The sequence below is a fragment of the Pseudomonas orientalis genome (genome assembly GCF_001439815.1).
Taxonomy (GTDB): Bacteria; Pseudomonadota; Gammaproteobacteria; order Pseudomonadales; family Pseudomonadaceae; genus Aquipseudomonas; species Aquipseudomonas orientalis.
Genome location: NZ_JYLM01000005.1, coordinates 283913 through 341583, shown reverse-complemented (window position 1 = coordinate 341583; position 57671 = coordinate 283913). Strand labels below are relative to the sequence as shown.

Genomic DNA, 57671 nt, shown 5'->3' with positions numbered 1-57671 from the left:
CAGCTCAACGGTGCCATCCAGCTGGGCTTCTCTGATGAAGCGTCCCGCGAACAGGCCCGTGCGCTGATCCGCAAGAACTTCAACGATTTCGACATCGTACCGGCCGACCTCAACGGTCAGGCTGTACTGCGTCTGGCGATGAGCCCGGCCAAGATCGCGGAAATCCGTGAATATTCCATCAAGCAGAACTTGACCACGGTGCGTAACCGCGTCAACGAGCTGGGTGTGGCCGAGCCGATCGTGCAGCGTCAGGGCGCCAACCGCATCGTGGTTGAACTGCCGGGCGTGCAGGACACCGCTGAAGCCAAGCGTATCCTGGGTAAGACCGCCAACCTGGAATTCCGCCTCGCGGCTGAGCCGGGTGCTACCCGCGCGACGTCCGAAGAGTTCGAGTTCCGTGAGGGCAACCGTCCTCCTGCCTTGATCGAGCGTGGCTTGATCATCACCGGTGACCAGGTGACCGACGCCAAGGCCGGTTTCGGCGAGCACGGTACGCCTGAAGTGAACATTCGTCTGGATGGCCATGGCGGCGAGCTGATGAGCCGCGCCACGCGCAGCAACGTGGGCCGCAGCATGGCGGTGATCTTCATCGAACAGCGCCCGGTGACCACCTACACCAAGCAGATGGTCAACGGCGTCGAGAAAGACGTACCGGTACAGACCTTCAAGGAAGAGAAGAAGATCATCAGCCTGGCGACCATCCAGTCTCCGCTGGGTGCGCAATTTCGCATCACGGGCCTGAACGGTCAGGGTGAATCTTCCGAACTGGCCCTGCTGTTGCGTGCCGGTGGTTTGGCGGCGCCGATGTACTTCGCTGAAGAACGTACCATCGGCCCGAGCCTGGGTGCCGACAACATCACCAAGGGTGTCGATGCGGCGCTGTGGGGCATGTTGTTCGTGTCGCTGTTCATCATCGCCATCTACCGCTTCTTCGGCGTCATCGCCACTGTGGCCCTGGCGGGCAACATGGTGATGCTGCTGGCATTGATGTCATTGCTGGGCGCAACCCTGACCCTGCCGGGTATCGCCGGTATCGTCCTTACCATGGGTATGGCGGTGGACGCCAACGTGCTGATCTTCTCGCGGATCCGTGAAGAGATCGCCGCGGGCATGACCGTACAGCGTGCAATCAACGAAGGCTTCGGCCGGGCATTTACCGCGATTCTCGACTCCAACCTGACCACCTTGCTGGTCGGCGGGATTCTCTTTGCTATGGGCACCGGCCCCGTCAAAGGTTTTGCGGTAACCATGTCCCTCGGTATCTTTACCTCGATGTTCACGGCCATTCTGGTGACCCGCGCAATGGTCAACCTGATCTTTGGCGGACGTGACTTCAAGAAGTTGTGGATTTAAGGGGCTGCCATGTTACGTACAATCAACTTCATGGGCGTTCGCAACATTGCGTTCGGCGCCACTGTGCTCCTTACCGTTCTGGCGTTGTTCAGCTGGTTCCATAAGGGCCTGAACTACGGTCTGGACTTCACCGGCGGTACGCTCATCGAGCTGACCTACGAGAAGCCGGCCGACGTTACCCTGGTGCGCAACGAGCTGGTCAAGGCCGGCTACCACGAAGCCGTGGTGCAGAACTTCGGCGCGACCACCGACCTGCTGGTGCGCATGCCTGGCGAAGACCCGCAACTGGGTCACCAGGTGGCCGAGGCCTTGCAGAAGGTCGGCGGCGACAACCCGGCGTCGGTTAAGCGTGTCGAGTTCGTCGGCCCGCAAGTCGGTGAAGAGCTGCGCGACCAGGGCGGCCTCGGCATGCTGATGGCGCTGGTCGGCATCATGATCTACCTGGCGTTCCGCTTTCAGTGGAAGTTCGGGGTCGGCGCCATTGTGTCGCTGATCCACGACGTGATCGTGACCGTGGGTATCCTGGCGTACTTCCAGATCACCTTCGACCTGACCGTATTGGCGGCCGTGCTGGCGATCATTGGTTACTCCCTCAACGACACCATCGTGGTATTCGACCGGGTTCGCGAGAACTTCCGCGTACTGCGCAAGGCGACGTTGATCGAGAACATCAACATCTCCACTACCCAGACCTTGCTGCGGACCATGGCGACGTCGATCTCCACCTTGCTGGCGATCTCGGCACTGATGATCTTCGGGGGCGACAACTTGTGGGGCTTCTCCCTGGCGCTGTTCATCGGCGTACTGGCGGGTACCTACTCGTCGATCTACATCGCCAACGTGGTGCTGATCTGGCTGAACCTCAACAGCGAAGACCTGATCCCTCCGGCCAGCACTGGCAAGGAGGTCGACGACCGTCCTTGATGGGCGTTTGTTGATCGGCGGTACAAGAAAGGCACGAGATTGAACTCGTGCCTTTTTTTTGGCTCCAAGGCTGGGTATAGCGCGGATCTTTCGGTCCGCTTGTGATGGTCAGGAGGTTCAACGTGAACAAGTCGTTGCTGGTTGGTGCGGTATTGGGTGCTGTCGGTGTGACTGCCGGGGGCGCTGTTGCCACCTACAGCCTGGTAAAAAGCGGCCCTGAGTATGCGCAAGTGCTGGCGGTGCAGCCGGTAAAAACCCAGATCAAGACCCCGCGTGAGGTCTGCAAGGATGTCACCGTGACCCGGCAGCGTCCGGTGCAGGATCAGCATCAAATCGCCGGTACCGTCGTAGGCGCCCTGGCCGGCGGCCTGCTCGGCAACCAGATCGGTGGCGGTAACGGCAAGAAGCTGGCCACGGTAGCCGGTGCGGTGGGTGGCGGTTATGCGGGTAACAAGGTTCAGGAAGGTATGCAGAACCGTGATACCTACACCACTACCCAGACTCGCTGTAACACCGTGAATGACATCAGCGACAAGGTGGTGGGCTACGACGTACGTTACAACCTGGATGGCAAGGAAGGCACTGTGCGTATGGAGCGTGATCCAGGCGGCCAGATTCCGGTGGATAAGGAAGGGCGCCTGATCCTGGGTCAGAACCAGCAGTAATCAAGGGCCATGCACAGATTCAAAAAACTGTGCAATCCAAAATGTGGGAGGGGGCTTGCCCCCGATAGCGGTGGGTCAGTCAGCTGATAAGGTGCTGACCCACTGCAATCGGGGGCAAGCCCCCTCCCACATTTGATATGTATTGCTGCTGATGCATGGGTTGGCTCAAAATGCCCAGGCATAAAAAAAGCACCCCCTCAGGGGTGCTTTTTTGTGCCTGCTCGCTTAGCGCTTCAGCGAAGCCGGCAAGTGCGGCTGGATCGCCGTCAATACTGCCTTGAAGCATTTGGTGTTGCCGGCAACCACGTGGCCTTTTTCCAGGAAGTCGTGACCGCCGGTGAAGTCGCTCACCAGGCCGCCCGCTTCTTGAATCAGCAGGGCGCCTGCAGCCATGTCCCACTCGGACAGGCCCGACTCCCAGAATGCATCAAAACGGCCGGCGGCGACATAAGCCAGGTCCAGGCTCGCAGCGCCGGCGCGACGGATGCCGGCGGTCTGGCCAACCAGGGCGCGGAACATGCCCAGGTAATTTTCCAGGTTGTCCATCTGGTCGTCGCGGAACGGGAAGCCGGTGCCCAGCAGGGCGCCGTCCAGGCTGGTGCGGCCGCTCACGCGCAGGCGACGGCCATTGAGCTGGGCGCCACGGCCACGGCTGGCGGTGAATTCTTCCTGGCGGACCGGGTCGAGCACGACGGCGTGTTCCAGGCGACCACGGTATTTGCACGCGATGCTCACGGCAAAGTGCGGGATGCCGCGCAGGAAGTTGGTGGTGCCGTCCAGTGGGTCAATGATCCACAGGTAGTCTTCGCCTTCGCCGCTGCCTTTGTGCAGGCCGGTTTCTTCGCCGAGGATGCCGTGGGTAGGGTAGGCCTTGCGCAGAGCGTCGATGATTTTCTGTTCGGCGGCGCGATCCACCTCGGATACATAATCCTTGGCGTCTTTTTCGTCGACCTTGATGGTATCCAGGCGCTCGATGGAGCGGAAGATCAATTCACTGGCGCTGCGGGCGGCGCGCAGCGCGATATTCAGCATGGGCTGCATGGATAGGTCACCTAAGGTTGTTAAAGAAAGCCGAGCAGTTTAGCAGAAACTTTCTTCAGGTGAAGGACGACGTTAGCTTTCATGGCATAACCTTGGGCTGTTCTGTAAGATTTGCTCCCCTTTCCCGTGTCCGAGAGCGCCTCCCTTGCTGCAAAACATTCGTGTCGTCCTGGTCAATACCAGCCACCCCGGCAACATCGGCGGGGTGGCGCGTGCCATGAAAAACATGGGGCTGACGCGCCTGGTGCTGGTCGAGCCGCGCCTGTTCCCGCACCATGAGGCCGACGCCCGCGCGTCCGGCGCCAATGACCTCCTGGAAAAAGCCCAGGTCGTCGCCACCCTGGAAGACGCCTTGGTCGGCTGCAACCTGGTGCTGGGCACCAGCGCCCGCGACCGCCGCATTCCCTGGCCATTGCTGGACCCGCGTGAGTGCGGCACCAAGGTGGTGGAAGAGGCCGCCGGCGGTGCTGAAATCGCCCTGGTGTTCGGTCGTGAAGACTCCGGCCTGACCAATGAAGAGCTGCAGCGATGTCATTACCATGTGCACATTCCATCGGACCCTGAATTCAGTTCGCTGAACCTCGGGGCAGCGGTGCAGGTGCTGACCTACGAAGTGCGCATGGCCTGGCTGGCCGCTGAAGGCCAGCCGAGCAAGATGGAGAAGGATGAAGTTGCGTCGACCAAAAGTGGCGAGCTGGCCACGATGGACGAGCTGGAGCGGTTCTATGAGCACCTGGAACAAACCCTGGTGGCCATTGAATTCCTCGATCCTGAAAAGCCACGGCACTTGATGGCGCGCCTGCGCCGCCTTTACGGACGCAGCTCGGTCAGCCGGGCAGAAATGAATATATTGCGTGGCATCCTCACGGAAACCCAGAAAGCGGCCCGTGGCGAGCTGCTTAAGCGGAAGGATTAAAAATGTTCGAGCGTTTGCGAGAAGATATCCAAAGTGTTTTCCACCGGGATCCGGCGGCGCGCAACGCCTTTGAAGTGCTGACCTGCTACCCGGGCATGCATGCGATCTGGATTCACCGGCTGTCCGGCGCGTTGTGGGGCATGGGCTGGAAGTGGTTGGCGCGCGTGGTGTCGAACTTCGGTCGCTGGTTGACCGGTATCGAGATTCACCCGGGTGCCAAGGTGGGGCGTCGTTTCTTCATCGACCATGGCATGGGCATTGTGATCGGCGAGACCGCCGAGATCGGCGATGACGTGACCTTGTACCAGGGTGTGACCCTGGGTGGCACCAGCTGGAACAAAGGCAAGCGTCACCCAACCCTGGGCGATGGCGTGGTGGTGGGGGCGGGCGCCAAGGTGCTTGGGCCGTTCACGGTCGGCGCCGGTGCCAAGGTGGGCTCCAACGCCGTGGTGACCAAGGCTGTGCCGCCGGGCGCGACGGTAGTGGGGATTCCCGGCCGGATCATTGTCAAGCCGGAAGTCGGCGACGAGCAGGAAGCCAAGCGCAAGGCGATGGCCGAGAAGATCGGTTTCGATGCCTATGGCGTCAGCGAAGACATGCCCGACCCGGTGGCCCGTGCCATTGGGCAATTGCTCGATCACCTGCAGGCGGTGGATGGCAAGCTGGAGGGCATGTGTGGCGCCCTGAAGGACTTGGGCAGCCCTTACTGTGCGAAGGATCTGCCTGAATTGCGCGAGGAAGATTTCGCCGAGATCAAGGACGAAACCGCCACCAAGGCAAGCTGAAGTCTCGGGTTCGCCAGAGATCCCCTGTGGGAGGGGGCTTGCCCCCGATAGCGGTGGATCAGCCAGCCTATTTGGCAACTGACCCACCGCCATCGGGGGCAAGCCCCCTCCCACATTTTGATCTCCATTGGCCCGCAATTCCCGTTCGCCCTGATGCCGCTGTTCGTCCCCACCCCACCCTGCTATGATTCGCGCGCCCTTTTTACGGGTAATCCTGACTAAAGTACTAGGTCTTATAGTTGACTTAAATACTCGGGAATCGCATACTTGCTCCCATTCTGAAACACCTTGGTACTTGTCCATGAGACTGACTACAAAAGGCCGATACGCGGTGACTGCCATGCTCGACCTGGCCTTGCACGCGCAAACTGGGCCGGTGTCCCTGGCCGATATCTCCGAGCGCCAAGGCATTTCCTTGTCGTACCTCGAGCAGCTGTTCGCCAAATTGCGCCGCAGCAATCTGGTTTCCAGCGTGAGAGGCCCAGGTGGCGGCTATCAACTGTCCCGCGACATGCAGGGCATCCAGGTAGCCCAGGTGATCGACGCGGTCAACGAATCCGTCGATGCCACCAAGTGCCAGGGCCTGGGTGACTGCCACGCCGGCGACACCTGCCTCACGCACCACTTGTGGTGTGACTTGAGCCTGCAGATCCATGAGTTTTTGAGTGGTATCAGCTTGGCTGATCTTGTGACTCGCCGTGAGGTGCAAGAAGTAGCCCAGCGTCAGGACCAGCGCCGTTGCAACACCAAGGCGCCGCGTCTGGACAAGATCGAAGCGTCCGCCGTCGAGTGACAGCCGCAGAGCTAACGGCGCGCCAGCCAGCCTGATTTAGGAGAAAGTCCATGAAATTGCCGATTTACCTTGATTACTCTGCGACCACCCCGGTTGATCCGCGTGTCGCGCAAAAAATGAGCGAATGCCTGCTGGTTGACGGAAACTTCGGCAACCCGGCCTCCCGCTCCCACGTATTCGGCTGGAAAGCCGAGGAAGCGGTCGAGAACGCACGTCGCCAGGTCGCCGACCTGGTGGGCGCCGACCCGCGGGAAATCGTCTGGACCTCCGGTGCCACCGAGTCCGACAACCTGGCGATCAAGGGCGCGGCGCACTTCTATGCGACCAAGGGCAAACACCTGATCACCACCAAGATTGAGCACAAGGCTGTCCTCGACACCATGCGCCAACTGGAGCGTGAAGGTTTCGAGGTCACTTACCTCGAGCCAACCACCGACGGTATCGTCACCCCGGCCATGATCGAAGCCGCGCTGCGTGAAGACACCATCCTGGTTTCCGTGATCCACGTGAACAACGAAATCGGCACCATCAACGACATCGAAGCGATTGGCGAATTGACCCGCTCCAAGGGCATTCTGCTGCACGTCGACGCCGCTCAGTCCACCGGCAAGGTCGATATCGATCTGTCCAAGCTGAAAGTCGACCTGATGTCGTTCTCTGCCCACAAGACCTACGGCCCTAAAGGCATCGGCGCCCTCTACGTAAGCCGCAAGCCGCGCGTACGTATCGAAGCCACCATGCACGGCGGCGGTCACGAGCGCGGCATGCGTTCGGGCACCCTGGCGACCCACCAGATCGTCGGCATGGGTGAAGCCTTCCGTGTAGCCAAGGAAGACATGGCTGCCGAAAACGTGCGCATCAAGGCCTTGAGCGACCGCTTCTACAAGCAGGTCGAAAACCTTGAAGAGCTGTACATCAACGGCAGCATGACCGCCCGCGTACCGCACAACCTGAATTTGAGCTTCAACTACGTCGAAGGCGAGTCGCTGATCATGGCGCTCAAGGACCTGGCGGTTTCGTCCGGTTCGGCCTGCACCTCGGCCTCCCTTGAGCCTTCGTACGTATTGCGCGCCCTGGGCCGCAACGACGAACTGGCGCACAGCTCGATCCGCTTTACGTTCGGCCGCTTCACCACCGAAGAACAAGTCGACTACGCCGCGCAGAAAGTCTGCGAAGCCGTCAACAAGCTGCGCGTCCTGTCGCCCCTGTGGGACATGTACAAAGACGGCGTCGACATTTCCAAGATCGAGTGGGCGGCACACTAACTATAGAAGCCGCCACCCCAGCTCTGTAGCAACGTGGCGGAAAACGCAGGCGTTTCTACAGGGTTCCAGAGCGGCCCTGATGAGTGAGGATTCAATACCATGGCTTACAGCGAAAAGGTCATCGACCACTACGAAAACCCGCGCAACGTCGGCAAGATGAACGCGGAAGATCCTGATGTCGGCACCGGCATGGTCGGCGCTCCGGCGTGCGGCGATGTGATGCGCCTGCAGATCAAGGTCAACGACGCTGGCGTTATCGAAGACGCCAAGTTCAAGACCTACGGCTGCGGTTCGGCCATCGCCTCCAGCTCCCTGGCGACCGAATGGATGAAAGGCAAGACCCTGGATGAGGCTGTCACCATCAGCAACACCCAGCTGGCCGAAGAACTGGCCTTGCCGCCAGTGAAAATCCACTGCTCGGTGCTCGCGGAAGACGCCATCAAGGCGGCCGTTCGCGACTACAAGCAGAAGAAAGGCTTGATCTAAGTATTTGGCGACGAGTAAGGAGTCAACGATGGCTATCAGCATGACAGAAGCGGCAGCGCAGCACATTCGCCGCTCCCTGAATGGGCGCGGTAAAGGTGAGGGGATTCGTCTGGGTGTTCGCACCACGGGCTGTTCCGGCCTTGCCTACGTGCTGGAGTTTGTCGACGAGGTGGTTGCGGAAGACCAGGTGTTCGAAAGTCACGGCGAAAAGGTGATCATCGACCCGAAAAGCCTGACCTACTTGGACGGCACCGAGCTCGATTTCGTCAAGGAAGGGTTGAACGAAGGCTTCAAGTTCAACAACCCCAACGTCCGCGGTGAATGTGGCTGCGGCGAAAGCTTCAACATCTGAGGCTTCTCGTGGGTACTCCTTGTCATTTCGCTTTATTCGAGCTGCAGCCGAGCTTTCGCCTGGACCTCGAGCAGCTTGCCACGCGCTATCGAGAATTGGCGCGTGGCGTGCATCCGGACCGCTTCGCTGACGCTTCCGAGCGTGAGCAACGCTTGGCGCTGGAGCAATCGGCCAGCCTCAACGAAGCCTATCAGACGCTCAAAAGCCCCCCGAAACGCGCACGTTATTTGCTGGCGATGAAGGGCGGTGAGTTGCCGATGGAAGTCACCGTGCATGACCCGGACTTCCTGATGCAGCAGATGCAGTGGCGCGAAGAACTCGAAGACTTGCAGGACCAGGCCGATGTGGCTGGCGTTGCAGTCTTCAAGCGTCGTCTGAAAGCGGCCCAGGAAGAACTCAACGAAAGCTTCGCAGCCTGTTGGGATGATGCAGCGCAACGCGAGCAGGCCGAACGCCTGATGCGGCGCATGCAGTTCCTCGACAAGCTCACCTACGAAGTGCGCCAGCTAGAAGAGCGCCTCGACGATTAACCCAGTGTGCTGCCCGTGATGCACGCCTGATAGATAGATAAGACCTGATTACCATGGCTCTACTGCAAATCGCCGAACCCGGCCAAAGCCCTCAACCGCACCAGCGTCGCCTGGCGGTCGGGATTGACCTGGGCACCACCAATTCACTGGTTGCCGCCGTGCGCAGCGGCCTGTCCGAGCCGCTGCCCGACGCCAACGGCCAGGTGATCCTGCCGTCCGCCGTGCGCTATCACGCTGACCGCACCGAAGTCGGCGAGTCGGCCAAGCTGGCGGCGTCTACCGATCCGCTCAACACCGTGCTGTCGGTCAAGCGCTTGATGGGTCGTGGTCTGTCCGACGTCAAGCAATTGGGCGACCAGCTGCCGTACCGCTTTGTCGGTGGCGAATCCCATATGCCGTTCATCGACACCGTCCAAGGCGCGAAAAGCCCGGTGGAAGTGTCGGCCGATATCCTCAAGGTGCTGCGCCAGCGTGCGGAAACCACCTTGGGCGGCGAACTGGTGGGGGCGGTGATCACCGTTCCGGCGTATTTCGATGACGCGCAGCGCCAAGCCACCAAGGACGCGGCGAAACTCGCCGGCCTGAACGTGCTGCGCCTGCTCAACGAACCTACCGCGGCTGCGGTGGCTTACGGTCTGGACCAGCATGCCGAAGGCCTGGTTGCCATTTATGACCTGGGCGGCGGCACCTTTGACATTTCGATCCTGCGCCTGACCGGCGGCGTCTTCGAAGTGCTGGCCACCGGTGGCGACAGCGCCCTGGGCGGTGATGACTTTGACCATGCCATTGCGAGCTGGATCATCAGCAGCGCCGGCTTGTCCGCCGACCTGGACCCGGGCGCGCAGCGCAACCTGCTGCAAACCGCCTGCGCCGCCAAGGAAGCGCTGACGGACGTCGCCAGTGTAGAAGTTTCCTACGGTAGCTGGTCGGCCCAACTGACGCGCGAAGCCTTTGACGCGTTGATCGAACCCATGGTCGCCCGCAGCCTCAAGGCCTGCCGCCGCGCCGTGCGTGATTCCGGTATCGAGCTGGAAGACGTCGGCGCCGTGGTCATGGTCGGCGGTTCCACCCGCGTTCCGCGCGTGCGTGACGCCGTCGCCGAAGCCTTTGGCCGCCAGCCGTTGACTGAAATCGACCCGGACCAGGTCGTCGCCATCGGTGCTGCAATCCAGGCCGATACCCTGGCCGGCAACAAGCGCGATGGTGGCGAACTGCTGCTGCTCGATGTGATTCCGTTGTCCCTGGGCCTGGAAACCATGGGCGGCCTGATGGAGAAGGTGATTCCGCGCAACACCACCATTCCCGTTGCCCGAGCCCAGGACTTCACCACCTACAAAGATGGCCAGACGGCCATGATGATTCATGTGCTGCAAGGCGAGCGCGAGCTGATCAGCGACTGCCGCTCCCTGGCGCGCTTTGAACTGCGCGGTATTCCGGCGATGGTGGCCGGTGCGGCGAAGATCCGCGTGACCTTCCAGGTCGACGCCGACGGCCTGCTCAGCGTCGCCGCACGCGAACTGGCCTCCGGCGTCGAAGCCAGCATCCAGGTCAAGCCGTCCTACGGCCTCACCGACGGCGAAATCGCCAAGATGCTCAAGGACTCGTTCCAATACGCCGGCGACGACAAGGTCGCCCGCGTGCTGCGCGAGCAGCAAGTGGATGCCCAGCGCCTGCTCGAAGCGGTGCAGGGCGCCCTTGAGGCTGACGGCGAGCGTCTGCTGGATGCCGAGGAACGCATGGTCATCGACCTGCAGATGCAGGAACTGGCCGAATTGATGAAAGGCACCGATGGCTACGCCATCGAGCAGCAGACCAAGCGTCTGTCGCAAGTGACCGATGCCTTTGCTGCCCGTCGTATGGACCAGTCGGTAAAAGCCGCCCTGGCGGGACGCAACCTGAATGAACTTGAGGATTAACTGATGCCGCAGATCATTTTTCTGCCACACGCCGAGCATTGCCCGGACGGTATGGTCGTGGAGGCTGAGACCGGCAAGTCCATCCTGGAAGTGGCCCACGACAACCACATCGAAATCGAAAGCGCCTGCGGCGGTGTGTGCGCCTGCACCACATGCCACTGCATCATCCGCGAAGGCTTCAACAGCCTGGAAGAGGCGGATGAGCTGGAAGAAGACTTCCTCGACCGCGCCTGGGGCCTGGAAGCGACTTCGCGTCTAAGCTGTCAGGCAAAGGTCGGGACGGAAGACATCACCGTCGAAATTCCGAAATATTCGCTCAACCATGCAGCCGAAGCGCCGCATTGATTCAAGGAACTGTCATGAGCCTGAAATGGGTTGATGTACAAGAAATCGCTATACAACTTGCAGAGGCTCATCCTGAGGTCAATCCTCTTACGGTGAACTTCGTCAAGCTGCGCAACCTCGTCATGGAGCTGCCGGACTTCGACGACATTCCTGACCGGGGTGGCGAGAAGGTTCTGGAGGCGATTCAGGGCCTGTGGATCGAAGAAGCAGACTGAGCCGCCTTTACGCAGTTAGGCAATACCTGATAACCCGCGTATAATTCGCGGGTTTAATTTTTCGTAAATTACCGTTTCTGGAGTTACACCATGGCTGTTCAACGTACTTTCTCCATCATCAAGCCTGACGCTGTTGCAAAAAACGTCATCGGCGAGATCACCACTCGTTTCGAAAAAGCCGGCCTGAAGGTTGTAGCTTCGAAACTCAAGCAACTGTCCAAAGCCGAAGCTGAAGGCTTCTACGCTGAGCACAGCGCTCGTGGTTTCTTCGGCGACCTGGTTGCCTTCATGATCTCCGGTCCTGTTGTTGTTCAGGTGCTGGAAGGCGAGAACGCTATCGCGCTGAACCGCGAACTGATGGGTGCTACCAACCCTAAAGAAGCGGCTGCCGGCACCATCCGTGCTGACTTCGCCGAGTCCATCGACGCCAACGCTGTACACGGTTCGGACTCCGAAGCCGCTGCTGCCCGCGAAATCTCGTACTTTTTCGCTGCTACTGAAGTAACCGCTCGCTAAGCATCGGCTTAAAGAGTGAGGGTGAATCCATGACGACATCGACTGTAAAAACCAACCTGCTGGGGCTGACTCAGCCGGAAATGGAGAAATTCTTCGACTCAATCGGGGAGAAGCGTTTCCGTGCCGGTCAGGTAATGAAATGGATTCACCACTTTGGCGTCGACGATTTCGACGCCATGACGAACGTCAGCAAGGCCCTGCGCGACAAGCTCAAGGCCATTGCCGAGGTTCGTGGTCCCGAAGTGGTCAGCGAGGACATCTCCACCGACGGCACCCGCAAATGGGTGGTGCGCGTGGCGTCCGGCAGCTGCGTCGAGACCGTCTACATTCCCCAGGGCAAGCGCGGCACCTTGTGCGTTTCGTCCCAGGCAGGCTGTGCCCTGGACTGCAGTTTCTGCTCCACCGGCAAGCAAGGCTTCAATAGCAACCTCACCGCCGCCGAAGTGATCGGCCAGGTGTGGATTGCCAACAAATCCTTTGGCAGCGTCCCGGCAACCGTCGACCGTGCCATCACCAACGTGGTGATGATGGGCATGGGTGAGCCGCTGCTGAACTTCGACAACGTCATTGCGGCCATGCACCTGATGATGGACGACCTGGGCTACGGCATTTCCAAGCGCCGTGTCACCCTGTCGACCTCCGGCGTGGTACCGATGATCGATGAGCTGGCCAAGCACATCGACGTCTCCCTGGCCTTGTCGCTGCACGCACCGAATGACGCATTGCGTAACCAATTGGTGCCGATCAACAAGAAGTATCCGCTTAAGATGCTGCTCGAGTCCTGCCAGCGTTATATGGCGACCTTGGGCGAGAAGCGTGTCCTGACCATTGAGTACACCATGCTCAAGGACGTCAACGACAAGGTCGAGCACGCGGTCGAGATGATCGAGTTGCTCAAGAACACCCCGTGCAAGATCAACCTGATTCCGTTCAACCCGTTTCCGCATTCTGGCTACGAGCGGCCGAGCAACAACGCCATTCGCCGTTTCCAGGATCAACTGCACCAGGCCGGCTACAACGTCACCGTGCGCACCACACGTGGTGAAGACATCGACGCCGCCTGTGGCCAATTGGTAGGGCAGGTGATGGACCGCACCCGCCGCAGCGAGCGTTACATCGCCGGGCGCGAGCTGAACGCCGCCGACGATTTGCCGCTGATTGCTGTAAATCGAATCTGAGAGAGGACCTTTATGCCCTTGCGCCTTGCGCTGCTTTTGCTTGTTACCGGTCTCGCGGCCGGTTGTGTTTCATCGGGCCACGATAGCCCTTTGCAAACCGACAAGGGTCGTGAAGCGGCGCGAGTGGCGTATGTGCAACTGGGGCTGGGCTATCTGCAACAAGGCATGAGCGAGCAGGCCAAGGTGCCACTGAAGAAGGCCCTTGAGCTGGATGCCGACGATGCGGATGCCAACGCCGCGCTGGCGCTGGTCTTCCAGGCTCAGGCCGAGCCCGAGCTGGCTGATCGGTATTTCACCAGTGCACTGGCTTCCCGTCCTGGGGATGCTCGGTTGTTGAACAACTACGGCAGTTTCCTGTTCGAGCAGAAACGTTACGAACAGGCCGCCGCTTATTTTCGGCAGGCCAGCACCGATACCCTTTATCCCGAGCGTTCGCGCATCTTCGAGAACCTCGGGGTGACGTCGATACACCTGGGCCAGCGCGAACTTGCGCGCCAGCAATTGGAAAAAGCCCTGCACTTGAACGCTCGCCAGCCACGCGCTTTGCTTGAAATGGCTGAGTTGTCTTACGAAGACAGGCATTATGTGCCGGCACGCGACTATTACGAGCGTTTCAGCCTGCTCAGCGGGCACAATGCACGTAGTCTGTTGCTCGGTGTGCGCCTGGCGACCGTTCATGAAGAACGCGACACGGCCGCACGTTTTGGCCAGCAACTCGAACGACTCTATCCCGGTACACCGGAATATCAGCAATACCTGTCGGAGCAATGATGAAAGCCGCGCACCCGGAAGTTGTAGCAGCTAATCGCGTCAACCCAGGCGAGACCTTGCGTGAGGCCCGCGAAAGCAATGGCTGGTCGCTGGCGCAAGTGGCTCTCAAGCTCAATTTGACCACTACCTCCCTGGCCAACCTGGAAGCTGGCGCGTTCGACAAGCTGCCTGGGCACACGTTTGCCCGCGGCTATATCCGTGCTTATGCCAAGTTGCTGGGGATCGACCAGACCGTACTGGTGCAGCAATTCGACCAATACACCGGCACTGACTCCCAGGGCAGTAATGTACATGGCCTCGGGCGTATTGAAGAGCCGACCCGGGTGTCCCACACGATCTTGCGTATTGTCAGCCTGTTGCTGTTGATTGCCGTGATCGGCGGTGGCTTCGTCTGGTGGCAGGACCAGACTTCCCAACGCAATAAAGACCTGACCAGCAACGCCCTGGAGCACGTCGAAGTCGAGAGCGCCGACGGCACCACGCAGATTCATCCGCTCGATGAGCCGGAAGACCAGGCCGTTGTCGAAGGGCAAGCCGCACCAGAGGCGCCTGCCACCGCTGAACAACCGGCTCCGCAAGCCGGCAGCGCACCTGCAGCGACTGCGACCGTGCCCGTGCCCGTGCCCGCTCCAGCAGCGCCCGTGGCCCAGGCTCCCGCAGCGGCTGTCCCGGCTCCAGCGCCTGCAGCACCGGCTGCGCCAGCCATTTCGCCGCCGACCACCCCTGCGTTGATCGCTGGTGACGGACGCGTACAGATCACCTTCGTCGCTGACTGCTGGACGCAAGTCACCGACGGTAACGGCAAAGTGCTGTTCAGCGGTCTGAAGCGTAAGGGAGATACGCTTGAGCAGGGCGGCAAGCCTCCTTTGACGCTGCGTCTGGGCTATGCCCGTGGCGCGCAAGTGGCCTACAACGGCCAGCCTGTGGACGTGGCGCCGTTCACCAGTGGCGAGACAGCTCGCCTCAAGTTGGGACAATAGTCATGCACGGCGAATCTCCAATCAAACGTCGCGTATCGCGCAAGATCTGGGTCGGCTCGGTGCCGGTGGGCGGCGATGCCCCCATCGCGGTGCAGAGCATGACCAACAGCGACACCAATGATGTGGCCGCCACCGTCGCCCAGATCAATCGTCTGGAAGCGGCCGGCGTGGACATCGTGCGGGTTTCCGTACCGGACATGGACGCTGCCGAAGCGTTTGGCCGTATCAAGCAATTGGTCAAGGTGCCGCTGGTTGCCGACATCCACTTCGACTACAAGATTGCGCTGCGCGTGGCCGAGCTGGGTGTGGACTGCCTGCGCATCAACCCGGGCAACATCGGTCGCGAAGATCGTGTTCGCGCCGTGGTCGATGCGGCCCGTGATCGCGGTATTCCCATCCGCATCGGGGTTAACGCCGGTTCGCTGGAAAAAGACCTGCAAAAGAAATACGGCGAGCCTACCCCTGCGGCGCTGGTCGAGTCGGCATTGCGCCACGTCGAGCACCTGGAACGCCTGAATTTCCAGGACTTCAAGGTCAGCGTAAAGGCTTCCGACGTGTTCATGGCCGTAGAAGCCTACCGCCTGCTGGCCAAGGAAATCGTGCAGCCGCTGCACCTGGGTATCACGGAAGCCGGCGGTTTACGCTCAGGCACAGTGAAATCTGCGGTGGGTCTCGGTATGCTGCTCGCCGAAGGGATTGGCGATACCATCCGCATCTCCCTGGCGGCAGACCCCGTAGAGGAAGTGAAGGTCGGCTACGACATTCTCAAATCCCTGCGTTTGCGTTCCCGTGGCATCAACTTCATTGCCTGCCCGAGCTGCTCGCGGCAGAACTTCGACGTGGTCAAGACCATGAACGACCTGGAGTTGCGTCTCGAAGACCTGCTGGTGCCGCTGGATGTCGCGGTGATCGGTTGCGTGGTCAACGGACCGGGCGAGGCCAAGGAGGCGCATGTGGGCTTGACCGGCGGTACACCGAACCTGATTTACATCGACGGCAAGCCGGCGCAGAAGTTAACGAATGACAATCTGGTGGATCAGCTCGAAAAACTGATCCGTCAGAAAGCGGCCGAAAAGGTCGCGGCTGACGCAGCGCTGATCGCGCGCGGCTAAGAACGAATTTTAAGGATTTGATGTGAGCAAGTCTCTGCAAGCCATTCGTGGCATGAACGACATCCTCCCGGAGCAGACGCCACTGTGGCGCTATTTCGAGAGCACGGTCGCGCGCCTGCTGGATAACTACGGTTACAAGCAGATCCGCATGCCGATCGTCGAATTCACCGAGCTGTTCAAGCGCTCCATCGGTGAAGTGACCGACATCGTCGAAAAAGAGATGTACACCTTCGAAGACCGTAACGGCGACTCCCTGACCTTGCGTCCGGAAGGTACCGCCGCCTGCGTTCGCGCTGTGCTGGAGCATGGCATCACCGGTGGCGGCCAGACCCAGAAGCTCTGGTACATCGGCCCGATGTTCCGCCACGAGCGTCCGCAGAAAGGCCGTTATCGCCAGTTCCACCAGATCGGTTGCGAAGTCTTCAACCTGGACGGTCCGGACATTGATGCCGAGCTGATCGTCCTGACCTGGCGCCTGTGGGGCGAGTTGGGCATCCGCGACGCGGTCAAGCTCGAACTCAACAGCCTGGGCACCAGTGAGTCCCGCGGACGCTATCGCGAAGCCCTGGTCGAGTACCTGTCTGCCCACCTGGACAAACTGGACGAAGACAGCCAGCGCCGCCTGAAGACCAACCCGTTGCGCGTACTTGATACCAAGAACGCTGATACCCAGGCCGTACTGGTCAACGCGCCGAAAATGGCCGACTACCTGGACGAAGAATCCCGTACGCACTTCGAGGGCCTCAAAACTCGCCTGGATGCGGCCGGTATTCCTTACGTCATCAATCCAAAGCTGGTGCGCGGCCTCGATTACTACAGCAAGACCGTGTTCGAATGGGTCACCGACAAACTCGGCGCCCAGGGCACCGTGTGTGCCGGTGGTCGTTACGACGGCCTGGTCGAGCAAATGGGTGGCAAGCCGACCACCGGCGTAGGTTTCGCCATGGGCATCGAGCGGCTGATCCTGCTGCTGGAAACCCTTGAGCAGGTGCCGGAAGAGATTTCCCGCCAGGTGGACGTGTATCTTTGCGCTTTTGGCGAGGCCGCCGAACTGGCTGCCTTGGCCCTGAGCGAAAAGGTGCGTGACCAGCTGCCGAACCTGCGTCTGCAAGTCAATGCCGGCGCGGGCAGCTTCAAGAGTCAGTTCAAGAAGGCTGACAAGAGCGGCGCGCTGTATGCGCTGATCCTCGGCGATGACGAGTTGGCCCAGCAAGTGATAGGTTTCAAACCCCTGCGTGGCCAGGGCGAACAACAAAACATTGCCTTTGATGCGCTCGCTGCGCACCTGGCCACCTGCGTCGTGCAGGGTTGAAGCTGTCGAACAGCCGAATTTAGCGATTAAGGAGTATTGGGGTGTCGAGTACTGATGATGAGCAACTGGCCGAGTTCAAGGACTGGTGGCAGCGTAACGGCAAGCCCCTGGTGACTGGCGGTCTGCTGGCTTTAGTGGTGGTGTTCGGCTGGCAAGCCTGGACCAAGTATCAGGCCAACCAGTCCCAGGGCGCCTCGATCGTTTATCAGCAATTGCTGGAAACTACCCTGACGCCGGACGGCAAGCCGGACCCTGCCCGCGTGGCAGACCTGGCCGGCAAGCTGAAGAATGAATTTGGCGGTACGACCTACGCCCAGTACGGTAGCCTGTTCGTCGCGAAAGTCGCGGTCGACACCGGCAAGCTGGACGACGCCGCCGCAGAGCTGAAGGCCATCGCCGACAAGCCGACCAACCCGACCCTGGGTGAAATCGCACGTCAACGCCTGGCACAGGTATTGGCGGCACAGAACAAGGCCGACGAAGCACTCAAACTGCTCGACGGCGATGCTGACAAGGCATTTGTAGCCACTCGCGAAGAGCTCAAGGGCGACCTCTTGGTCCAATTGGGTCGTACCGACGAAGCCAATGCTGCGTACCAAAAAGCCAAGGCGGCGCTGTCTGATGAAGCGGCGGTCGGTGGCTTACAAATCAAGCTGGACGACCTGGCCAAAGGGGATGCGTGACGTGATCCGTTGGAAACATGCAGCATTGCTGGCTCTGGCCGTTCTGGCCGCGGGTTGCAGCAGCAACAGTAAAAAAGAACTGCCGCCTGCGGAGCTGACCAGCTTCAAGGAAGAAGTGGTCCTGCAAAAGCAGTGGAGCCGCTCCATCGGTGACGGTCAGGGCGAAACCTACAACATGCTGGTACCGGCAATCGACGGTGACAACATTGTGGCCGCTGACGTCACCGGCATCGTGACTTCCCTGGATCGCATGACCGGCGACGTTAAGTGGAAGAAAGACCTTGAATTGCCTGTCTCCGGCGCCGTTGGCGTGGGTTACGGCATGGTCATGCTCGGCACGCTCAAAGGCGAAGTCGTGGCGCTGGACTCCGGCACCGGTGAAGAGAAATGGCGCGCCCGCGTGACCAGCGAAGTGCTCGCACCGCCTGCCACCAACGGCGATATCGTCGTGGTGCAGACCCAGGATGACCGTGTGATCGGTCTGGACGCCAGCACCGGCGAACAGCGCTGGTTGTACGACAGCACCCCGGCGGTGTTGACCCTGCGCGGTACCAGTGGTCCGATTGTGACCAACAATCTGGCCGTTGCCGGGCTGTCCACCGGTAAAGTGGTCGCCCTGAATACCCAGAACGGCGTGCCGGCCTGGGAAACCCGTGTGGCTATCCCGCAAGGTCGTTCCGAGCTGGATCGCGTCGTGGACATCGACGGCGGCTTGTTGCTGTCCGGCGAGACCCTCTACGTCGCTACTTATCAGGGCCGTGTCGCGGCACTGGACCTGCAGAGCGGCCGGGTCAACTGGCAGCGTGATGCGTCCAGCTACGCCGGTGTCGCCCAAGGGTTTGGCAGCGTCTACGTAAGCCTGGCATCCGGCACCGTTGAAAGTGTCGACGAGCGTTCCACCACTGCGCTGTGGAGCAATGACTCCCTGGCTCGCCGCCAACTGTCGGCGCCGGAAGTTTTCTCCAGCTACGTAGCGGTCGGTGACTTCGAAGGCTACCTGCACCTGCTGAGCCAGGTGGACGGTCGCTTTGTAGGTCGCGAGCGGATCGACAGTGACGGCTTGCGTGCGCGTCCGCTGGTGGTGGGTAACATGCTGTATGTGTATGGCAACAGCGGCAAGCTGGAAGCGCTGACCATCAAGTAAAGGTTTGACTATGCTTGGGGTAATCCCCCAGGCGGCCCTGTTTCAATGCTCTCTGTAGGAGCGAGCTTGCTCGCGAAGGACGTCAACGATAACGCGGGTTTTCTGGATAAACGCGTCGTTCTCGGGTTTTTCGCGAGCAAGCTCGCTCCTACAGTAGTAGTGCCAGAGCAGGGCATGTGGCATTCAAATGCCGCCCCGAGCACCAGCCGCTGCCCTGCAGCGGCTTTTGTATTTTCTGAAATAACGAAGTGGAGAGCCGCATGGTTCCCGTAATCGCCCTGGTGGGCCGACCTAACGTCGGCAAGTCCACCTTGTTCAACCGCCTGACCAGGACTCGTGACGCCATCGTCGGCGACTTGTCCGGTCTGACCCGTGATCGCCAATACGGTGAGGCAAAGTGGCAAGGGCGCTCCTACATTATTGTCGACACCGGTGGTATCTCCGGTGACGAACATGGCATGGACGAAAAAATGGCCGAGCAGTCGCTGCTGGCCATTGAAGAAGCCGATGTCGTGTTGTTCCTGGTGGATGCCCGTGCGGGCTACACCGCTGCCGACCAGATGATTGGCGAGCACCTGCGCAAGCGCAACAAGCGTTCCTATCTGGTCGCGAACAAGATCGATAACATCGATCCTGAGGCGGCCCGCGCCGAATTCAGCCCGATGGGCCTGGGCGACGCGATCCCGGTTGCCGGTGCCCACGGTCGCGGCATCACGCAGATGCTGGAAATTGCCCTCAGCACCTTTCCCAAGGATGACGATGAGGAAGAAGAGGGTGAGGAAGAGATCGTCGCCGAAGGCGAGGAAGCCAAGCGCATTCCTGGCCCGAGCGAAAAAGACGGTATCAAGATCGCCATCATCGGCCGTCCTAACGTCGGCAAGTCGACCCTGGTCAACCGCATGCTCGGTGAAGACCGGGTAATCGTCTATGACGAACCCGGCACCACCCGCGACAGCATCTATATCCCGTTCGAACGTAACGAGGAAAAGTACACGCTGATCGACACCGCCGGTGTGCGCAAGCGCGGCAAGATCCACGAAGAAGTCGAAAAATTCTCCGTGGTCAAAACCCTGCAGGCGATCAAAGACGCCAACGTGGTGATCTTCGTGATGGACGCCCGCGAAGGCGTGGTGGACCACGACCTGAACCTGCTGGGTTTCGCCCTGGAAGCCGGTCGCGCCCTGGTGATCGCGATCAACAAGTGGGACGGCATGACGCCGAGCGAGCGCGATTTCGTCAAGATCGAACTGCAGCGTCGCCTGTTCTTCGTTGAGTTTGCCGATATCCACTTCATCTCGGCGCTGCACGGCACCGGCGTGGGCAACCTCTACGCCTCGGTACAGAACTCGTTCAAGTCCGCGGTCACCCGCTGGCCGACCAACCGCCTCACCCAGATCTTGGAAGACGCGGTGGGCGAGCACGCGCCGCCGATGGTCAACAATCGCCGGATCAAACTGCGTTACGCCCACCTGGGTGGTGCCAACCCGCCGATTATCGTGATCCACGGTAACCAGATCGAGAAGGTGCCCAAGTCCTATGTGCGTTACCTGGAAAACACCTACCGCCGTGTCTTGAAGCTGGTCGGTACGCCGATCCGTATCGAGTTCAAGGGTGGCGAGAACCCATACGAAGGCAACAAGAACACGCTGACCGACCGTCAGGTGAACAAGAAGCGTCGCTTGATGACTCACCACAAGAAGGCCGACAAGAAGCGCCGCGACAAGAAATAGCGGCAGCTTCACGTTGTAAGCTACACGCTGCAAGAAAGGGCTCTTTTTGAGCCCTTTTTTGTGCGCGACGGTTGACCCGCTTATAGCTAGCAGCTTAAAACTTGGGCCTCATCTGCAGGGGCCTTTCATGATCACCAGCAAGCTGCCGAACGTCGGCACGACAATTTTTACCCGCATGTCGCAGTTGGCGGCCGAAACCGGTGCAATCAACCTGTCCCAGGGTTTCCCCGACTTCAATGGCCCTCAAGACTTGCTCGACGCCGTGGGTCGACACGTTGCCAGCGGCCATAACCAATACGCACCGATGAGCGGTTTGCCCGCGCTGCGCCAGCAGGTGGCGGCGAAGATTGCCCGCAGCTACGGTGTCAGCGTCGATGCCGACCGTGAAGTTACCATCACGCCCGGCGCTACCCAGGGCATTTTCTGCGCAATCCAGGCTGTGATCCGCAACGGTGACGAAGTGATCATCTTCGACCCTTGCTACGACAGCTACGCGCCCTCGGTAGAGCTGGCCGGCGGGCGCTGCGTGCATGTGCAGCTGGACTTGCAGGATTTCAGCCTGGATTTCGAGCGCATCAAGGCCGCGCTGTCGCCGCGCACGCGCATGATTGTGCTCAATACCCCGCACAACCCCAGTGGCGCGCTGGTCAGCCGTGAGGAATTGGACCAGTTGGCCGAGCTGATTCGCGGACGCGATATCTATCTGCTCAGCGATGAGGTGTACGAACACCTGGTGTTCGATGACGTGCCCCACGTCAGCGTACTGGCCCATGAGGAGCTGTATTCGCGTGCGTTCGTGGTCAGCTCGTTCGGCAAGACGTATCACGTCACGGGCTGGAAGACCGGCTATGTGGTTGCACCGCCGGCCCTCACCGCCGAGCTGCGCAAAGTGCATCAATACGTCAGTTTCTGTGGCGTCACGCCGTTGCAATACGCGCTGGCCGATTTCATGGCCGGGCACCCGCAGCATGTGGACGCGCTGCCGGCGTTCTACCAAGCCAAGCGCGACCTGTTCTGCCAGTTGCTGGCGCCGTCGCGGTTCAGCTTCAGGCCGTCGGCGGGAACTTACTTTCAGCTGGTGGATTATTCCCGGGTCCGCCCGGACCTGGATGATGTCGCCATGTCCGAATGGATGACGCGCGAACACGGCGTGGCGTCGATTCCGATCTCGGTGTTCTACCGCAACCCACCCCAAGGCCAGCGCCTGGTGCGCCTGTGCTTTGCCAAGCGCGAGGAGACGCTGCAACAAGCGGCGGAAAAACTATGCGTGATTTGAGTACCTTGGCGAACCTGAACATCGCCCTGATCCAGACCACCCTGGCGTGGCACGACCGTCAGGCCAATCTCGAGCATTTCGAGCTGCTGCTGGAGCAGGCCAACGGCGCCGACCTGATCGTATTGCCGGAGATGTTCACCACCGGGTTCTCGATGGAATCGGCCGCCCTGGCCGAACAGGAAAACGGCCCGACTCAGCGCTGGCTTCAGGCCCAGGCGGCGAAATACAACGCCGTGATCACCGGCAGTGTGATCATCCAGGCGGCGGACGGCAGCCACCGTAACCGCCTGCTCTGGGCGCGCCCCGACGGTGAAGTGCTGCATTACGACAAACGCCACCTGTTCCGCATGGCCGGCGAACACGATCATTACACGCCCGGCGAGCGCCAAGTGCAGTTCGAGTTGAAAGGCTGGCGTATCCGCCCGCTGATTTGCTACGACCTGCGCTTCCCGGTGTGGAGTCGCGATGCCCAGGATACCGACTTGTTGCTGTATACCGCCAACTGGCCGGGTGCGCGGCGTCAGCACTGGAACCGTTTATTGCCAGCAAGGGCGATTGAAAACCTGTGCTATGTGGCGGCGGTAAATCGGGTGGGGACTGACGGCAAGGGCTTTGCCTACACTGGCGATAGCCAGGTGTTGGATTTCCAGGGTGAGACATTGCTGAGCGCGGGGGAGGCGGATGGGGTATTCCAGGTGATTCTGGATGCAGCGGAGCTAGCGGCGTATCGCACCAAATTCCCGGCGAATCTGGATGCCGATAGCTTTCAGTTTGTCTGACAGGCCGCCATCGGGGGCAAGCCCCCTCCCACATTTGGAATGCATTCCCCTGTGGGAGGGGGCTTGCCCCCGATGAGGCCATTAGCAGCACCACCATAGCCCACAGTAAAAAGGCCCCTGGATTCTCACCCAGGGGCCTTTTGCATTGCGCCGATAAAGCTTACGCCGCCTTCGCTTCCTGCTGGCTCAACGAACGGTTCAGCGCACTGAACAGCGCCTTGAAGCTTGCCGTGGTGATGTTTTCATCAATCCCCACGCCATGCACCGGACGCTCGCCATTCACGCGCAGTTCGATGTAGGCCGCCGCTTTGGCGTTGGTGCCCGCGCCAATCGCGTGTTCGTTGTAATCCATGATCTCCACACCGATCGGCAAGCCAGCCACCAGCGCTTCCAGCGCGCCGTTGCCTTTGCCTTTCCAGTGCAGGTTGGTTTCGCCCTGGCCCTTGCCGGAGACTTCCACTTCCACATAGCTGTTGCCGTTTTCTTCCTGCAGGCGGTGGCTGACCAGCGCATACGGGGTGTTGGCTTGCAGGTATTCACGCTGCAGCAACGCGTAGATCTGCGGTGCGGTCATCTCCAGGCCCACGCGGTCGGTCTCGGCCTGTACCACCTGGCTGAATTCGATCTGCATGCGGCGCGGCAAGCTGATGTCGTATTCCTGTTCCAGCAGGTAGGCGATGCCGCCCTTACCCGACTGGCTGTTCACACGGATCACCGCTTCGTAGCTGCGGCCGATGTCGGCCGGGTCGATCGGCAAGTACGGCACTTCCCACAGTGCATCGTCTTTCTGCTGGGAGAAGCCCTTGCGGATCGCGTCCTGGTGGGAGCCGGAGAACGCGGTGTGCACCAGGTCGCCGACATACGGATGGCGCGGGTGCACCTGGATCTGGTTGCACTCCTCGACGACCTTGCGCACGCCGTCGATGTCGGAGAAATCCAGCTGCGGGTCGAGGCCCTGGGTGTACATGTTCAAGGCCACGGTGACCAGGTCGACGTTACCGGTACGCTCGCCGTTGCCGAACAGGCAGCCTTCGACGCGATCGGCGCCGGCCATCAGGCCCAGTTCGGTGGCGGCTACGCCAGTGCCACGGTCGTTGTGGGTGTGCAGGCTGATAATCACGCTGTCACGACGGTTGATATGGCGACCGAACCACTCGATCTGGTCGGCATAGATATTCGGCGTGGCGCACTCCACGGTGGCAGGCAAGTTGAGGATCATCTTGTGCTCGGGCGTCGGGTTCCACACCTCGATCACCGCGTCACAGACTTCCTTGGCGAACTCAAGCTCCGTGGCGCTGAAGGTTTCCGGGGAGTATTCGAAGGTCCACTGGGTTTGCGGCTGCTGCGCGGCGTATTTGACGAACAGCTTGGCGGCGTTGACCGCGATGGCCTTGATGCCGTCCTTGTCCTGGTTGAACACAATGCGGCGGAACGACGGCGAGGTGGCATTGTACAAATGCACGATGGCTTTCTTGGCGCCGCGCAGGGATTCGAAGGTGCGCGCAATCAGGTCTTCACGGCCCTGGGTCAGCACCTGGATGGTGGTGTCCTCGGGGATGTGGTTGTCTTCGATCAGGGTGCGCACGAAGTCGAAATCGGTTTGCGACGCGGCCGGGAAGGAGGCTTCGATTTCCTTCACGCCGACCGCGACCAGGGTCTTCCAGAAACGCAGCTTTTTCGCCGCGTCCATCGGCTCGATCAGCGACTGGTTGCCATCACGCAAGTCGGAGCTGCACCAGATCGGCGCGGTGGTGATGGTTTTCGACGGCCAGGTGCGGTCCGGGATATCGATGGTCGGGAACGCGCGGTACTTCGAAGACGGGTCTTTGAGCATGCTCATCGCAAAATCCTTTGGTGTAGGGCCGAGAAGAGGCGGCCTGCCGGGTCACTATTATTTATTGGGGCGACGCTTGGGGCGAGACAGATCGATTCAGCCTGGCAGTCGTGCGCTGACAAGGCACAGGCTGCGGTGCTGGCGGAGCTGAATGAGGGTGTGAGAGGTTTTCATAAGCCCAACCCTAATCGTGGGCACGGCAGATGGCAAGTGATCTTGAAAAATCGATAGAATTTCTCCAGTTGCGCATTTTTAGAGGGATTTATTGTTGGTTTTGTAAAACTTATTTGTTTTTATTGCTGCGCCTTCTCGAGCTGCACAATTTAAGAATTAAAGGCCGAGGGGCGTGCTCTCAGCCGCGCGGGGCAATGGTGAAGGACTCACCATTGCTGACCGTCCTCGCAGAGCTCGCTCAGGTGATTTTCTGAAAGGCTTGATAATCTCCAGCCGTATGGCTGCCCGTCACAATGCGTCCGGGGTCCCTCGGGATGGATGGGCCGCTGATGGCAATGCTCTTGTTATAAGTCGTGGCCGGGTACACGCCTATCCCGACGCCACCATTGAGTTCGGCCAGGCCTGGCACGTTCCGGGACGTATTCATGTGAGCCTTGCCTACCAGGGCCAGCACTTTTTCGCCGGGTCTGCGGTTCTGCAGGATGCGCGTCGCGTAGTAGTTGAATTCCTGCAAACGCGTCACGCCCTTGTCGTTGTCGCCGATATCGCCGTAGAAGCCCGGCATGTCCGCTCGGCGAGTCAGGTAGCGATGTTCCAGGGCTCGTATTGCTATCCCGTTTTCCTGGGCGAGGCTGGATAATTCCGAGAGTGTGGGCGAGGCGCCGGGCGGGCGGCCACTGCCCATCCCAACATCCCTGACCTGGCCTGCGGCGTCGGTCTCGACATTTTCCAGGTAGATGGCTTTCACGCCGGCCTCCTTGAGGGTTTGCATGTTCTCCTTGAGCAGTTGAAAGCTGGCGATTTCGTTATGGCTCTCGCCCAGTACCACAACGTCACTGGTCTGGTAGGCATTCTTGAGGAGTTCAGCGGGCGCTGTGTTGGGTGCCAGGTCGAGTCGAGGCGGGCGTGGCGGCATTTGTCTCCCTGCGGTCATGCTCTGGTAGAACTGCTGTGCATCTCGCCTGAACCAATGCCTGGCCACCGGCAGCGACCTGGGGGTGAAGTCGGCTTCCACCAGTCGACCGTGGTTGCGGCTGATGTATTCGGTCTCGGGCAAGGTTTTTTTGACCGGCGCTTCTCCTCCCTGAGTCGGAGCACCTCCGCGCAACTCATTGAGCCGCCATTCGCCGTTTCCAGCCGATTGCAGGGACGCCACGATTCGGCTGCCCCTGGGCGCCGTCAACGGGGCGTTGGGATCAACAATATTGACCTGCCCGCTGCGTGCGTGAAATACCGAGTCAATCTGGTAAACCCCGTTCGTGCCGGTGCTGTCGGTAAAACGTACGTACCAGTTGTCCTCGACGTTATAAGTACCATCGGGTCTCAAGGGGCGGCCACTGATGATCTCATCGGGCAGGGTAAACGCGCTTAAGTCACGGTTCGGCAAGGCGACGGCGGTGGTGGTACGGGAACCGACGCTGGCAACGCGACTGCTGGTGGCGGCGAGCGCGGGCGTTGGCATGACCGGAGCAGGTAACGCTCTGGAGCCCACCTGTGGGGTCAGCGTGCCCGTCGTCGTTGATGCTCTGAACACCGGGCGCAGCGGCGCCGCGCGAACATTGTAGATGCGCGATCCCGCCAGGGTGAAATCGCTGTAGATCGCGCGCGCCAGGCCGGGCTTTTTGATCAGGTGCGGCAGGATTCTGCTATTGGCGCGTAACGCCGTGACGCCGGCCTTGCCCAGACGAATCCCGGTGGATATGCCTTTGCCGGCCACCGGTATCAGATCGGCGAAAATCAATGCTACTTCAATGCCGAACTCGATTTTGTTGAGTTTCGATTGCTCTGCGACTTCGGCGCTGCTCACGGACTGGTGATCAGCTCGGTCGATCATCATCTGTACATGCTGTTTGTACAGATGATCCTGAGCATTGGTGTCGATGGGTTCCAGGCTTATGGCGCCGCCCAACAGCTTGACCGATGAGATGATCAGTTCCGGATCTATTATCTTCATTGGGTTGTAGGCACGGTTTTTAATCGCGTCCTTGAACTCATCAATCTGATCCTTGCTGACCGGCGATTTTCTTTGCGCAATGTAGGACGCCCATTCGCCCTTGGCCAACAGGGTGTCCAGGCTCTTGTGGTCAGCCACTTCACGAAAGGTGATGCCGTCAGGCGCCTTGGGGGTGTACAGCACCAGTGACGCGTCGGTCCGGTTGCCGATCACCATCACGCCCTGTACAGCCAGCCCGCGGTGGATAAGGCTGTTGGCAACGATGGTTTTCCCGTCCACCTGGGGGCGCGTTGCAGGATCGGGGTGTTCCACCACCGCATCCACCCATTGCGCCGCACGTTTGGTGCTGGTGTCTTCGGTTGCCGGTTCCGTGTAGGCCTCGGGATTGAGCTCGGCGAGAAACGCCTCTTTGGTCAGGGTGGCTTTCAGGCTGTCCTTCCACGCCGTACGCAATTGCGCAGCGCTGCCCGATTCGGCATCAGTGCTCATCTCGCGTTTCAGCAGTTTGACGTATTCACCCCCGACATCAGTGGCGTTGACCAGTTTCTTGAGGTCGTCGGTGTCCAGGGTAACCGGATTGCCCGCCAGATCCAGGATGGGCTCGCCCTGGGTGTCGACGAGCGGCAGGGTCATTTTTACATCGGTAAACGTGCCTCTCTCCACGGCTGGAAACCCGCTGGGGTTCTTCAGCGCCAGGTCTGTCAGGCTTACGCTTTGCTGGTTCGCGTAGAGAGGCTGGCCGGTTCCCCTGCCGCCATGAACACCGGTTCGGGTGAGCACCTGAACCATGAGCTTATCGGCATCGATGTGTGCATTCGGGTAGCGCTGCTGGATGGCGGCATTCATCCGCTCACGGGAGAAGCGTGGCAGTGAAGGAATTTTCTCCAGCATCGGCGTCAGCGTGTTCAAGCTTTTTTCCTGTTCCTCTTCCAGGCGCGTAAAAAAGGCTTCTTGCAGCGGGTTCAGGTTTTTTAGCCACTCGGGTTGGTATTTATCGGCCAGTTTGGCATCGCGCGCCTGCATGGCGTTGTTGCCATCAAGCAGATAAGACCAGTCGGCCGCATCGTCAATGCTCTGGAGTGAGGCGCCGTCGGTGAGTGGATTGATGCCGTCAGCGGGCGCCAGGGCTTTGCTCAGGTGGGTATCGATCTCCGCCTGCTGGCGTTTGAGCATCCAGGGTATGGCTTCTGCCAGTACATCCCCGGATGACGGCTCGACACTGAGCATCAGGTCTTCCCCGGTAAACGAACCAGGCCGGTTTTGCAGCGAGGGCGGCAAAGTCTGCAGTAACAGCTGCGCATCGGTTGCGCCTTGATCCAGGCGGTTTGCCAAGGCCTGGCGTGCCTGGGCCGGCGTGGCAAACTCCTCGAAACCTTCTGCGGGTGTGTAAAGCACCACCGGGCCATTTGCCTCATTGAGCGTAAGGGTGCGCCCATTCGGCCACGTCGGCGGGCTGTCATGGGAGCCGTCATTGCGGGTGATGAGAAATGCGCCCCCCAGCATCGCGCCGCGTTCTGTTTTGTTATCGACCGTCACGGGATAGACCCCCAGGCGAGCGCCATGGGCGAATTTCTTTTCCCGGGCGGCCAGGGTGGGATAGCGCAGTGCGTTGTCGATCAGCTCCTTGCTTTGCGCACTCAGGGTGCCGTCGTTCTCACGCAGCGAGGCCAGGATCGACAATTGTTTCTTATGCAGGATCAACAGATGGTCTTTTGGCGACAGCTGCAGTTTCGGCTCCCCCTCCACTGGCCCGGGCGTACTCCAGAATGCTTCAAGTGCCTGGGGATATTGCGTGGCAATGCTTCGGGCAATGGATTGCAATGAACTGGACGTGAGGGCGGGTGTTCCAGGGGCGCCTGGGGTTTGCCGCGTCGCGAATTCGGTGCGTACGTTGCGCTCGGGGCGCATCAGCGCATTCGGATTGGCCAGGATTTTTTTAACCATTGCGGCCAGCGCGGTCATCAGGGGCTCGGAGGATTCCGGCGACTTGGCGTCACTGCCGACGCGGTAGCGGTCGTAATACAGGAGGTGGGCATCCAGAGGCCTGAGGTCCGGGAACGCTTTTTCAAGCTGTGCCTGAATAAAGGTTTCAAACTTCGGCTGTCTGCTGTGCAGCCGCTGCAGGTCTTCAGTCAGAAGAGCGTGTTCAAGGCTCAGCGCTGACTGCTTGGTGGGTTTGAAATGCTTCACCAGTTGCGCGTAGCGCATTTTGGCGGGGTTCATGGCATACGAGTTGGGAACGGCCGGGCTGTCCGGTGCGTAGCTCGAGGGAGGCGCAGGTTCTTGTGTGGTGAAGGCGGGCGTAGGTAAGGCGGCGGGTAATACAAGGGGCGCAAGGGTGGCGGAAGACGTCGTGGAGAGTGGCTGATGCCGCTCTGATAGCGATTGGGTAAGGGAGAACATAAGGTGAGTCTCACTGGATGTGGATGTCCATGTGTCAATTCATGCTCGTTACGCTCCGTGTAATGCGTTGATTGGGTGAAGATTGGGCATCAGACAGTTCCTGTCGAAAGTGTAAGGCGATGGTAACGCACCGCGTTGAAAGTCCCGCAGTGGAGGCGCCGGTCAGGGCTGAAACGCACCAATGAAAATGGCCGGGTCAACCCGCGCGTCGTTCAGGCTGACGTTCCAGTGCATATGCGGCCCGGTGGCCCGGCCCGTCGAGCCGACCTTGCCCACGACCGCGCCGCGCGCCAGCTGGTCGCCGACTTTCACGTCAATCTTCGACATATGACAGAACATGCTGATGAAGCCCTGGCCATGGTCGACGAACACGGTGTTGCCGTTGAAGAAGTAGTTACCGGTCAGGATCACCTTGCCTGCCGCCGGCGTCTTGATCGGCGTGCCCGCGCCCACGGCAAAGTCCAGGCCGGAATGGGGATTGCGCTCCTCGCCATTGAAGAACCGTCTTACCCCGAACTTGCTCGACAGCGGCCCGTTGACCGGTTTGTCCAGCAGCAGGTTGCTCGGTGTGTTCGGACTGAAGCTGCGGTAGGCCTTGAGCTGCACGGCCAGTTCGCCCTCGATGCGCTTGAGTTGCGCCGGTTCCGGGTTGACCTGGTTTTTGTTCTTCAAGGTGATGCGCTGCTCGGGGTATTTCTTGAAACCCACCACGAACGGCAGTTGCTGACCGCTACTGGTAATGCGTTCGGTGCCGGGCTTGACCGTCAACGGGATGCCTACAATCGCCAGCCAATGGTTTTGCTCCTTCACCACCAGCACCGGCCTGTTCAGGTAGGTGGCCTTGGGTGCGGTCGCCGCAGTGCCCAGGTCCACGACAGCGACGCCACCGGGCACCGGCTTGTTCAGCAGGCGTGTGATGTAGCTGTCGGCGTGGGCATTGAAGGTCAGGCAAGCGAGCATCAACAAGCTGAGAAAGCGTGGCATCGGTCAATCCAGTAACGAGAGGGTGACGGGTGTCAGGTGGTTGTCTTCCACCCGTACTTGCAACTGGCCCTCACCGAGACGTGCGGTCAGCCGCTGGCCGGTGTGGGTTTGCGCGGCGTTGCGAATCGCCTGGCCGCGCTCGTCCAGCAGGATGCTGTAGCCACGGCCCAGGGTCGCCAGCGGGCTGACCACGTGCAGCGTCTGCACCTGGCTTTGCAGTTGCAGGCGCCGCGCCTTGAGACCTTCGCGCATGGCGCGGGGCAGGCGTTCGGCGAGGCTGTCCAGGCGCTGGCGCAGCAGGGCCAGTTGCCGCCCCGGATGTTGGCCGGCGAGGCGGGTTTCCAGACGAATCAAGCGTTCGCGACGGGTATTGAGGCTGCGCTCGAAAGCGCGGCGCAGGCGCATGTCCAGGTCATCCAGGCGCTGGGCCTGCTGGCGCAGACGTTCACCGGGGTGGCGCAGGCGCCGGGCCATGCCCTCCAGGCGCAGGCGATCGTGGCGCAGGCGGTTGTGCATCAACAGCACCAGGCGGCGATGCAGGTTCTCGACTTGACGCACCAGGTGGCTGGCGTCCGGGGCCAGCAGTTCAGCGGCAGCGGACGGGGTAGGGGCGCGCACGTCCGCCACGAAGTCGCTGATCGACACATCGGTTTCATGGCCGACCGCGCTGACGATGGGCGTGACGCAGGCATCCACCGCCCGGGCCACGGCTTCTTCGTTGAAGCACCAGAGGTCTTCCAGCGAGCCGCCGCCACGGGCCAGGATCAGCGCGTCGAAGCCGCGGGCGTCGGCGAGTTTCAGCGCACGCACAATCTGCGCGATGGCCTCGCGGCCTTGCACGGCGGTCGGGATCAAGGTCAATTCAATGTTCGGCGCGCGGCGGCGGAACACGCTGATGATGTCGCGAATCACCGCGCCGGTCGGCGAACTGATAATGCCGATGCGCCGAGGATGCGCCGGCAAGGGCACCTTGCGCTCGGCACTGAACAGGCCTTCGGCGCTGAGCTTTTCCTTCAGTGCATCGAAGGCCAGGCGCAGCGCGCCATCACCGGCCGGCTCCACAGTGTCGAGGATCAACTGGTAGTCGCCACGGCCCTCGAACAACGAGACCTTGCCGCGCACCTTCACCGCCAGGCCATCCTTCAACGCCTGGCGCACCCGCGCAGCGTTGTTGCGAAACAATGCGCAACGCACCTGGGCGCCGCTGTCCTTGAGGGTGAAATACACGTGGCCGGACGCCGGGCGGGCGAGGTTGGAGATCTCGCCTTCCACCCAGATATTGGTGAACACGTCTTCCAGCAACACCCGCGCGCGGCCGTTGAGCTGGCTGACAGTCAGGACTTCGCGGTCCAGGCCCAGTCGGGCAAAAGGATCTTTAATCATGGGCGGCAGTTTATAGGCATTCGTGCCAGGTTTGACAGAACTGCTCCACCCGCGTGCGCCTTCGTGCTGGCGCAATGCTCAAGGATGACTAAAGTGTCGGCATTCTCTTTCAAGGAATTACCCATGAGTGCGGTTGAGCTGATGAGCCAGTGGTCCTTCGGCGCGGTTGAGTGGCTGGTGATCGGCCTCGGTATCGTCGTGGCCTATATCGTTTTCGGTATCGCCGGCTTTGGTACGGCGTTGGTGGCGGGGCCTGTGCTGATTCTGTTCATGCCGTTGTCGAAGATCATTCCGCTGTTGGTGTTGCTGGATTTTGTCGCAGCCTTTGGTGGCCTGCTACAGACACGTCGGGATGTGAGTAAGTCGGAATTGCTGCGCCTGCTGCCGTGCATGGCCATCGGTTGCACCTTGGGTGTAGTGTTTTTGCTCAATCTGCATTCGGACTTGCTGCTCTTGTTGATGGGGCTGTTTATCAGTGCCTACGCGGTCTACAGCCTGGCGGTGAAGGCGCGGCCCACGCAACTGGCGGCAGGCTGGTCGATTCCCATGGGCACGGTCGGCGGCTTGTTTGGCACGTTGTTCGGCAGCGGCGGCTTTTTATACGCGATCTACTTGAACAGCCGCTTGTCCAAGGAGGCGGCGCGGGCCACGCAAAGTGCGTTGATCAGTTGCAGCACCGTGGTGCGCCTGAGCCTGTTTCTGATCGCCGGGGTATATGCCGATTTGCCGCTGCTGATGTTGGCGCTGTGCCTGTTGCCGGCAATGGCGCTGGGCTTGTGGTGCGGGCGCAGGCTGACGATGCGCATGTCCCGTGAGGCGTTTGTGCGGTTGGTGACGTGGTTGGTGCTGGCCAGTGGGATTGCGTTGATTGGGCGGTACTTGAGTACTTGACCTGATTTCTTCAGGGATTAAGCTGCCAGCCTTCAGGGCGCCATCGGGGCAAGCCCCCTCCCACAGTTGACTGTGTTCACAATTGAAATTGTGGGAGGGAGCTTGCCCCCGATGGCGTCAGCAGCCACACCGCAGGACTCCCATGAACTCCCAAAGCATCCTTGTCCCGAAAATCTCCACCTTGCCCGTCCACGAACCCCGCGCCCGGGCGATCGTGCGCTGGCTGGTGCGCAAGAACATCATCAAGGAAGAACTGACCACGTGCGGGCGCACCGGTAACCGTATGGCCTACGCCCTGGCCGATGGCGCCCGCGCGGTGGTGCTGCACCCGCAAGCGCTGCCGTTCAACGAGCCGGTCAATGGCCTGGAAATCATCTACAAGCGCTGCATCTACACGCCGGCCAAGGGCTTTCTCGAAGAAGCCGGCTGCCCGGAATGCCGGAAGGAAGTCGGCGAAGCGCTGTTCGAAAGCCTGGAAGACTGGATGCCCGGCCACACCGACAACTTCACCTGCCCGCTGTGTGGGCATGAAGACGACATCAACGGCTTCCTGTTCCTGCAGGAGTGCGGGTTCTCCAACCTGGGATTTATCTTCAACAACTGGGCGGAGGCGGGGTTCAAGCAGAGCTTTATCGATGAGTTTGCCGATTGGCTCGATCAAAAAATGAGTTGGGTCAAAGTCGAACTGTAGGAGCGAGCTTGCTCGCGAAAATCGTCAACGATAACGCGGGTTGCCTGGTTTTACGCGGTGCCCTGGCGTTCTTCGCGAGCAAGCTCGCTCCTACAGGAAGGCAGCGGGTTTTCTCCATCTATCAGTATTACCAAGTTTGTCAGAGTTTTACATTGAGCCCGACAGGGTGCATGTATATAATGGCGCGCTTCCATTTTCCCGCTCGGGAGCCCCCGCGATGCTGCGTATCAGCCAAGAAGCTCTGACATTCGACGACATTCTCCTAGTGCCCGGTTATTCCGAGGTGCTTCCTAACGAAGTCAGTCTCAAGACCCGCCTAACCCGTGGCATCGAGCTGAATATTCCCCTGGTTTCCGCTGCCATGGACACCGTCACCGAAGCCCGTCTGGCCATCGCCATGGCCCAGGAAGGCGGCATCGGCATCATCCACAAGAACATGACCATCGAGCAGCAAGCTGCCGAAGTGCGCAAGGTCAAGCGTTACGAAGCCGGTGTGGTGAAAGATCCCATCACCATCGAAGCCGACGCCACCGTGCGTGATCTGTTCGAACTGACCCGCCTGCACAACATCTCCGGCGTTCCGGTGCTGCACGATGGCGACCTGGTCGGCATCGTCACCTCCCGTGACGTGCGTTTCGAGAACCGTCTTGAAGTCACCGTCCGCGAAGTGATGACGCCTAAAGAGCGCCTGGTCACTGTCCGCGAAGGTGCCGACAAGAATGATGTGCGCGAATTGCTGCATAAAAACCGCATCGAGCGCGTGCTGATCGTCGACGACAAATTCGCCCTCAAGGGCATGATGACCGTCAACGACATCGAAAAAGCCAAGGCTTACCCGCTGGCCAGCAAGGATGACCAAGGTCGTCTGCGCGTCGGCGCCGCCGTCGGTACCGGCAAAGACACCGGCGACCGCGTTTCGGCCCTGGTCGCTGCCGGTGTTGACGTGGTGGTGGTCGACACCGCCCACGGTCACTCCAAAGGCGTGATCGACCGCGTGCGCTGGGTCAAGCAGAACTTCCCTGACGTGCAGGTGATCGGCGGCAACATCGCCACCGGCGCTGCCGCCAAGGCTTTGGCCGAAGCCGGTGCCGATGCGGTCAAGGTCGGTATCGGCCCTGGCTCGATCTGCACCACGCGTATCGTCGCCGGTGTGGGCGTGCCGCAAATCAGCGCCATCGCCAACGTCGCCGCGGCCCTTGAAGGCACCGGCGTGCCGTTGATCGCCGACGGCGGCATCCGTTTCTCCGGTGACCTGTCCAAGGCCATCGTGGCCGGTGCTTCCTGCGTGATGATGGGCTCGATGTTCGCCGGTACCGAAGAGGCTCCAGGCGAGATCGAACTGTTCCAGGGCCGTTCCTACAAGGCTTACCGCGGCATGGGTTCGCTGGGCGCGATGTCCCAGGCGCAAGGTTCTTCGGACCGTTACTTCCAGGACTCTTCGGCAGGCGCTGAGAAGCTCGTCCCGGAAGGCATCGAAGGCCGTGTGCCGTACAAAGGCACCCTGAGCGCGATTATCCACCAACTGATGGGCGGCCTGCGTTCCTCGATGGGCTACACCGGCAGCGCCGACATCGAAGAAATGCGCACCAAGCCAGAGTTTGTACGGATCACCGGCGCCGGCATGGCTGAATCCCATGTCCACGACGTGCAGATCACCAAGGAAGCGCCAAACTACCGCGTAGGTTGAGGCTTCCAGCAAAACGTTAAGTAACCGGGGCTGTTCTTTCAGCCCCGAGTTGTTTCTGATTCATTAGACGAGACTGACTTCATGGCCCTCGACATTCACGCCCACCGCATCCTGATCCTCGACTTCGGTTCCCAGTACACCCAGCTGATCGCCCGCCGCGTGCGTGAAATCGGCGTGTATTGCGAACTGCACCCGTTCGACATGGATGACGAAGCGATCCGCGAATTCGCGCCCAAAGGCGTCATCCTCGCCGGTGGCCCCGAGTCCGTGCACGAAGCCGACAGCCCGCGTTGCCCGCAAGCGGTATTCGACCTCGGCGTGCCGGTCTTCGGTATCTGCTACGGCATGCAGACCATGGCCGAGCAACTGGGCGGCAAGGTTGAAGGCTCCGAGCTGCGTGAATTCGGTTACGCCCGTGTCGACGTGGTCGGCAAGAGCCGCCTGCTGGACGGCATCGAAGACCATATCGACGCCGACGGCCTGTTCGGCCTCGACGTGTGGATGAGCCACGGTGACAAGGTCACCAGAATGCCGCAAGACTTCCACATCCTGGCCAGCACCCCGAGCTGCCCGATCGCCGGCATGTTCAGCGACGAGCGTCGTTACTACGGCGTGCAGTTCCACCCGGAAGTGACCCACACCAAGCAAGGCGGGCGCATCCTGTCGCGCTTCATCCTCGACATCTGCGAGTGTGAAGCGCTGTGGACCCCGTCGAAAATCGCTGAAGACGCCATCGCCAATGTCCGCGCCCAGGTCGGTACCGACAACGTGTTGCTCGGCCTGTCCGGCGGCGTCGACTCCTCCGTGGTTGCCGCATTACTGCACAAAGCCATCGGCGACCAGCTGACCTGCGTCTTCGTCGACAACGGCCTGCTGCGCCTGCACGAAGGCGAGCAAGTGATGGCCATGTTCGCCGAGAACATGGGCGTCAAAGTGATCCGCGCCAACGCCGAGGAGCAGTTCCTCGACAACCTGGCCGGCGAGTCCGACCCGGAGAAAAAGCGCAAGATCATCGGCCGTACCTTCATCGACGTATTCGATGCCCAGGCCAAACACCTGGATAACATCAAGTACCTCGCCCAGGGCACCATCTACCCCGACGTGATCGAATCGGCCGGCGCCAAGAGCGGCAAGGCCCACGTGATCAAGTCCCACCACAACGTGGGTGGCCTGCCTGAGGAAATGAACCTCAAGCTGGTCGAGCCGCTGCGTGAACTGTTCAAGGACGAAGTCCGCCGTCTGGGCCTGGAACTGGGCCTGCCGTACGACATGGTCTACCGCCACCCCTTCCCGGGCCCGGGCCTGGGCGTGCGCATCCTCGGTGAAGTGAAAAAGGAATACGCCGACCTGCTGCGTCGCGCCGACCACATCTTCATCGAAGAACTGCGCAAGGCCGACTGGTACCACAAGGTCAGCCAGGCGTTCGTGGTGTTCCAACCGGTGAAATCGGTTGGCGTTGTAGGCGATGGCCGCCGTTACGCGTGGGTTGTTGCGCTGCGTGCTGTAGAGACGATCGACTTCATGACGGCGCGTTGGGCACATTTGCCGTACGAACTGCTGGAGACGGTCAGCGGCCGGATTATCAATGAAATCGAAGGCATTTCGCGCGTGACGTATGACGTGTCGAGCAAGCCGCCGGCGACGATTGAGTGGGAATGATGGGACGTCCGGCATTGCCGGGCATCCACTAGAAAGAAATGCCCTGGAGCCCGCGTAACTGCGGGCTTTTGGCTTTTTGGGTCTGGAAAATTCTGGCAGCTTTGTGCATCGCCAAGCACCTTGTGTCTTTTTGCTGACGGATTACCGGCGGCCTTCGCAAACGGGTGATTCGCCGATGCGGCCTTCCTTGCAAAGGTCAATGTTATCTGTGCGCTTGAAACCTGCGTCTTTCATGCAATAAAACCGCGTGAGCACCTGGTCAATCGGGGTTTTGTCGCCCGTCCCTATCAGGTTGGTATAGCCGCATGCGGTCATGGCGTGTTTGACGCCCTCTTCAGACACCCCGATCTTCTTCCAATTGGTAAATTCCGGCGGCGGTGGTTGAAAGCCTCTGCCGGTGCAGCCGATCAATAGCAACGCGTACATACTCAACACCAGGCTCTTCCTGAACATCGTATTTTCTCCCTTGGTTTGACTCGGATAATGTGTACGACGTCTGCGCAACAGTTAATGCAGTCACTACGAAGAATGTTTTTTGTGAAGGGTATTTTTCATGGTGTCAGTTGGTTTCACGGCTTACGCTTACCGCCGCGCAATATCCGAAAAGTAAAACTTATCCAACGTATGCCGCGACTCGGTGTACTCGAACTGCCGCCCGTCCTGCAGGAACGTCTGGTTACTCACCACGATCACATGGCTTTGCCCATCAAGGTCCAGGTGCGCCTGGTCGTCCTTGCTGCGCGGCAGGGCTTCGATGGTGCGTTGGGCGTAGCTGATCTGCAGCCCCAGCGTTTGTTCGATAAACGCGTAGATCGACTGCTCGGCAATCGAGCGGTCCAGGCCGGGGATCAGGTCGGCGACGAAGTGGTTGATGTCGAGGATCACCCGTTTGCCGCCAATGCGCCGTACCCGCTTGATGCGGGTGATCAGCGTGCCGGGTTCGGCCTCGATGTGCTGTTGCAATGAGCCTTCCAGCAGCAGTTGGGTGAACTCGACCACTTCGGTGTGTATGTCATCGCCCAGGTCGGCGTGGGTTTCATGGAAGCTCACGATGCCGCCCAACTGGAACTCGATCGGGTTAGGCGATAACACAAAGGTGCCTTTGCCGTGGATCTTCTGCGCGAAGCCGCGTTCCTGCAACTGCTCGATCGCTCGACGCACCGTGCCCCGGCTGGCCTGGTAGCTGTCCATCAGTTCGGTTTCGGAGGGAAGGCGCGTGCCGCGCTGCAGGCGTTCAGTGGTGATGCTGGCAAGCAGATCGGTATAGATCTGGTTGTATTTGCTCATGGGATGGCTCGATGCCCGGCTTTATGAAGGTGAACGGCGCTTTCAAGGCAGGAACCTTAGTGGCACCCGTGGGGTTTGTCCATTCGCCACTGGCGCAGCGCGTGGAAATGTCTGACGGAGGATTTCCAAAAATTAAACAAATTGTAACTCGTATAGACGAGTTATTGATTTAACTCGTACAGACGAGTACTTTGCCCTCTCGGCGTGCTGCCAATGACTGCCACCCATAAAAACAATCAAAGTGGAAAACGAGCATGAGCCACGACTATTCGATGATTGCCCGCGAGATTCTCGAGAACCTCGGGGGCCGCGACAACCTTGAGCAAGCTGCCCACTGTGTGACGCGCCTGCGCCTGGCGCTCAAGGACCCGAGCCTGGTCAACAGCAGTGCGTTGAACCAGGTCGATCTTGTCAAGGGGTCGTTCTTTACCGGCGGTTTGTTCCAGGTGGTGATTGGCCCCGGAGAAGTAGAAAAGGTTTACGCCGCCTTGCGTGAAGTCACGGGCCTCGCCGCTTCGACCATCGCCGATGTGAAGCGCAAGGGTGCCGACAAGACCAACCCGATGCAGCGCCTGGTGCGGGTGTTCTCCGACGTGTTCATGCCGATTCTGCCGGCGCTGATCATTGCCGGCCTGTTGATGGGCATCAACAACCTGATGGGCGCCAAGGGCATGTTCATCGAGGGCCAGACGCTGCTGGAGGCGTATCCGAACCTGGATGGCCTGTGGAGCCTGATCAACCTGATGGCCAACACCTCGTTCGTGTTCCTGCCGGCACTGGTGGGCTGGTCGGCGGCCAAGCGTTTTGGCGGCAGTGAAATCCTCGGCATCGTGCTGGGCCTGATGCTGGTTCACCCGGACCTGCTCAACGCCTGGAACTATGGCAAGGCGGTCGCCGGCCTCGACGGCCAGAGCCTGCCGTACTTCGATATTCTCGGCTGGTTCCAGGTCGAGAAAGTGGGCTACCAGGGGCAGATCCTGCCGATCCTGATGGCGGCCTATGTCATGAGCGTGATCGAAAAGTGGCTGCGGGCACGGGTGCCCAACGCGATCCAGTTGCTTGTGGTGCCGATCACCACCATCGTCGTCACCGGCGTCCTGGCGTTGGCAATCATTGGCCCGGTTACCCGGCACCTGGGCATCCTGATTACCGAGGGCATGGTCACCTTGTTCGACCTGGCGCCGATGGTCGGCGGCGCAATATTCGGCCTGCTCTATGCGCCTCTGGTCATCACGGGCATGCACCACATGTTCCTCGCCGTGGACCTGCAGTTGATCTCGACCCAGGGCGGCACCTTTATCTGGCCGATGATCGTCATGTCCAACCTGGCCCAGGGCAGCGCCGCACTGGCTGTGTTCTACATGAGCCGCAATGCGCGGGACAAGAGCATGGCGTCGACGTCGGCGATTTCCGCCTACTTCGGTATCACTGAGCCTGCGATGTTCGGCGTGAACCTGCGCTTCAAATTTCCGTTCTATGCCGCACTGCTGGGCTCGGCCCTGGGCAGCATTTTCCTGTCGCTGAACAAGGTGCAGGCGTCGGCCATCGGCGTGGGTGGGTTGCCTGGGTTTATCTCGATTGTGCCGAGTGCGATTCCGATGTTTGTGATCGGCATGGTGGTGGCGATTGTCGTGCCCTTTGTTGTGACCTGTGTGTTGAGCATGAAGATTGTTCGGCCTGGATACAGGGTCGCCTGATCAATCGCCATCGGGGGCAAGCCCCCTCCCACATTTGAAATACATTCCACTGTGGGAGGGGGCTTGCCCCCGATGAGGCCCGCACGGCCAGCACCCAATTCTACTGAAGGAACCCACCATGCAAACCTGGCAACAGTCGGTGATCTACCAGATCTACCCCAAAAGCTTCCACAGCCACGCGGGTAACGCCACCGGTGACCTGCTGGGCATCGTCGACAAGCTCGACTACCTGCAATGGCTGGGTATCGATTGCCTGTGGATCACCCCGTTCCTGCGCTCACCGCAGCGCGACAACGGTTACGACATCAGCGACTACTACGCCATCGACCCCAGCTACGGGACCATGGCCGATTGCGACCTGCTTATCCGCGAAGCGGCCAGGCGCGGCATCCGGTTGATGCTCGATATCGTGGTCAACCACACCTCCATCGAGCATGAGTGGTTTCAGCAGGCGCGCAGCAGCCTCGACAATCCCTATCGCGACTTCTACATCTGGCGCGACCAGCCGAACAACTGGGAATCCAAGTTCGGCGGCTCGGCCTGGGAATACGAGGCGCAAACCGGCCAGTACTACCTGCACCTGTTCGACCACACCCAGGCCGACCTCAACTGGGACAACCCCAAGGTGCGCGCCGAAGTCTTCAGTATGATGCGCTTCTGGCGTGACAAGGGCGTGGGCGGCTTTCGCCTGGATGTGATCAACCTGATCTCCAAGCCTGCGGACTTCCCCGACGACCACACCGATGGCCGGCGCTTCTACACCGACGGCCCGAACGTGCACCAATACCTGCAGCAAATGCACCGTGAAGTCTTCGAGGGCCATGACCTGATCAATGTCGGCGAAATGTCCTCCACCAGCCTGGAGCACTGCATTCGCTACTCCAATCCGGCGTCGAAAGAGCTGTCGATGACCTTCAACTTTCATCACCTGAAAGTCGATTACCCGAACCTGCAGAAGTGGGTGAAGGCCGAGTTCGATTTTCTGCAGCTCAAGCAGATCTTCTCCGACTGGCAGTCGGGCATGCAGGCCGGTGGCGGCTGGAACGCGCTGTTCTGGTGTAACCACGACCAGCCACGGGTGGTCTCGCGGTTTGGCGATGACGGCGAGCATCGCGCAGTCTCGGCCAAGATGCTCGCCACGGCGCTGCACCTGCTCCAGGGCACGCCTTATGTGTATCAGGGCGAAGAGCTGGGCATGACCAATCCGGGTTTCGACAGGATCGAGCAATACCGCGATGTGGAGACCCTGAATATCTTTCGGCTCAAGCGCAATGCCGGCGAGTCCGAGGCGTCGAGCATGGCCGCGATCATGCAGAAGTCTCGCGACAACGGCCGCACACCGATGCAGTGGAACAGTCAGCCAAACGCCGGATTCAGCAGCGGCGAACCGTGGATCGGCATCCCGGCCAATGCCGTGCAGATCAATGTCGAGCACCAACTGGATGATCCCGATTCGGTGCTGCATCACTACCGCGCGTTGATCGCCTTGCGTCGCCGTGAACCCCTGATCCAGGAAGGCGTTTATCGCGAACTGCTGCAAGGTCATTCCCAGGTCTGGGCCTACCTGCGCGAAGGCCGTGGCGAACGCTTGCTGGTGGTCAACAACTTCTACGGCACACCCTGTGAAATCCAGTTGCCCGACCAGCTCATCAACGCGGCGAGCGAGCAACGCCTGCTGATCAGCAACTACCCCGACTGCCCGGTGCGCACCTGCGCGATGGTGCTGCGTCCTTATGAGTCTTTTGTGCTGCATCTGACTGTTTGAAGTACCCCTGTAGGAGCGAGCTTGCTCGCGAAGATCGTCAACGATAACGCGCCCTTCCAGGTGCAGCGTGGAGCCTGGAAGTTCTTCGCGAGCAAGCTCGCTCCTACAGGTGATCGCGTCACGCAAGACAGTAAGAAAAACAATAAAAATATCGGAGTGCTTTATGAAAACAACAATAAAGCTGGGCCTCGTTGCATCCTGCCTGAGCCTGCCCTTCGGCGCTCAAGCCCTGGAGTTTGGCGGTTACCTGCGCAGCGGCGCGGGCACCTCTACCGGCAGCGGCAAGCAGCAGTGCTTCCAATTGCCGGGCGCGCAAACCAAATACCGCCTGGGCAATGAATGCGAGCAGTACGGCGAACTGGAATTGCGCCAGGACCTGCTGACCTTCGACGATGGTTCGGTGCTCAGCGTCGATGCCATGGCGTCCCTCTATAACAAGTACGACCGCGCCCTGAAATTCCAGGGCGAGAACAACGGCTCTGCGCGTATGCCGCAGATGTATGCGCAATGGTCCAACCTGCCCAGCCTCAATGGCGGTTCGCTGTGGGCCGGGCGGCGTTACTACAAACGTAACGACATCCATATCTCCGACTTCTACTACTGGAACCAGAGCGCTACCGGCGGGGGCGTCGAAGATGTGTTGATCGGCGGCTTGAAATACAGCTACGCGCTGTCGCGTAAAGACAACCTGTACCAGAAGGAGTACGCCACCCGTCACGACTTCAACGTAGCCGGTTTCAACACCAACCCCGGCGGCGAACTGGAGTTTGGCTTGAGCTACATCCAGAAGGCTGGCGGGCGTGACACCCACAGCGGTTGGGCGCTGACCGCGCAGCATGTGCAAAGCGCGTTCCTGGGCGGCAAGAACAAGTTTGCTCTGCAGTATGGCGAAGGGCCTGGCACCGGCCTGGGTTACACCGGCAATACGCGGTTGGACAAGAGCAGCAAAAGCTACCGCGCCGTGGAGTTTTTCGACTGGCAACTGACCCCGCGTTTTGGCGGGCAGGTCCAGGCGGTGTACCAGAAGGATGTACGTGCGGGGCGTCAGGACCAGAACTGGCTGTCGCTCGGCGTGCGCCCGGCGTATGCCATCAGCGAGCAATTCAAACTGGTCGCCGAGCTGGGGCACGATCAGGTCGAGGCCACGGGCGGTACGCGCAAGCTGAGCAAGTTCACCTTTGCCCCGACCTGGTCGCCCAAGGGCCCGGAATTCTGGGCGCGGCCGGAAGTGCGCCTGTACTACACCTATGCCACTTGGAACCAGGCGGCCAAGCGCGCGGCGAATGAGCTGGCGGCAGGTTCGGCGTTGTCCGACACCGGTGCCTACGGCACGGCGCGGCATGGGTCGAACATGGGCGTGCAGGTTGAATACTGGTGGAAATGACCCGCACTGAGGTGGGAGGGGGCTTGCCCCCGATGAGGGCGGGTCGGTCAATAGATGCCTGGCCTGATACTCCGCCGTCGGGAGCAAGCCCCCTCCCACATTTGATCTGTGCAATCCCGGGATTCGTATCCACTCAATGAATTTTAAAGACAACACTACAGGTGAAGCCATGAACCCCTCTCAACCCGTGGAACTGCTGGCGCCCCTGTCCGGAATGCTGCTGGCGCTGGATCAGGTGCCAGACCCGGTATTTTCCAGCCGCATGCTCGGTGATGGCGTGTGCATCGATCCCACCTCGCAGACCCTCTGCGCACCGCTGGCCGGGGTGATCAGTAATATTCAGGACAGCGGCCATGCGGTCAGCGTCACCGACGACAACGGCGTGCAGGTGTTGATGCATATCGGCCTGGATACCGTAAACCTGGCAGGCAAGGGCTTTACCCGCCTGGTCGAAGAGGGCCGGCGCGTGACGGCCGGCCAGCCGTTGATCGAGTTCGACGCCGACTATGTGGCGCTCAATGCCCGCAGTTTGCTGACCTTGATGCTGGTGGTCAGTGGCGAACCGTTTGTGGTGCTGGCGGCGCAGGGCGAAATGATTGAAGAGGGTCGACCCGTGTTGCGACTCTCGCCCGGCGAGGCAGCGGCAGACTCGATTGAGGAGCCGGGCTCTGCGCTGTTCTCCAAGCCGCTGACCCTGCTCAATGCCCATGGCTTGCACGCTCGCCCTGCGGCGGTGCTGGCCCAGGCGGCCAAAGGCTTCAGTTCGAGCATCTACCTGCACAAGCAAACCCAGAGCGCCAATGCCAAGTCGTTGGTGGCAATCATGGCGCTGCAAACCGTGCAGGGCGACACCTTGCAAGTGAGCGCGGCGGGGGAGGACGCGCAGGCCGCTATCCGCGCATTGTCGGCATTGTTGGCCGAAGGCTGTGGCGAAACGGTGGTGACTGCGGCTGAGCCGGTCGAACCGGTTACGCCTGTATCCTCGGCTGCGCTGCTGCGCGGCATCTGTGCGTCACCCGGTTCGGCGTTCGGTCAAGTGGTCCAAGTGGGTGAACCCGAGCTGGAGATTACTGAAGCCGGCACAGGCGAAGCCGCCGAGCGCGACGCCCTGATGCGTGGCCTGCTGGCGGCCAACGAGGCGTTGCAACGCTTGCAAGCCGACGCCGCCGGCAGTGCCCAGGCCGATATCTTCCGCGCCCATCAGGAGTTGCTTGAAGACCCGACGCTGCTCGAGCAGGCCCACCTGTTGCTGGCCAAGGGCAAGAGCGCGGCATTCGCCTGGAACAGCGCCACCGCCGCCACGGCCAGATTGTTCCTGGGCCTGGGCAATACGTTGCTCGCCGAGCGCGCCGCAGACCTGTCCGATGTCGGCCGGCGCGTGCTTAAACTGATTCTGGGGGTTGAGGATCGCGCCTGGGTGCTGCCTGCGCAGGCGATCCTGATCGCCGAGCAACTGACGCCCTCACAAACCGCGAATCTGGACACCAGCAAGGTGCTGGGATTGGTCACGGTCGGCGGCGGGGCGACCAGTCACGTCGCCATCCTCGCGCGCGCGCTGGGTATCCCCGCCCTCTGTGGTGCGCCCGCTGACGTATTGACGCTGGCCGATGGCACGCAGGTGCTTCTTGACGCCGACAGGGGCGAACTGCACCTGGAGCCCGATCAGGCCGACATCGACCACTCCCGGGCTGCCCGTGAGCGGCAAGGGGTGCGACGTCAGCGCGAAGTGGCCGAGGCCGCCCTGGCTGCCGTCACCCGCGACGGCCATCACGTCGACGTCACGGCCAACGTCGCCTCGTTGCAGGAAGTGGAGCAATCCCTGGTGCTGGGCGGCGAAGGCGTCGGCCTGCTGCGTTCGGAATTTCTCTACCTGGACCGCAATCGCGCGCCCAGCCCCGCCGAGCAGGCCGGTACGTATCGCGCCATTGCCCGAGCCCTGGGCGCCGAGCGTAATCTGGTGGTGCGCACCCTGGATGTCGGCGGCGACAAGCCGCTGGCCTATGTACCGATGGACGCCGAGACCAACCCGTTCCTGGGCTTGCGCGGTATTCGCCTGTGCCTGGAGCGGCCGGAACTGCTGCGTGAACAGTTGCGCGCGATCCTGGCCTGTGCCGGGTTGGCGCGGCTGCACATCATGTTGCCGATGGTCAGTCTGCTTTCGGAGCTGCATCTGGCGCGCAAGGTGCTGGAAGAGGAGGCGCGGGCACTCGGGCTCAGCGAGTTGCCAAAGCTGGGCATCATGATTGAAGTGCCGTCCGCCGCGTTGATGGCGGACGTGTTCGCGCCCCATGTGGATTTCTTTTCCATCGGTACCAATGACCTGACCCAATACACCCTGGCCATGGACCGCGACCACCCACGCCTGGCCAGCCAGGCCGACAGCTTTCACCCGGCGGTGCTGCGCTTGATCGCCACCACGGTCAAGGCCGCCCATGCCCATGGCAAGTGGGTGGGCGTCTGCGGCGCGCTGGCCTCTGAAACCCTGGCGGCGCCGGTGTTGATCGGGCTGGGCGTGGATGAACTGTCGGTCAGCGTACCCTTGATCCCGAGCATCAAGGCTACGGTGCGTGAACTGGACCTGGCCGACTGCCAGATCATCGCCCGCCAGGTGCTGGGCCTGGAAGAAGCCGGCCAGGTGCGTGAGGCCTTGCGCCTGTACCACGCCGCCACCGTTGAAACCTCATCTGTCGTGGAGCATTGAGCATGTTCGAGAAATTGCAGCAGGCGTTCTGGAAAGCCCTGACGCCGGATCTGATTGCGGAAACGGTCGCGGCGCCGAGGGGGGAGGGCCTGTTACCGGTCGATGTGCTGAGCGCATTGGGCGGCGAGGCCAACCTCAAGTCGCAACAACGTGTGGCGCTGACGCGGGTGCGGGTGCAACTGAAGGAGGCGGGGCGGTTGGATGAGTCAGCGCTGAAAGCGGCGGGCGTGCCGGGTGTCATGGTGTTGGCGGGTGGCGTCGTCCATCTGCTCACAGGCCTCCAAGCCTAGCGCAGATCCAAATGTGGGAGGGGGCTTGCCCCCGATGGCGGTGTATCAGTCTCCTCATGTAGTGACTGACACTCTGCTATCGGGGGCAAGCCCCCTCCCACATTGCTCTATGGTGTCTGGAATATTGAGTTTAGAGTTGCGGGGTTTCTTCCGGCGGCTTGGTCTTGTCCACACCCGGCACATGCAGGTTGCCTTCCACCACCTGGTTACCTTCCAGCTGCGGCTGGGTCACCCAGGTCAGGATGTCGTAGTAGCGCCGGATGTTCGCCACAAAATGCACCGGCTCGCCGCCCCGGGCATAGCCGTAGCGGGTCTTGCTGTACCACTGCTTCTGCGACAGGCGCGGCAGCATTTTCTTCACATCCAGCCATTTGTTCGGGTTCAGGCCTTCCTTCTTGGCCAGAAGGCGCGCGTCATCCAGGTGACCGGTGCCGACGTTGTAGGCGGCGAGGGCAAACCAGGTGCGGTCGGGCTCGGCGATCTTGTCGTCCAGCTCGTCCTTGATCTTGGCCAGGTACTTGGCGCCGCCCATGATGCTTTGTTTGGCGTCCAGGCGGTTGGACACACCCATCGCCTGTGCGGTGTTCTGGGTCAGCATCATCAGGCCGCGCACGCCGGTCTTGGACGTTACCGCCGGTTGCCACAGCGATTCCTGGTAGCCGATGGCCGCCAACAGGCGCCAATCGACCTTTTCTTCCTTGGCGTAGGCGCGAAAGTGCTTCTCGTACTTGGGCAGGCGCTGTTGCAAATGCTGGGCGAAGGTGTAGGCGCCGACATACCCCAGTACATCGACGTGCCCGTAATAGCGATCTTTCAGACGCTGCAGGGTGCCGTTCTTCTCGACCTTGTCCAGGTAGCTGTTGATTTCGTTGAGCAGGCTGTTGTCAACGCCAGCGGCCACTGCCCAGCTCTGGTTGCTGGCATTGCCCAGGTCGAACGCGACCCGCACGTTGGGGAAGTACACCTGGTTCATGGCGACTTCGTTGGAATCCACCAGGGTCAGGTCGATTTGCCCTTCGTCGACCATGCGCAGCAGGTCGACCACTTCAACGGCATCGGATTCTTCGTATTCGATGGCCGGGTTCTGTTTTTTAAGCGCCGCCAACTGCTCGGCGTGGGTACTGCCCTTGAGCACCATGATCTTCTTGCCGACCAGGTCCGCCGCGTTGGTCGGCCGTGATTGGCCGTTGCGATAGATAATCTGGGGCGTGACTTCAAGGTACGGGTGGGAGAAGCGCACCTGTTGCTGGCGCTGTTCGCTGCTGACCAGGCCGGCGGCGGCGAGCACCGGACCGTTGGGCTTGCCCAACTGGCCGAACAGGTCATCGAGGTTGTCGGCGGTTTCGATTTCAAGCTTGACGCCCAGGTCATCGGCAAAGCGCTTGACCAGTTCGTATTCGAAACCGGTTTCACCGTTGCGGTCCTGGAAATACGTGGCAGGGCTGTTCCGGGTGATCACCCGCAATACGCCATCCTCCTTGATTCGCTCGAGCGTGCTGGGTTTATCAACACAGGCGCTGAGCATCAGGAAGAGTCCGGTTGCGATGAGCCATCTGGCGCATCGCGGGCGCAAAGCAGTTGGGGAGAACATCTGCGCAGTATACGCAAACGGCCCACGGCGCCATATCTCGACAGCGGCACACTTGTCTGCTAGTCGCTGAAAAACTGTGCTGCACCCCGCAGAAACGCGGCCTGGCGCTTGATTGTGACGGTTAAAATATCTGCGCCCGAGGCCACGGATTGTGCCGATGCGCCGCGCAAACCGTGCCAACTGACGTTCGGCAGCGGCCAGCGGTAGCGTTTCGGGTGCCGTTGGCGAAGGTTTACGCTAGAATGCACGGCCTCAAAGCACACCCCTTCCCGAGGCTGTCCCGAAGATGTTGATCCTGCGCGGCGCTCCTGCCCTTTCTGCCTTTCGCCACAGCAAACTCCTTGAACAACTGAGCCAGAAGGTTCCAGCGGTTACAGGCCTGTATGCTGAATTTGCTCACTTCGCCGACGTAACCGGCGTCTTGACCGCCGACGAACAGCAAGTGCTCGCACGCCTTCTGAAGTACGGCCCAAGCGTTCCCGTTCAAGAGCCGACCGGCCGCTTGTTCCTGGTTCTGCCGCGGTTCGGCACCATCTCGCCGTGGTCGAGCAAGGCCAGCGACATCGCCCGCAACTGCGGCCTGGCGAGCATCCAGCGCCTGGAGCGTGGTATCGCCTTCTACGTCGCCGGGCAGTTCAGCGAGGCCGACGCCGAGCTGATCGCCAGCAGCCTGCACGACCGCATGACCCAGATCATCGTCACCCAGCTGGAACAGGCTGCCGGCCTGTTCAGTCACGCCGAGCCCAAGCCGCTCACCGCGATTGACGTGCTTGGCGGTGGCCGCGCCGCTCTCGAGAAGGCCAACACCGAACTGGGCCTGGCCCTGGCCGAAGACGAGATCGACTACCTGGTCACTGCCTTCAACGGCTTGAAGCGCAACCCCCACGACATCGAACTGATGATGTTCGCGCAAGCCAACTCCGAGCACTGCCGTCACAAGATCTTCAACGCCAGTTGGGACATCGACGGCCAGAGCCAGGAAAAAAGCCTGTTCGGCATGATCAAGAACACCTACGTGATGCACAGCGAAGGCGTTCTGTCGGCTTACAAAGACAACGCCTCGGTCATCGTCGGCAGCGTCGCCGGCCGTTTCTTCCCGGACCCTGAGACCCGCCAGTACGGCGCGGTGCAGGAACCGGTGCATATCCTGATGAAGGTCGAGACCCACAACCACCCGACCGCGATTGCCCCGTTCCCGGGCGCAGCCACCGGTTCCGGCGGCGAGATCCGTGACGAAGGCGCCACCGGCCGTGGCGCCAAACCCAAGGCGGGCTTGACCGGTTTCACCGTGTCCAACCTGCAGATCCCGGGTTTCGAACAGCCGTGGGAAGTGCCCTACGGCAAACCCGAGCGCATCGTCACCGCGCTGGACATCATGATCGAAGGCCCGCTGGGCGGCGCCGCGTTCAACAACGAATTCGGGCGCCCGGCGCTGACCGGCTACTTCCGCACCTTCGAACAATCCATCACCACCCCGCGTGGCGATGAAGTACGCGGTTACCACAAGCCGATCATGTTGGCCGGCGGCATGGGCAACATCCGTGAAGAACACGTCAAGAAAGGCGAAATTCTGGTCGGCTCCAAGCTGATCGTGCTCGGCGGCCCGGCCATGTTGATCGGCCTGGGCGGCGGCGCAGCCTCCTCCATGGCCACCGGCACCAGCTCGGCCGACCTGGACTTCGCTTCGGTACAGCGCGAAAACCCGGAAATGGAACGTCGCTGCCAGGAAGTCATCGACCGTTGCTGGCAGTTGGGCGACAAGAACCCGATCAGCTTCATCCACGACGTCGGCGCCGGCGGTTTGTCCAACGCCTTCCCCGAGCTGGTCAACGATGGCGAGCGTGGTGGCCGTTTCGAACTGCGCAACATTCCAAACGACGAGCCGGGCATGGCCCCGCACGAAATCTGGAGTAACGAATCCCAGGAACGCTACGTACTGGCCGTCGGCCCTGAAGATTTCGCACGCTTCCAGGCCATCTGCGAACGCGAGCGCTGCCCGTTTGCCGTAGTTGGCGAAGCCACTGCCGAGCCGCAATTGACGGTCACCGACAGCCACTTCGGCAACAGCCCGGTGGACATGCCGCTCGAAGTGCTGCTGGGCAAAGCCCCGCGCATGCACCGTTCGGCGGTACGTGAAGCCGAGCTGGGTGATGATTTCGACCCAAGCACCCTGGAACTGGCCGACAGCATTGAACGCGTGCTGCACCACCCGGCCGTGGCGAGCAAAAGCTTTTTGATCACCATTGGCGACCGCACCATCACCGGCCTCGTGGCCCGTGACCAAATGGTCGGCCCATGGCAGGTGCCGGTGGCCGACGTTGCCGTCACCGCCACCAGCTTCGACGTTTACACCGGTGAAGCCATGGCCATGGGCGAGCGCACGCCGCTGGCCTTGCTGGACGCGCCGGCGTCGGGCCGCATGGCGATTGGTGAAACCCTCACCAACATCGCCGCGTCGCGTATCGGCAAGCTGTCCGACATCAAACTGTCGGCGAACTGGATGTCCGCTGCCGGTCACCCGGGTGAAGATGCGCGGCTGTACGACACGGTCAAAGCCGTCGGCATGGAGCTGTGCCCTGAACTGGGTATCACCATTCCGGTGGGCAAGGACTCCATGTCCATGGCAACCCGTTGGAACGAAGACGGCACCGACAAGAGCGTCACCTCGCCGCTGTCGCTGATCGTCACCGGTTTTGCGCCGGTCACCGACATCCGCCAGACCCTGACCCCGCAACTGCGCATGGACAAGGGCACCACCGACCTGATCCTGATCGACCTGGGCCGTGGCCAGAACCGCATGGGCGCCTCGATCCTGGCGCAGACCCACGGCAAGCTCGGCAAGCACGCCCCGGACGTCGACGACGCCGAAGACCTTAAGGCCTTCTTCGCCGTGATCCAGGGCCTCAACGCCGACGGTCATCTGCTGGCTTACCACGACCGTTCCGACGGTGGTTTGCTGACCAGCGTGGTCGAGATGGCCTTCGCCGGTCACTGCGGCCTGAACATCGTGCTCGACAGCGTTGCCGAGGACGCCGCCGAGATCAACGGCATCCTGTTCAACGAAGAGTTGGGTGCCGTGATCCAGGTGCGCCAGGACGCGACCCCGGACGTACTCGCCCAATTCAGCGCCGCCGGCCTGGACGACTGCGTGGCGGTGATCGGTCAGCCGATCAACAACGGTGAGGTCAACATCTCCTTCAACGGCGACACCGTGTTCGCCGGCCAGCGCCGTCTGCTGCAACGCCAGTGGGCCGAGACCAGCTACCAGATCCAGCGCCTGCGCGACAACGTCGACTGCGCCGAGCAGGAATTCGACGCGATCCTGGAAGAAGACAACCCAGGGCTGAGCACCATGCTCAGCTTCGACGTCAACCAGGACGTCGCCGCGCCTTACATCAAGAAAGGCATTCGCCCACAGGTTGCCGTGCTGCGTGAGCAGGGCGTCAACGGCCAGGTAGAAATGGCGGCGGCGTTTGACCGTGCCGGCTTCAATGCGATCGACGTGCACATGAGCGACATCCTCGCCGGTCGCGTTGACCTCAACGAGTTCAAAGGCCTGGTGGCCTGCGGCGGTTTCTCCTACGGCGACGTGCTGGGGGCCGGTGAAGGCTGGGCCAAGTCGGCCCTGTTCAACAGCCGTGCCCGCGATGCGTTCCAGGGCTTCTTCGAACGTAACGACAGCTTCACCCTGGGTGTGTGCAACGGTTGCCAGATGATGTCCAACCTCAGCGAACTGATCCCGGGCAGTGAGTTCTGGCCGCACTTTGTGCGTAACCGTTCCGAGCAGTTCGAAGCTCGCGTGGCCATGGTGCAGGTGCAGGAATCCAACTCGATCTTCCTGCAGGGCATGGCCGGTTCGCGCATGCCGATCGCCATCGCCCACGGCGAAGGCCATGCCGAGTTCGCCAGCGAAGAAGCCCTGCTCGAAGCCGACCTGTCCGGCACTGTGGCCCTGCGCTTTGTCGATAACCACGGCAAGGTCACCGAGACCTACCCGGCCAACCCGAACGGCTCGCCGCGCGGGATCACCGGCCTTACCAGCCGCGACGGCCGCGTGACCATCATGATGCCGCACCCGGAGCGCGTATTCCGCGCCGTGCAGAACTCGTGGCGCCCGGAAGAGTGGAACGAAGACGGCGCCTGGATGCGCATGTTCCGCAACGCGCGCGTGTGGGTGAACTAAAGCCGTGTACAAGCTCGCCTTCTTCGTGCCCGACAGCCATGTGGAGACGGTGAAAACCGCCGTCTTCGCAGCGGGTGGCGGGCGCATCGGCAACTACGACCACTGCGCCTGGCAAGTGCCGGGCCAAGGCCAATTCCGCGCGTTGGACGGCAGTCAGCCGTTTATCGGGCAGGTTGGCCAGGTTGAAGTGGTTGAGGAATGGAAGGTTGAGCTGGTGGTGGCGGATGAGTTGATTGTGGCTGTTGTGGCTGCCTTGAAGCTGAGCCACCCGTATGAGACACCGGCGTATGAGGTTTGGCAGTTGGCGGATTTTTGATCGGCTGGGTGCATAAACAAGAAACCCGCTGGGCCAGTATGGTCAGCGGGTTTTTTGTTGCCTTCAAGGCCTCATCGGGGGCAAGCCCCCTCCCGCATTCAACTGCATTCCAACGATGAAACGCGGTCAACTGTGGGAGGGGGCTTGCCCCGCTTGAAAGGAGATCTTGTCGACTATATCAATCCACGCTTGACGCCATTTCTTTTACAGGTCACTGTATGCATGTACAGTATTTGAGGCGCCGGTAACATGCAACGTCAGTCGGTTGCGCCGTCACTCATCCCATTGTGCACATGACCAGGACGGTCATGTTTCATTCCTGACTCGATCATCGAGTCCCATGTTGCAAGAGAGGGAACTCCTATGTCTTATCCAGAAAGCAAACTCACCGGCATGACCGGCTTCGCCAAAGCCGCCAAGGTCACTGGCGGGTGGTCCGGTCCGGTTGTCAGCATCACCAGCCTGGATCAGCTCAAAGCCAATATTGCCGATGCCACGCCCCGCGTGCTGGTGATCAACAGCAATATCTCGGCGTCCAGTTTGACCAAGGTCTCCATGGGTTCAAACAAAACCCTGGTTGGCTCGTTCCAGAACCGCACGCTCAACAACATCCACTTGCGTGCGACACCTGAGTCGCAAAACATCATTTTTCAGAACATCGTTTTCCAGCACTCGGCTGGTATCAAGGCCAATGATGATATCCAGCTGTACCTCAACTACGGCAGCAAGTACTGGATCGATCACTGTTCCTTTGTCGGCCATGACTGGTCCGCCAATGATGGCAGCCTCGACAAGCTGTTATACATCGGCGACAAGGCCGACTACGCGACCATCAGCAACTGTTTTTTCGGCAATCACAAGTACGGCCTGATCCTGGGCCATCCCAGCGATGACAACAACACAGCCTACAATGGCTTCCCACGGCTGACTATTTGCCATAATCGCTTCGAGAATATGGAAGTGCGCGCACCGGGTTTGATGCGTTATGGCTACTTCCATGTCTATAACAACTACATCAACAAGTTTCATCTCGGCTTTACGCTGGCGCAAAACGCCAACATTCTTTCCGAGAGCAACAACTTTGGCGAAGGCAGCGCAAGCAACGGCATGTTGGACGATAAAGGCAACGGTACGTTTACCGATATTGGCAGCGTGCCTGCTATCACGAATCAGAAGTCGCCCAAAGCGCAGTGGACTGCTTCGTCCAATTACAGCTACACCTTGAGGACCGCTGCGCAGGCAAAGGATTTCACCGTCAAGAATGCGGGGGCCCAGTCGGTAAGCCTGGTGTTCGGTGGCTAAAGCCCGGAGGCTCAGCCATCCGTATGAGACACCGGTTTATGAGGTGTGGCAGTTGGCGGATTTTTGATCGGCTGGCTGCATAAACAAGAAACCCGCCGGGCCAGTTTGGCCGGCGGGTTTTTTGTTGCCTTTCAAGGCCTCATCGGGGGCAAGCCCCCTCCCACATTCAACTGCATTCCGACGATGAAACTCGGTCAACTGTGGGAGGGGGCTTGCCCCCGATAGCGTCCGTCCAGGCGCCTCGGAGATTTCCGACAAGCCTTTCAGGTTGTCCGTCGGAACTCGCACAACTAACCTCCGTCAGTCGCTGCCAATTCAGTGACCGGGACTGCAAGCCTGAAAAATCACTAGGAGCCTATTCCATATGGAGTTTAATGATGATCAGCGACAACTTGCTAACTGGTTCAATCTCATCTCAAGCCGAGTCCCGCCAAGCTGGTGATTCAGCGTCCGACCAGATCTTCACCGTACTACCCAGTCTGAACAGCGAAACCCTGCTCGCCAACGCCTCCCAAGACCTGGCATCCGTGCAGGCACTGGCGGGTAATCTGGCTTTTGATGTCGACGGTCCGCAGCGTGATGCCGTGCTGGGGATTCATCGGATGGTGGAGGGCATTCAGTTGATGGTGGATCGGGTACTGGATTTAGTTGAGGTGCCTGAGCACAAGTAATCAGGCGCCTGTGAGGGCCAATCGGGGGCAAGCCCCCTCCCACATTTTGATCGGTGCCGGACGTGGCAATGCGGTCAAGTGTGGGAGGGGCTTGCTCCCGATGAGGCCAGAACAACCACTACCTCTCTAAACCCTGGCGCCGACCACAGGGCCACTGACCAACCGCTCCAACGCCTCACCCAACCCGGACGCCTTGTCACCAATCAACAAGTGCCAAACACCGCTCTCAAGCTGACTCACACCCTGGCAACCGAGCGCAGTGAGCTGAGCTTCAGACAACCCTGAATCATCGCCCAGTTCCACCCGCAGCCGGGTCATCGCCACCGCTTCCAGCTGACGCACATTCGTACGGCCACCCAGAGCGCTTAGCCATTTCTCGGCCTCCTGGACATTCACCGCCAGCGGCTCATTCACAGGCGCCGCGACAACAGCAGTGGGTATAAACGAAGGCATCGCCAAGCGAATCTCATCGGCAATGCTATCGGCCATCGGCCCGACCACTACCTGTAAGCTCCCACCATTCCCCGGCCGCACCACCGCCATGGCGCCCAGCGCTTTCAACTCTGCGTCCACCGCCTTGTTGCGATCCGCCATGTCCAAGCGCAGGCGTGTAGTGCAAGCGCCGACACTGAGCAGGTTCTGCGCACCGCCCAACGCCTGGATATAAGCCGTCGCACGCTGGTTATCACTCATCGCTTCAGCCTGCACTACCTGGATGTCTTCACGGCCCGGCGTCTTCAGGTTGAAGCGGCGGATGCAATAGCTGAACACGCTGTAGTAGATCACCGAGTAGGCCAGGCCCACCGGTACCACCAGCCAGCCGTTGGTGGACTTGCCCCAGCCCAGCACCATGTCGATAAACCCACCGGAGAAGGTAAAGCCGAGGTGGATGTTCAGCATATTGGTCACGGCCATCGACAGGCCGGTCAGCAGCGCATGCAGCAAGTAGAGGAACGGTGCGAGGAACATGAAGGCAAATTCAATCGGCTCGGTCACCCCGGTGAGGAACGAGGTCAGCGCCATCGACAGGAAAATCCCGCCCATGACCTTGCGCCGCTCCGGCAACGCGTTGCGGTACATCGCCAGGCACGCCGCCGGCAGGCCGAACAGCATCACCGGGAACATGCCGGTCATGAACTGGCCGCCTTTCGGGTCGCCGGCAAAGTAGCGGGTCAGGTCGCCCGTGACCACCGCGCCGGTTACCGGGTCGGTGAAGCTGCCGAACACGAACCACGCCATGTTGTTAAGGATGTGGTGCAAACCGGTGACGATCAGCAGGCGGTTGAACACGCCAAACACGAACGCACCCAGACTGCCGCTTTCCATCAGCAACACGCCAAAGCTGTTGATGCCCTGCTGGATCGGCGGCCAGATCAGGCCAAAGATCACACCCAGGCCCACCGCCGAAAAGCCGGTGACAATCGGCACAAAGCGTCGTCCGCCAAAGAACGCCAGGTACTCCGGCAATTTGATGTCCTTGAAGCGGTTATACAGCGCGCCCGCCATCAGGCCACTGGCGATACCGGCGAGCATGCCCATGTTGATGGAGGTGTCCATCACCTTGAGCGTGGAGATCATCACCAGGTAGCCAATCGCGCCAGCCAAGCCCGCCGTGCCGTTGTTATCGCGGGCGAAACCCACGGCAATGCCGATGGCGAAGATCAACGCCAGGTTGGCGAAGATCGCCTGCCCGGCATCGTGCATCACCGCGATGTTGAGCAGGTCGGTGTCGCCGAGGCGTAGCAACAGGCCGGCGATCGGCAGGATCGCAATCGGCAGCATCAATGCGCGGCCCAGGCGTTGCAGGCCTTCGATAAAGTGTTGGTACATGGCGTGTCTCCCTATTCTTGTTGTTTTCAGCTCAGCGGCCAGTGGTGTTGACAGGCTTGGCGAACGGCCTTGGCACTGCTCAGGTTGAGCAGCTCAAGGCTCAGTTGCCGGCATTGCGCGGCGTCCAGGTGACGGACGCGGTCCTTGATTTCGCCGATCTGCGGCGGGCTTACCGACAACTCGGTAACCCCCAGGCCGACCAGCACGGGCGTGGCCAGCGGGTCGGAGGCGAGGGCGCCGCACACGCCGACCCAACGCCCGTGTTTCGCAGCACCGGCGCAGGTTTGCGCAATCAGCCGCAGCAAGGCCGGGTGCAACGCATCGACGCGCGCGGCGAGGCCCGCGTGGTCGCGGTCCATGGCCAGGGTGTACTGGGACAGGTCATTGGTGCCGATGGACAAAAAGTCCGCATGTTCGGCCAGCTGTTCAGCCATCAGCGCGGCGGCGGGCACTTCGATCATCACGCCCAGTTCAGGGCGCTGGCTCAAACCCAACTCGGCGCACAGTTCATCCAGGCGCTGGCGGATCTGCAGCAATTCGTCCACTTCACTGACCATTGGCAAGAGGATGCGGCAACGCGCCAGCGGCGAGACTTGCAACAGGGCGCGCAGTTGCTGGTCGAGCAGTTCGGGGCGCACCTGGGCCATGCGAATACCGCGCAGGCCCAACACCGGGTTGGCTTCCACAGGCAGCGGCAGGTAGTCGAGCTGCTTGTCGCCGCCCACATCGATGGTGCGAATGATCACCGATTTGTCGCCCATGGCATCCAGCACGGCCTGATAAGCCTGGCGTTGTTCCTGTTCATCCGGCGCGGTGCGGCGGTCGACGAAGAGGAATTCGGTGCGCAGCAGGCCGACGCCATCGGCGCCGTTTTCGAACGCCAGTTGGGCCTCGCTGCTGGAGGCGACGTTGGCGGCTATTTCAATGCTCACGCCATCGGTGGTGCGGGCAGGCAGTTGGGCCTGAGCCTGTTGCTGCTGACGACGAACCTTCTGCGCGTCGCGAATCTGGTGCACTTCAGCATGGCGCGCGTCAGTGGGGGCCAGTTCCAGGCGGCCATTGGCGGCGTCCAGCACCACGCGCCGGCCCTGGGGCACATCCAGCACCTCGGCACCCAGCGCGACCACGCAGGGTAAGCCTTTACCCCGCGCAAGAATGGCGACGTGTGACGTGGCGCCGCCTTCGGCCATACAGATACCCACAGCCTGCTGCTCACTCAGTTGCAGCAAGTCCGATGGTGTCAGTTCATGGGCACTGACAATCGATCCGGCGGGCAGCTCAAAGTGCCAGGCCTCACCCAGCAAGGCGCGCAATACGCGTTGTTGCAGGTCGCGAAGATCGTTGGCGCGCTCGGCAAACAACGGCTTGCCCAACGCCAACAGCACGGCGCACTGGGCCTGGATTGCATCACGCCAGGCGTGGGTGGCAGCGCTGCCTTGAGCGATTGCGTCGGTGGCCGCTTCCAGCAGCGCCGGGTCTTCCAGCAGCGCGAGGTGGGCGGCGAAGATGTCTTCTTCCTCGACGTTCTTGCGTTGGCGGGCATGCTCGAGGGTGCTGCGGATTTCATCGCGCACCTGTTCTAGCGCTGTGTCGAGGCGCTGCTGTTGTTCGTCGGCACTATGGTTGCCGGTGTCTTCCGGCAACTCGATGCCGGTCAGGCGAAACAGCGGCCCGCACACCAGGCCGGGCGCTGCACAAACGCCTTGCAGCACATCGGCTTCAACATTGGCGCGACGTGGCGCAGCAGCGACTACCGGCGCGTGATGCGTTTCGCTGACCGCCACAGACAACGCCGCAATCAATCCTTGCAACGCCGCCTCGGCGTCTTGGCCACGGCAACTCACCCGCACTTCGTCGCCTTCGCCAATGCCCAGGCCCATCAAGCCAATCAGGCTGTCGCACGACGCCGACTTGTCAGCGAAGTGCA

47 protein-coding genes (2 of these 47 running past the window's edge) are annotated in these 57671 nt (G+C 60.8%); 37 read left to right on the top strand and 10 right to left on the bottom strand.

From position 1 onward, the window contains the following. The 3 genes from secD to TU82_RS15180 all read left to right on the top strand — a co-directional run. Positions 1 to 1353, top strand: the 3' portion of a protein-coding gene (gene secD / locus TU82_RS15190; RefSeq protein ID WP_057723968.1) for a protein translocase subunit SecD. Its footprint begins 516 nt before the window's first position; 1353 of the gene's 1869 nt are visible here — the last part of the coding sequence; the start codon falls outside the window, past its left edge; its stop codon occupies positions 1351 to 1353. Between the two features lie 9 nt (positions 1354 to 1362). Continuing rightward, positions 1363 to 2277 (top strand): protein translocase subunit SecF, encoded by a 915-nt coding sequence (secF, locus tag TU82_RS15185; protein WP_057723967.1) that lies wholly within the window; start codon positions 1363 to 1365, stop codon positions 2275 to 2277. Positions 2278 to 2399: 122 nt separating this feature from the next. Continuing rightward, positions 2400 to 2942: a glycine zipper 2TM domain-containing protein gene (locus tag TU82_RS15180; protein ID WP_005791197.1), complete on the top strand. Its 543-nt coding sequence runs from the start codon at positions 2400 to 2402 to the stop codon at positions 2940 to 2942. Between the two features lie 225 nt (positions 2943 to 3167). Here TU82_RS15180 and suhB read toward each other — a convergent pair whose 3' ends face one another. Next, complete coding sequence (gene suhB, locus TU82_RS15175; RefSeq protein WP_003175971.1) at positions 3168 to 3983, bottom strand: type III secretion system regulator SuhB; 816 nt, start codon at positions 3981 to 3983, stop codon at positions 3168 to 3170. A gap of 145 nt (positions 3984 to 4128) precedes the next feature. Between suhB and trmJ the strand changes: the two genes are divergently transcribed. From trmJ to TU82_RS15070, 21 genes are all read left to right on the top strand, one after another. After that, entirely contained in the window at positions 4129 to 4899 is a 771-nt protein-coding gene (gene trmJ / locus TU82_RS15170; protein ID WP_057723966.1) for a tRNA (cytosine(32)/uridine(32)-2'-O)-methyltransferase TrmJ, read from the top strand. Positions 4900 to 4901: 2 nt separating this feature from the next. Beyond that, positions 4902 to 5684 carry a serine O-acetyltransferase gene (gene cysE, locus TU82_RS15165; protein ID WP_057723965.1) on the top strand — a complete coding sequence of 261 codons (783 nt, stop codon included), beginning with the start codon at positions 4902 to 4904 and terminating at the stop codon, positions 5682 to 5684. 301 nt (positions 5685 to 5985) lie between these two features. Next, on the top strand, positions 5986 to 6477 hold the full coding sequence (gene iscR / locus TU82_RS15160) for a Fe-S cluster assembly transcriptional regulator IscR (RefSeq protein ID WP_003194020.1): 492 nt from the start codon (positions 5986 to 5988) through the stop codon (positions 6475 to 6477). Between the two features lie 50 nt (positions 6478 to 6527). Then, positions 6528 to 7742 carry an IscS subfamily cysteine desulfurase gene (locus tag TU82_RS15155; protein ID WP_057723964.1) on the top strand — a complete coding sequence of 405 codons (1215 nt, stop codon included), beginning with the start codon at positions 6528 to 6530 and terminating at the stop codon, positions 7740 to 7742. Positions 7743 to 7841: 99 nt separating this feature from the next. Beyond that, positions 7842 to 8228 carry a Fe-S cluster assembly scaffold IscU gene (iscU, locus tag TU82_RS15150; protein WP_003175965.1) on the top strand — a complete coding sequence of 129 codons (387 nt, stop codon included), beginning with the start codon at positions 7842 to 7844 and terminating at the stop codon, positions 8226 to 8228. Between the two features lie 28 nt (positions 8229 to 8256). Beyond that, complete coding sequence (gene iscA / locus TU82_RS15145; RefSeq protein ID WP_003175963.1) at positions 8257 to 8580, top strand: iron-sulfur cluster assembly protein IscA; 324 nt, start codon at positions 8257 to 8259, stop codon at positions 8578 to 8580. Positions 8581 to 8588: 8 nt separating this feature from the next. Beyond that, a complete protein-coding gene (hscB, locus tag TU82_RS15140) occupies positions 8589 to 9110 on the top strand; it encodes a co-chaperone HscB (protein ID WP_057723963.1) in 522 nt (173 codons plus the stop codon). 53 nt (positions 9111 to 9163) lie between these two features. Further along, a complete protein-coding gene (gene hscA, locus TU82_RS15135; protein ID WP_057723962.1) occupies positions 9164 to 11026 on the top strand; it encodes a Fe-S protein assembly chaperone HscA in 1863 nt (620 codons plus the stop codon). A gap of 3 nt (positions 11027 to 11029) precedes the next feature. After that, positions 11030 to 11371, top strand: a complete 342-nt coding sequence (gene fdx / locus TU82_RS15130; protein ID WP_057723961.1) for an ISC system 2Fe-2S type ferredoxin — start codon at positions 11030 to 11032, stop codon at positions 11369 to 11371. A 14-nt stretch (positions 11372 to 11385) separates the two neighbouring features. Next, positions 11386 to 11586, top strand: a complete 201-nt coding sequence (gene iscX, locus TU82_RS15125) for a Fe-S cluster assembly protein IscX (protein WP_003238461.1) — start codon at positions 11386 to 11388, stop codon at positions 11584 to 11586. Between the two features lie 90 nt (positions 11587 to 11676). Then, on the top strand, positions 11677 to 12102 hold the full coding sequence (gene ndk / locus TU82_RS15120) for a nucleoside-diphosphate kinase (protein ID WP_003175956.1): 426 nt from the start codon (positions 11677 to 11679) through the stop codon (positions 12100 to 12102). Positions 12103 to 12131: 29 nt separating this feature from the next. Then, entirely contained in the window at positions 12132 to 13280 is a 1149-nt protein-coding gene (gene rlmN / locus TU82_RS15115; RefSeq protein ID WP_057723960.1) for a dual-specificity RNA methyltransferase RlmN, read from the top strand. 12 nt (positions 13281 to 13292) lie between these two features. Further along, the gene (gene pilW / locus TU82_RS15110) at positions 13293 to 14051 is read left to right on the top strand and encodes a type IV pilus biogenesis/stability protein PilW (RefSeq protein WP_057723959.1); all 759 of its coding nucleotides are present in this window, start codon (positions 13293 to 13295) and stop codon (positions 14049 to 14051) included. Then, positions 14051 to 15031, top strand: a complete 981-nt coding sequence (locus tag TU82_RS15105; RefSeq protein WP_057723958.1) for a RodZ domain-containing protein — start codon at positions 14051 to 14053, stop codon at positions 15029 to 15031. Before pilW ends, TU82_RS15105 begins: the two co-directional genes overlap by 1 nt. 2 nt (positions 15032 to 15033) lie before the next feature. Further along, a complete protein-coding gene (gene ispG, locus TU82_RS15100; RefSeq protein WP_057723957.1) occupies positions 15034 to 16143 on the top strand; it encodes a flavodoxin-dependent (E)-4-hydroxy-3-methylbut-2-enyl-diphosphate synthase in 1110 nt (369 codons plus the stop codon). A gap of 22 nt (positions 16144 to 16165) precedes the next feature. Continuing rightward, positions 16166 to 17455, top strand: a complete 1290-nt coding sequence (gene hisS / locus TU82_RS15095) for a histidine--tRNA ligase (RefSeq protein WP_057723956.1) — start codon at positions 16166 to 16168, stop codon at positions 17453 to 17455. A gap of 41 nt (positions 17456 to 17496) precedes the next feature. Continuing rightward, the gene (locus TU82_RS15090; protein WP_057723955.1) at positions 17497 to 18138 is read left to right on the top strand and encodes a YfgM family protein; all 642 of its coding nucleotides are present in this window, start codon (positions 17497 to 17499) and stop codon (positions 18136 to 18138) included. Continuing rightward, positions 18131 to 19282 carry an outer membrane protein assembly factor BamB gene (gene bamB, locus TU82_RS15085; protein ID WP_057723954.1) on the top strand — a complete coding sequence of 384 codons (1152 nt, stop codon included), beginning with the start codon at positions 18131 to 18133 and terminating at the stop codon, positions 19280 to 19282. Before TU82_RS15090 ends, bamB begins: the two co-directional genes overlap by 8 nt. A 260-nt stretch (positions 19283 to 19542) precedes the next feature. Beyond that, complete coding sequence (gene der / locus TU82_RS15080; protein ID WP_057723953.1) at positions 19543 to 21012, top strand: ribosome biogenesis GTPase Der; 1470 nt, start codon at positions 19543 to 19545, stop codon at positions 21010 to 21012. A gap of 127 nt (positions 21013 to 21139) precedes the next feature. Beyond that, entirely contained in the window at positions 21140 to 22288 is a 1149-nt protein-coding gene (locus TU82_RS15075) for a pyridoxal phosphate-dependent aminotransferase (RefSeq protein WP_057723952.1), read from the top strand. After that, positions 22276 to 23067 (top strand): amidohydrolase, encoded by a 792-nt coding sequence (locus tag TU82_RS15070; protein ID WP_057723951.1) that lies wholly within the window; start codon positions 22276 to 22278, stop codon positions 23065 to 23067. Before TU82_RS15075 ends, TU82_RS15070 begins: the two co-directional genes overlap by 13 nt. A gap of 160 nt (positions 23068 to 23227) precedes the next feature. Here the strand turns inward: TU82_RS15070 and leuA are convergent, their stop codons facing one another. The 4 genes from leuA to xseA all read right to left on the bottom strand — a co-directional run bounded on the left by leuA (position 23228) and on the right by xseA (position 31799). Then, positions 23228 to 24907, bottom strand: a complete 1680-nt coding sequence (gene leuA, locus TU82_RS15065) for a 2-isopropylmalate synthase (RefSeq protein WP_057723950.1) — start codon at positions 24905 to 24907, stop codon at positions 23228 to 23230. Between the two features lie 406 nt (positions 24908 to 25313). Continuing rightward, entirely contained in the window at positions 25314 to 29252 is a 3939-nt protein-coding gene (locus TU82_RS15060; protein WP_231982778.1) for a membrane-targeted effector domain-containing toxin, read from the bottom strand. Positions 29253 to 29594: 342 nt separating this feature from the next. Further along, a complete protein-coding gene (locus TU82_RS15055; protein WP_057723948.1) occupies positions 29595 to 30416 on the bottom strand; it encodes a peptidoglycan DD-metalloendopeptidase family protein in 822 nt (273 codons plus the stop codon). A gap of 3 nt (positions 30417 to 30419) precedes the next feature. Further along, complete coding sequence (xseA, locus tag TU82_RS15050; protein WP_057724097.1) at positions 30420 to 31799, bottom strand: exodeoxyribonuclease VII large subunit; 1380 nt, start codon at positions 31797 to 31799, stop codon at positions 30420 to 30422. Between the two features lie 123 nt (positions 31800 to 31922). Here xseA and TU82_RS15045 point away from each other — a divergent pair, with 123 nt between their 5' ends. From TU82_RS15045 to guaA, 4 genes are all read left to right on the top strand, one after another. Next, positions 31923 to 32690, top strand: coding sequence for a sulfite exporter TauE/SafE family protein (locus TU82_RS15045; RefSeq protein WP_057723947.1), 768 nt, complete (start codon positions 31923 to 31925; stop codon positions 32688 to 32690). A gap of 142 nt (positions 32691 to 32832) precedes the next feature. Then, entirely contained in the window at positions 32833 to 33381 is a 549-nt protein-coding gene (locus TU82_RS15040) for a hypothetical protein (protein ID WP_057723946.1), read from the top strand. Between the two features lie 217 nt (positions 33382 to 33598). Beyond that, positions 33599 to 35068, top strand: coding sequence for an IMP dehydrogenase (gene guaB, locus TU82_RS15035; protein ID WP_057723945.1), 1470 nt, complete (start codon positions 33599 to 33601; stop codon positions 35066 to 35068). An 81-nt stretch (positions 35069 to 35149) separates the two neighbouring features. Then, a complete protein-coding gene (gene guaA, locus TU82_RS15030) occupies positions 35150 to 36727 on the top strand; it encodes a glutamine-hydrolyzing GMP synthase (protein WP_057723944.1) in 1578 nt (525 codons plus the stop codon). A gap of 141 nt (positions 36728 to 36868) precedes the next feature. On the opposite strand, the gene TU82_RS15025 is transcribed toward guaA, so the two are convergent. Continuing rightward, positions 36869 to 37180: a hypothetical protein gene (locus TU82_RS15025; protein WP_057723943.1), complete on the bottom strand. Its 312-nt coding sequence runs from the start codon at positions 37178 to 37180 to the stop codon at positions 36869 to 36871. A gap of 129 nt (positions 37181 to 37309) precedes the next feature. Further along, positions 37310 to 38014 (bottom strand): trehalose operon repressor, encoded by a 705-nt coding sequence (treR, locus tag TU82_RS15020; RefSeq protein WP_057723942.1) that lies wholly within the window; start codon positions 38012 to 38014, stop codon positions 37310 to 37312. 254 nt (positions 38015 to 38268) lie between these two features. Between treR and treP the strand changes: the two genes are divergently transcribed. The 5 genes from treP to TU82_RS14995 all read left to right on the top strand — a co-directional run bounded on the left by treP (position 38269) and on the right by TU82_RS14995 (position 45851). Continuing rightward, positions 38269 to 39711 carry a PTS system trehalose-specific EIIBC component gene (gene treP / locus TU82_RS15015; protein ID WP_057723941.1) on the top strand — a complete coding sequence of 481 codons (1443 nt, stop codon included), beginning with the start codon at positions 38269 to 38271 and terminating at the stop codon, positions 39709 to 39711. A 118-nt stretch (positions 39712 to 39829) separates the two neighbouring features. After that, positions 39830 to 41476, top strand: a complete 1647-nt coding sequence (gene treC, locus TU82_RS15010; RefSeq protein WP_057723940.1) for an alpha,alpha-phosphotrehalase — start codon at positions 39830 to 39832, stop codon at positions 41474 to 41476. A gap of 163 nt (positions 41477 to 41639) precedes the next feature. Further along, positions 41640 to 42860, top strand: a complete 1221-nt coding sequence (locus TU82_RS15005; protein ID WP_057723939.1) for a maltoporin — start codon at positions 41640 to 41642, stop codon at positions 42858 to 42860. Positions 42861 to 43029: 169 nt separating this feature from the next. After that, entirely contained in the window at positions 43030 to 45561 is a 2532-nt protein-coding gene (gene ptsP, locus TU82_RS15000) for a phosphoenolpyruvate--protein phosphotransferase (RefSeq protein ID WP_057723938.1), read from the top strand. 2 nt (positions 45562 to 45563) lie between these two features. Continuing rightward, positions 45564 to 45851 carry a PTS sugar transporter subunit IIB gene (locus TU82_RS14995; protein WP_057723937.1) on the top strand — a complete coding sequence of 96 codons (288 nt, stop codon included), beginning with the start codon at positions 45564 to 45566 and terminating at the stop codon, positions 45849 to 45851. Positions 45852 to 45981: 130 nt separating this feature from the next. Here the strand turns inward: TU82_RS14995 and mltF are convergent, their stop codons facing one another. Continuing rightward, a complete protein-coding gene (gene mltF / locus TU82_RS14990) occupies positions 45982 to 47442 on the bottom strand; it encodes a membrane-bound lytic murein transglycosylase MltF (protein WP_057723936.1) in 1461 nt (486 codons plus the stop codon). A 286-nt stretch (positions 47443 to 47728) separates the two neighbouring features. Here mltF and purL point away from each other — a divergent pair, with 286 nt between their 5' ends. From purL to TU82_RS14970, 4 genes are all read left to right on the top strand, one after another. Next, a complete protein-coding gene (gene purL / locus TU82_RS14985) occupies positions 47729 to 51625 on the top strand; it encodes a phosphoribosylformylglycinamidine synthase (protein WP_057723935.1) in 3897 nt (1298 codons plus the stop codon). 4 nt (positions 51626 to 51629) lie between these two features. Then, the gene (locus TU82_RS14980; RefSeq protein WP_057723934.1) at positions 51630 to 51941 is read left to right on the top strand and encodes a YqfO family protein; all 312 of its coding nucleotides are present in this window, start codon (positions 51630 to 51632) and stop codon (positions 51939 to 51941) included. 363 nt (positions 51942 to 52304) lie between these two features. Continuing rightward, positions 52305 to 53243, top strand: a complete 939-nt coding sequence (locus TU82_RS14975; RefSeq protein WP_057723933.1) for a pectate lyase family protein — start codon at positions 52305 to 52307, stop codon at positions 53241 to 53243. Between the two features lie 377 nt (positions 53244 to 53620). Then, positions 53621 to 53914, top strand: a complete 294-nt coding sequence (locus TU82_RS14970) for a DUF6124 family protein (protein ID WP_231982777.1) — start codon at positions 53621 to 53623, stop codon at positions 53912 to 53914. Between the two features lie 126 nt (positions 53915 to 54040). On the opposite strand, the gene nagE is transcribed toward TU82_RS14970, so the two are convergent. Together nagE and ptsP (TU82_RS14960) are read right to left on the bottom strand one after the other, a co-directional pair. Next, complete coding sequence (gene nagE / locus TU82_RS14965; RefSeq protein WP_057723932.1) at positions 54041 to 55744, bottom strand: N-acetylglucosamine-specific PTS transporter subunit IIBC; 1704 nt, start codon at positions 55742 to 55744, stop codon at positions 54041 to 54043. A 26-nt stretch (positions 55745 to 55770) separates the two neighbouring features. Beyond that, positions 55771 to 57671, bottom strand: the 3' portion of a protein-coding gene (gene ptsP, locus TU82_RS14960; RefSeq protein ID WP_057723931.1) for a phosphoenolpyruvate--protein phosphotransferase. It continues 613 nt past the right edge of the window; the window shows 1901 of its 2514 coding nt (coding positions 614-2514); the start codon falls outside the window, past its right edge; the stop codon is at positions 55771 to 55773.

Bases quoted from the DNA above. Each gene is read 5' to 3' on its own strand.
- secF (WP_057723967.1), top strand. From the start codon at position 1,363: ATGTTACGTACAATCAACTTCATGGGCGTTCGCAACATTGCGTTCGGC.
- suhB (WP_003175971.1), bottom strand. From the start codon at position 3,983: ATGCAGCCCATGCTGAATATCGCGCTGCGCGCCGCCCGCAGCGCCAGT.
- cysE (WP_057723965.1), top strand. From the start codon at position 4,902: ATGTTCGAGCGTTTGCGAGAAGATATCCAAAGTGTTTTCCACCGGGAT.
- iscR (WP_003194020.1), top strand. From the start codon at position 5,986: ATGAGACTGACTACAAAAGGCCGATACGCGGTGACTGCCATGCTCGAC.
- TU82_RS15155 (WP_057723964.1), top strand. From the start codon at position 6,528: ATGAAATTGCCGATTTACCTTGATTACTCTGCGACCACCCCGGTTGAT.
- iscU (WP_003175965.1), top strand. From the start codon at position 7,842: ATGGCTTACAGCGAAAAGGTCATCGACCACTACGAAAACCCGCGCAAC.
- iscA (WP_003175963.1), top strand. From the start codon at position 8,257: ATGGCTATCAGCATGACAGAAGCGGCAGCGCAGCACATTCGCCGCTCC.
- hscA (WP_057723962.1), top strand. From the start codon at position 9,164: ATGGCTCTACTGCAAATCGCCGAACCCGGCCAAAGCCCTCAACCGCAC.
- fdx (WP_057723961.1), top strand. From the start codon at position 11,030: ATGCCGCAGATCATTTTTCTGCCACACGCCGAGCATTGCCCGGACGGT.
- iscX (WP_003238461.1), top strand. From the start codon at position 11,386: ATGAGCCTGAAATGGGTTGATGTACAAGAAATCGCTATACAACTTGCA.
- ndk (WP_003175956.1), top strand. From the start codon at position 11,677: ATGGCTGTTCAACGTACTTTCTCCATCATCAAGCCTGACGCTGTTGCA.
- rlmN (WP_057723960.1), top strand. From the start codon at position 12,132: ATGACGACATCGACTGTAAAAACCAACCTGCTGGGGCTGACTCAGCCG.
- pilW (WP_057723959.1), top strand. From the start codon at position 13,293: ATGCCCTTGCGCCTTGCGCTGCTTTTGCTTGTTACCGGTCTCGCGGCC.
- TU82_RS15105 (WP_057723958.1), top strand. From the start codon at position 14,051: ATGAAAGCCGCGCACCCGGAAGTTGTAGCAGCTAATCGCGTCAACCCA.
- ispG (WP_057723957.1), top strand. From the start codon at position 15,034: ATGCACGGCGAATCTCCAATCAAACGTCGCGTATCGCGCAAGATCTGG.
- bamB (WP_057723954.1), top strand. From the start codon at position 18,131: ATGCGTGACGTGATCCGTTGGAAACATGCAGCATTGCTGGCTCTGGCC.
- der (WP_057723953.1), top strand. From the start codon at position 19,543: ATGGTTCCCGTAATCGCCCTGGTGGGCCGACCTAACGTCGGCAAGTCC.
- TU82_RS15075 (WP_057723952.1), top strand. From the start codon at position 21,140: ATGATCACCAGCAAGCTGCCGAACGTCGGCACGACAATTTTTACCCGC.
- TU82_RS15070 (WP_057723951.1), top strand. From the start codon at position 22,276: ATGCGTGATTTGAGTACCTTGGCGAACCTGAACATCGCCCTGATCCAG.
- leuA (WP_057723950.1), bottom strand. From the start codon at position 24,907: ATGAGCATGCTCAAAGACCCGTCTTCGAAGTACCGCGCGTTCCCGACC.
- TU82_RS15060 (WP_231982778.1), bottom strand. From the start codon at position 29,252: ATGAACCCCGCCAAAATGCGCTACGCGCAACTGGTGAAGCATTTCAAA.
- TU82_RS15055 (WP_057723948.1), bottom strand. From the start codon at position 30,416: ATGCCACGCTTTCTCAGCTTGTTGATGCTCGCTTGCCTGACCTTCAAT.
- xseA (WP_057724097.1), bottom strand. From the start codon at position 31,799: ATGATTAAAGATCCTTTTGCCCGACTGGGCCTGGACCGCGAAGTCCTG.
- TU82_RS15045 (WP_057723947.1), top strand. From the start codon at position 31,923: ATGAGTGCGGTTGAGCTGATGAGCCAGTGGTCCTTCGGCGCGGTTGAG.
- TU82_RS15040 (WP_057723946.1), top strand. From the start codon at position 32,833: ATGAACTCCCAAAGCATCCTTGTCCCGAAAATCTCCACCTTGCCCGTC.
- guaB (WP_057723945.1), top strand. From the start codon at position 33,599: ATGCTGCGTATCAGCCAAGAAGCTCTGACATTCGACGACATTCTCCTA.
- guaA (WP_057723944.1), top strand. From the start codon at position 35,150: ATGGCCCTCGACATTCACGCCCACCGCATCCTGATCCTCGACTTCGGT.
- TU82_RS15025 (WP_057723943.1), bottom strand. From the start codon at position 37,180: ATGTTCAGGAAGAGCCTGGTGTTGAGTATGTACGCGTTGCTATTGATC.
- treR (WP_057723942.1), bottom strand. From the start codon at position 38,014: ATGAGCAAATACAACCAGATCTATACCGATCTGCTTGCCAGCATCACC.
- treP (WP_057723941.1), top strand. From the start codon at position 38,269: ATGAGCCACGACTATTCGATGATTGCCCGCGAGATTCTCGAGAACCTC.
- treC (WP_057723940.1), top strand. From the start codon at position 39,830: ATGCAAACCTGGCAACAGTCGGTGATCTACCAGATCTACCCCAAAAGC.
- TU82_RS15005 (WP_057723939.1), top strand. From the start codon at position 41,640: ATGAAAACAACAATAAAGCTGGGCCTCGTTGCATCCTGCCTGAGCCTG.
- ptsP (WP_057723938.1), top strand. From the start codon at position 43,030: ATGAACCCCTCTCAACCCGTGGAACTGCTGGCGCCCCTGTCCGGAATG.
- TU82_RS14995 (WP_057723937.1), top strand. From the start codon at position 45,564: ATGTTCGAGAAATTGCAGCAGGCGTTCTGGAAAGCCCTGACGCCGGAT.
- mltF (WP_057723936.1), bottom strand. From the start codon at position 47,442: ATGTTCTCCCCAACTGCTTTGCGCCCGCGATGCGCCAGATGGCTCATC.
- purL (WP_057723935.1), top strand. From the start codon at position 47,729: ATGTTGATCCTGCGCGGCGCTCCTGCCCTTTCTGCCTTTCGCCACAGC.
- TU82_RS14975 (WP_057723933.1), top strand. From the start codon at position 52,305: ATGTCTTATCCAGAAAGCAAACTCACCGGCATGACCGGCTTCGCCAAA.
- TU82_RS14970 (WP_231982777.1), top strand. From the start codon at position 53,621: ATGATCAGCGACAACTTGCTAACTGGTTCAATCTCATCTCAAGCCGAG.
- nagE (WP_057723932.1), bottom strand. From the start codon at position 55,744: ATGTACCAACACTTTATCGAAGGCCTGCAACGCCTGGGCCGCGCATTG.